The organism is Clostridium sp. UBA4395 (genome assembly GCF_002390995.1).
GTDB lineage: Bacteria > Bacillota > Clostridia > Clostridiales > Clostridiaceae > Clostridium_J > Clostridium_J sulfidigenes.
Genome location: NZ_DGRF01000033.1, coordinates 1 through 40781, shown reverse-complemented (window position 1 = coordinate 40781; position 40781 = coordinate 1). Strand labels below are relative to the sequence as shown.

The 40781-nt window shown below is 28.5% G+C and carries 39 protein-coding genes; 36 read left to right on the top strand and 3 right to left on the bottom strand.

Features of this window, described 5'->3' with window-relative positions; genetic code table 11:
- Positions 1 to 22 precede the first annotated feature (22 nt).
- The gene (rbr, locus tag B2694_RS05165) at positions 23 to 562 is read right to left on the bottom strand and encodes a rubrerythrin (RefSeq protein ID WP_346884832.1); all 540 of its coding nucleotides are present in this window, start codon (positions 560 to 562) and stop codon (positions 23 to 25) included.
- A gap of 1216 nt (positions 563 to 1778) precedes the next feature.
- On the opposite strand from rbr, the gene B2694_RS05160 reads away from it, so the two are divergent.
- From B2694_RS05160 to B2694_RS05040, 25 genes are all read left to right on the top strand, one after another.
- On the top strand, positions 1779 to 2885 hold the full coding sequence (locus B2694_RS05160; protein WP_346884834.1) for a DegT/DnrJ/EryC1/StrS family aminotransferase: 1107 nt from the start codon (positions 1779 to 1781) through the stop codon (positions 2883 to 2885).
- A 103-nt stretch (positions 2886 to 2988) separates the two neighbouring features.
- Positions 2989 to 3585, top strand: coding sequence for a sugar transferase (locus tag B2694_RS05155; protein WP_346884831.1), 597 nt, complete (start codon positions 2989 to 2991; stop codon positions 3583 to 3585).
- 15 nt (positions 3586 to 3600) lie between these two features.
- Positions 3601 to 4287, top strand: coding sequence for a YveK family protein (locus B2694_RS05150; RefSeq protein ID WP_346884830.1), 687 nt, complete (start codon positions 3601 to 3603; stop codon positions 4285 to 4287).
- Complete coding sequence (locus tag B2694_RS05145; RefSeq protein WP_346884829.1) at positions 4287 to 5015, top strand: CpsD/CapB family tyrosine-protein kinase; 729 nt, start codon at positions 4287 to 4289, stop codon at positions 5013 to 5015. The genes B2694_RS05150 and B2694_RS05145 overlap by 1 nt, the downstream gene beginning before the upstream one ends.
- A gap of 86 nt (positions 5016 to 5101) precedes the next feature.
- Positions 5102 to 5779 carry an acetyltransferase gene (locus tag B2694_RS05140; RefSeq protein WP_346884828.1) on the top strand — a complete coding sequence of 226 codons (678 nt, stop codon included), beginning with the start codon at positions 5102 to 5104 and terminating at the stop codon, positions 5777 to 5779.
- Positions 5745 to 6893, top strand: coding sequence for a glycosyltransferase family 4 protein (locus B2694_RS05135; protein ID WP_346884827.1), 1149 nt, complete (start codon positions 5745 to 5747; stop codon positions 6891 to 6893). Before B2694_RS05140 ends, B2694_RS05135 begins: the two co-directional genes overlap by 35 nt.
- Positions 6894 to 6958: 65 nt before the next feature.
- Entirely contained in the window at positions 6959 to 8065 is a 1107-nt protein-coding gene (locus tag B2694_RS05130; RefSeq protein WP_346884826.1) for a glycosyltransferase family 4 protein, read from the top strand.
- 57 nt (positions 8066 to 8122) lie between these two features.
- A complete protein-coding gene (locus B2694_RS05125; protein WP_346884825.1) occupies positions 8123 to 9019 on the top strand; it encodes a glycosyltransferase family A protein in 897 nt (298 codons plus the stop codon).
- Between the two features lie 13 nt (positions 9020 to 9032).
- Positions 9033 to 10118: an EpsG family protein gene (locus B2694_RS05120; RefSeq protein ID WP_346884824.1), complete on the top strand. Its 1086-nt coding sequence runs from the start codon at positions 9033 to 9035 to the stop codon at positions 10116 to 10118.
- 20 nt (positions 10119 to 10138) lie between these two features.
- Positions 10139 to 11299, top strand: a complete 1161-nt coding sequence (locus B2694_RS05115; RefSeq protein ID WP_346884823.1) for a glycosyltransferase family 1 protein — start codon at positions 10139 to 10141, stop codon at positions 11297 to 11299.
- Entirely contained in the window at positions 11271 to 12461 is a 1191-nt protein-coding gene (locus B2694_RS05110) for a glycosyltransferase (RefSeq protein ID WP_346884822.1), read from the top strand. Before B2694_RS05115 ends, B2694_RS05110 begins: the two co-directional genes overlap by 29 nt.
- 14 nt (positions 12462 to 12475) lie before the next feature.
- On the top strand, positions 12476 to 13501 hold the full coding sequence (locus tag B2694_RS05105) for a glycosyltransferase family 2 protein (protein ID WP_346884821.1): 1026 nt from the start codon (positions 12476 to 12478) through the stop codon (positions 13499 to 13501).
- A 14-nt stretch (positions 13502 to 13515) separates the two neighbouring features.
- Positions 13516 to 14676: a CDP-glycerol glycerophosphotransferase family protein gene (locus B2694_RS05100; RefSeq protein ID WP_346884820.1), complete on the top strand. Its 1161-nt coding sequence runs from the start codon at positions 13516 to 13518 to the stop codon at positions 14674 to 14676.
- 11 nt (positions 14677 to 14687) lie between these two features.
- Positions 14688 to 15107, top strand: a complete 420-nt coding sequence (locus tag B2694_RS05095) for an adenylyltransferase/cytidyltransferase family protein (RefSeq protein ID WP_346884819.1) — start codon at positions 14688 to 14690, stop codon at positions 15105 to 15107.
- A 39-nt stretch (positions 15108 to 15146) separates the two neighbouring features.
- Complete coding sequence (locus B2694_RS05090) at positions 15147 to 16346, top strand: glycosyltransferase (protein ID WP_346884818.1); 1200 nt, start codon at positions 15147 to 15149, stop codon at positions 16344 to 16346.
- 14 nt (positions 16347 to 16360) lie between these two features.
- The gene (locus B2694_RS05085) at positions 16361 to 17551 is read left to right on the top strand and encodes a glycosyltransferase (protein WP_346884817.1); all 1191 of its coding nucleotides are present in this window, start codon (positions 16361 to 16363) and stop codon (positions 17549 to 17551) included.
- A 29-nt stretch (positions 17552 to 17580) separates the two neighbouring features.
- Positions 17581 to 18768 (top strand): glycosyltransferase, encoded by a 1188-nt coding sequence (locus tag B2694_RS05080; protein ID WP_346884816.1) that lies wholly within the window; start codon positions 17581 to 17583, stop codon positions 18766 to 18768.
- A 13-nt stretch (positions 18769 to 18781) separates the two neighbouring features.
- Entirely contained in the window at positions 18782 to 19810 is a 1029-nt protein-coding gene (locus tag B2694_RS05075) for a glycosyltransferase (RefSeq protein WP_346884815.1), read from the top strand.
- Positions 19811 to 19860: 50 nt separating this feature from the next.
- Positions 19861 to 20847, top strand: coding sequence for a glycosyltransferase family 2 protein (locus B2694_RS05070; protein WP_346884814.1), 987 nt, complete (start codon positions 19861 to 19863; stop codon positions 20845 to 20847).
- A gap of 41 nt (positions 20848 to 20888) precedes the next feature.
- A complete protein-coding gene (locus B2694_RS05065) occupies positions 20889 to 21710 on the top strand; it encodes an ABC transporter permease (RefSeq protein WP_346884813.1) in 822 nt (273 codons plus the stop codon).
- 10 nt (positions 21711 to 21720) lie between these two features.
- On the top strand, positions 21721 to 23001 hold the full coding sequence (locus B2694_RS05060) for a polysaccharide ABC transporter ATP-binding protein (protein WP_346884812.1): 1281 nt from the start codon (positions 21721 to 21723) through the stop codon (positions 22999 to 23001).
- 101 nt (positions 23002 to 23102) lie between these two features.
- Positions 23103 to 23438 (top strand): hypothetical protein, encoded by a 336-nt coding sequence (locus B2694_RS05055; protein WP_346884811.1) that lies wholly within the window; start codon positions 23103 to 23105, stop codon positions 23436 to 23438.
- Between the two features lie 21 nt (positions 23439 to 23459).
- Positions 23460 to 24020 (top strand): phosphodiester glycosidase family protein, encoded by a 561-nt coding sequence (locus B2694_RS05050; RefSeq protein ID WP_346884833.1) that lies wholly within the window; start codon positions 23460 to 23462, stop codon positions 24018 to 24020.
- A 185-nt stretch (positions 24021 to 24205) separates the two neighbouring features.
- Positions 24206 to 25435 carry a nucleotidyltransferase family protein gene (locus tag B2694_RS05045; protein ID WP_346884810.1) on the top strand — a complete coding sequence of 410 codons (1230 nt, stop codon included), beginning with the start codon at positions 24206 to 24208 and terminating at the stop codon, positions 25433 to 25435.
- A 91-nt stretch (positions 25436 to 25526) separates the two neighbouring features.
- Positions 25527 to 27914, top strand: a complete 2388-nt coding sequence (locus tag B2694_RS05040; RefSeq protein ID WP_346884809.1) for a right-handed parallel beta-helix repeat-containing protein — start codon at positions 25527 to 25529, stop codon at positions 27912 to 27914.
- A 51-nt stretch (positions 27915 to 27965) separates the two neighbouring features.
- Here B2694_RS05040 and B2694_RS05035 read toward each other — a convergent pair whose 3' ends face one another.
- Entirely contained in the window at positions 27966 to 28217 is a 252-nt protein-coding gene (locus tag B2694_RS05035; RefSeq protein ID WP_346884808.1) for a hypothetical protein, read from the bottom strand.
- Between the two features lie 310 nt (positions 28218 to 28527).
- Between B2694_RS05035 and B2694_RS05030 the strand changes: the two genes are divergently transcribed.
- The 4 genes from B2694_RS05030 (at position 28528) to B2694_RS05015 (ending at position 30681) form a co-directional block, all read left to right on the top strand.
- On the top strand, positions 28528 to 28758 hold the full coding sequence (locus B2694_RS05030) for a hypothetical protein (protein WP_346884807.1): 231 nt from the start codon (positions 28528 to 28530) through the stop codon (positions 28756 to 28758).
- A gap of 101 nt (positions 28759 to 28859) precedes the next feature.
- Positions 28860 to 29801 carry a hypothetical protein gene (locus tag B2694_RS05025; RefSeq protein ID WP_346884806.1) on the top strand — a complete coding sequence of 314 codons (942 nt, stop codon included), beginning with the start codon at positions 28860 to 28862 and terminating at the stop codon, positions 29799 to 29801.
- A 105-nt stretch (positions 29802 to 29906) separates the two neighbouring features.
- Positions 29907 to 30233 carry a lasso peptide biosynthesis PqqD family chaperone gene (locus tag B2694_RS05020; RefSeq protein ID WP_346884805.1) on the top strand — a complete coding sequence of 109 codons (327 nt, stop codon included), beginning with the start codon at positions 29907 to 29909 and terminating at the stop codon, positions 30231 to 30233.
- On the top strand, positions 30208 to 30681 hold the full coding sequence (locus tag B2694_RS05015; protein WP_346884804.1) for a lasso peptide biosynthesis B2 protein: 474 nt from the start codon (positions 30208 to 30210) through the stop codon (positions 30679 to 30681). The genes B2694_RS05020 and B2694_RS05015 overlap by 26 nt, the downstream gene beginning before the upstream one ends.
- 64 nt (positions 30682 to 30745) lie before the next feature.
- Here the strand turns inward: B2694_RS05015 and B2694_RS05010 are convergent, their stop codons facing one another.
- Positions 30746 to 32539 carry an ABC transporter ATP-binding protein gene (locus tag B2694_RS05010; protein ID WP_346884803.1) on the bottom strand — a complete coding sequence of 598 codons (1794 nt, stop codon included), beginning with the start codon at positions 32537 to 32539 and terminating at the stop codon, positions 30746 to 30748.
- Positions 32540 to 32775: 236 nt separating this feature from the next.
- Between B2694_RS05010 and B2694_RS05005 the strand changes: the two genes are divergently transcribed.
- The 7 genes from B2694_RS05005 (at position 32776) to B2694_RS04975 (ending at position 40701) form a co-directional block, all read left to right on the top strand.
- Positions 32776 to 33423, top strand: a complete 648-nt coding sequence (locus B2694_RS05005; RefSeq protein WP_346884802.1) for a hypothetical protein — start codon at positions 32776 to 32778, stop codon at positions 33421 to 33423.
- 45 nt (positions 33424 to 33468) lie between these two features.
- The gene (locus tag B2694_RS05000) at positions 33469 to 34119 is read left to right on the top strand and encodes a zinc dependent phospholipase C family protein (RefSeq protein ID WP_346884801.1); all 651 of its coding nucleotides are present in this window, start codon (positions 33469 to 33471) and stop codon (positions 34117 to 34119) included.
- Between the two features lie 239 nt (positions 34120 to 34358).
- A complete protein-coding gene (locus B2694_RS04995) occupies positions 34359 to 35426 on the top strand; it encodes a nitronate monooxygenase (RefSeq protein ID WP_346884800.1) in 1068 nt (355 codons plus the stop codon).
- 132 nt (positions 35427 to 35558) lie between these two features.
- Entirely contained in the window at positions 35559 to 37067 is a 1509-nt protein-coding gene (locus tag B2694_RS04990) for a DUF1846 domain-containing protein (RefSeq protein ID WP_035133578.1), read from the top strand.
- A gap of 187 nt (positions 37068 to 37254) precedes the next feature.
- Entirely contained in the window at positions 37255 to 38643 is a 1389-nt protein-coding gene (locus tag B2694_RS04985) for an MATE family efflux transporter (RefSeq protein WP_346884799.1), read from the top strand.
- Between the two features lie 180 nt (positions 38644 to 38823).
- Positions 38824 to 39819, top strand: coding sequence for an asparaginase (locus tag B2694_RS04980; RefSeq protein ID WP_346884798.1), 996 nt, complete (start codon positions 38824 to 38826; stop codon positions 39817 to 39819).
- A gap of 111 nt (positions 39820 to 39930) precedes the next feature.
- Positions 39931 to 40701: a copper homeostasis protein CutC gene (locus B2694_RS04975; RefSeq protein WP_346884797.1), complete on the top strand. Its 771-nt coding sequence runs from the start codon at positions 39931 to 39933 to the stop codon at positions 40699 to 40701.
- The last annotated feature ends 80 nt before the right edge of the window (positions 40702 to 40781 follow it).

Sequence of the window (40781 nt, the reverse complement as noted above, 5' to 3'; positions counted from 1 at the left end):
TGCCAAGGGCACTTTTTTTATATTAATAGTTTTTAGCTAATAATTGAAAGTAACTTTGAGGATGTGTACAAACAGGACATGCATTTGGTGCTTTTTCTCCTTCATAGATGAATCCGCAATTAGCGCATTGCCATACCACTTTTTCTTGTTTTTCAAATACTTTTCCGTCTTCAATATTTTTTAATAAAGCTAAATATCTTTCTTCATGCTCTTTTTCAATTTTACCTACACCTTGAAATAAGTTTGCAATTTTATCAAAGCCTTCTTCTCTAGCTTCTTTTGCAAAAGTAGCATACATATCAGTCCACTCATAGTTTTCACCAGCAGCTGCATCTTTAAGGTTTTCCATAGTATCACCTATGCCATCATGAAGAAGTTTGAACCATATTTTTGCATGTTCTTTTTCATTATTTGCAGTTTCAGTGAAAAGAGCGGCAATTTGCTCATATCCTTCTTTTTTAGCCTTTGAAGCATAAAAAGTATATTTATTTCTAGCTTGAGATTCTCCTGCGAATGCTGTTGCTAAATTAGCTTCTGTTTTAGTTCCTTTTAGATTTCCCATCTTTATTCCCCACTTTCTTATTCTATAACATTACCATTAAAAGTAAGTTATTATTTAATAATTATTATTATCTAACAATTTAAATATAGTGTACCATATAAAAAATGGAATGTAAATAATTATAAATAAATATTAACATTTATTTATAATTTCCGTAATATTTACACTTATATATTATTATTATGAAATTATATATGAATTTTAACAATAGTTAAATAGTACAATTCTAATGAAAATCTCATACTATACAGAGAATCTGTATATATAGCTCAATAAAATTATAGATTAAAAAGGTTTATAGTTATTAATAGAGGAAATGTAGAGGTTACTAATCTTATACTAGTTGATAAATTGGATAAAAGATTAGAATTAGTTCGAGAGTGATAGAATATCATTAGCTAATTTTACTTTTTTCAAAATAAGAAAATCTCTGAAACCCTTGAAGCCACAACAAATAGTTAACTATTTATATAGTTTCCTATTAACATATATAAATAATTTAATATATAACTATTTGTTATATGAAAATATGAATTATCTCCAAATTTTATCATTTTCATTAACCATAGATTATAAAACTAAAGTAGAGAGTAGTGCAACAAATAAATTTTATTAGAGTGTGTCATAGCAATGTAGGCACACTCTTTTACTATATACTAAAACTTTTAAACAATATTATAAAAGTTTTAATGTAACTTTAGGGTGAAAGAAGAATTTTATTATTAAAATAATTAGTTATATAAAGTAGAAGTATGTATAAATAAGTGCATATACATACAAATAAAGTATCATGCAAAAGGTCATTGTTATTTTCTAGGATAAAAAGGCGAAGAAAACTAAATGAAACAAATGTAAAAAAGTGGTAATATTGTAATGTAGAACTATATGTTAATTATTTATATAAAAACAGTGGATTTAATACACAAATAAAAATTTTAATCAGATTTTATGATAATAAAATTTAATATTGATTCGTGGTAAGGAATTTTAATATATAAGTTTTAAGGATAAGGAAAGAATTTTTTCACATATTATCCTATGAAAGGAGGCGAAGTATATAGTGGAAAATATGAAAAGTAACAAGGATATTATTCAATTAATAAAGTTCAACAAAATAGATGGAAGTAAAGAGACTTTAGAATTAACAGAACCGATTAGGCTTAGTGAAATAATTAATGAAGATAGCAGAAGGAAAATATACCTTTCATCCCCACATATGGGTGAGGAAGAAATTAAGTACGTACTTGAGGCTTTTGATACTAATTGGATAGCACCAATGGGTCCTAATGTAGAGAACTTTGAGAATGAGATAGCAAACTATGTAAAAGTAAAAAGATGCCTGGCACTAAGCTCTGGAACTTCAGCAATTCATATGGCGTTGAAGCTATTAGACGTAAAAAATAATGATTTAGTTTTTTGTTCATCATTAACTTTTGTAGCAAGTTGTAACCCAATAATATATGAAAGAGCTGTTCCAGTATTTATTGATTCAGAACCTAAAAGTTTTAATATGTCTCCCAAAGCATTAAAAAGAGCTTTTGAATATTATGAAGAAAAAAATATGAAGCCTAAAGCGGTAATTGTAGTTCATTTATATGGTCAAAGTTCAGATATGGACGAAATAATAAAAATTTGTAACTTTTATGATGTGCCTATTGTAGAAGATGCTGCAGAATCATTAGGTGCAACTTATAAGGGTAAGCAAACTGGAACCATGGGTGAATTTGGAGTATTCTCTTTTAATGGAAATAAGATAATAACTACTTCTGCTGGTGGAATGCTTGTATCAAATAATATGAATGCCATAGAGAAAGCAAGATTTTGGGCCACTCAAGCTAGAGACAAGGCTAGATATTATCAACATTCAGAGCTTGGATATAACTATAGAATGAGTAATATTTTAGCAGGAGTAGGTAGAGGTCAACTTAAAATATTGAATCAACGAATAGCTAAGAAAAAAAGTATTTTTGAATTTTATGATAGAAATTTTAAGAATATTCCGTGGATTGATATGGAAGAAATTTGTGACTATGGAACATCAAATTATTGGCTTAGTGTGATGACTTTATCTAAAGGATGCAAAATTAAACCTATAGATATAATAGAATCTTTAGAAAAAGAAAATATAGAATCTAGGCATATTTGGAAGCCTATTCACCTTCAACCCTATTATAAAGAATTTGTTTTTTTTAATCACAATGATGTAGGTATAAGTGTATGTGAAGATATATTTGAAAGAGGAATTTGTCTTCCATCAGATACAAAAATGACAGTTGAAGATCAACAAAGGGTAATAGATGTTATAAAAGGATTATTTAAATAAAGTTTGGAATTATAGGTAATTTATATTTGTTTAATATAAAATTTAAATTATAAATTTGTATTTAAAAAGATAGAGATAAAATTTAAGAAAGTTCGAGGATAATATGTTTATAAAAAGAATATTTGATGTTGCTATTTCAATATTAGGACTTATTATTTTATTACCTATGTTAATTATTATAGCACTGATAATAAAGATTAAATTAGGAAAACCAATTTTTTTTATACAGGAGAGGGTAGGAAAAAGGAATAAGATTTTTAAAATGATTAAGTTTAGAACAATGAAAGATATAAAGGATGAAAATGGGAAGATATTACCAAATGAAAAGAGGCATACAACAATAGGAAAAACACTGAGGGCATTAAGCCTTGATGAAATACCAGAGCTTATAAATGTTATAAAAGGAGATATGAGTTTAGTAGGACCAAGACCTCTTTTAAAAGAGTATTTAAGTTTATTCTCACAAGAGCAGTTAAAAAGGCATCAGGTTCTACCAGGAATTACGGGGTGGGCACAAATTAATGGTAGAAATGCTATATCATGGACAGAAAAATTTAAATTAGATATATGGTACGTGTGTAACTGGTCCCTACTTTTAGATTTGAAAATTTTATTTTTGACCATATATAAAGTTATTAAAAAAGATGGAATAAACCAAGATGATAATATTACCATGGAATACTTTAATGGAAGCAATTAAAGGAGGATGAAATTTATGGATGAAAAATTGATAAATTTTGATGAAATAGTATATTTACTAAAGAAAAAAATTTGGATTTTAATATTAATTACTGGAGCTATATCATGTTTAGGTGGTTATAAAGCTTCATTAATGACTACAAGTTATCAAGCTACAGCGAAAATTTACGTTGGTAGAGGAAATAATCTAATGGACTATTATTCTCAGAATGAAATTCAATATTACAATGAATTTATGAATACCTTTAATGAAATAATCAGGGTAGATGATTTTTTAAATGAAACATTGAAAAAATATAAAATTAACAAGTCGTCTTGGGAAGTGAAAAATTCATTAGGGTTTTCTGCATCAGAGAATACACCTATATTTACAGTAACATATAATACTAGTGATATGGAGGGAGCAGAACAGGTACTAACAGCTATATGTGAAGAGTTTAATGAGCAAGCAAAAACTATAATTCCAGATGCTAAGCCTAGAATTATAGATAGTACTAAAGTATATCCCATAGTACCTAATAAAAAGAAGCTAATGCTTATGTACTTCGGATTTGGTGTAATATTTTCTTTGGGATTAATATTTTTTATAGATTATCTTGATGACACTATTAAGAGTAACTCTAGATTAGAAAAAGTTTTGCCAGTACCAGTATTAGGAAATATACCTAAGCACGAAAAAGGATTTAAGGGAGGAAGAGAATAATGTTTATATACAATAAAATGCCACATTCTATATCTGCTGAATCCTATAAATCCATACGCACAAGTTTAAAATATTCATCTGTTGATAAAACAATAAAGACCATTGTAATAACTAGTTCAGTACCAGGAGAGGGGAAATCAACAATTGCTGGTAATTTAGCACTTTGTTTAAGTGAAAGTGGAAATAAAGTTTTAATTATAGATTGTGATCTTAGAAGACCATCTTTACATAAAAAATTTAGGCTTTCTAATTTAAAGGGAATTACAGATTGTTTAATTGATAAAGATAATTTAAAAGAATCTATACAAGAATTTACTTCTGACCTATCAGTAATATCATCAGGTACTATTCCTCCTAATCCTTCAGAAATTTTAGGTTCGAAAACTTTTGAAAGATTTTTAAAAAATATAGGAAGTACCTATGACTATATAATATTAGATACTCCACCGTTACTAGCTGTTACTGATGCCAGCATTCTTGCAGGTAAAGCAGATGCAACAATTATAGTTGTGAAGTATGGAAAAACTAGAGAAAAAGATATTAACTTAGCATATAAAGAATTAAAAAAGGTAAATGCAAATGTAGTTGGAAGTATACTGAATAATTGCGACATGAAGAGAACAGATTCTTATTATAAATATTATCCTAAAGAAAAAAAGAGTTTTTTTAATAAAAAATCAAGAAAAAGAAATTATGAAAAATATAAATCTAAAAAAGTTAATGCTTAAAATGTAAAATTAAGCAAATTAATCTTTGACTTTAAAACCAATTATCATAAATTCGTTTTATTAAATATGAAAAAGAGGAAATTACTATGAAAAAAGTTATCATTATAGGAGCAGGAGGAGTTGGAAGAGAAGTTGCATTAATAATAAATCAAATTAATAATTTTAAACCAACTTGGAATATAATTGGATTCCTAGATGATAATCCAACAAATTTAGGGAAAACTTTAAACGGACATAGAATTATAGGAAATGTTGAGTTATTAAATTACATTAGTAAAGACATATATGTTGTTGTAGCTATATCAAACTATAGAGTAAAGAAAGAAATAGTTTCAAAGTTAGAGGGAAAATTTAAATTTGCAACTTTAATTCATCCAAGAGTATCCATACATGATTTTATGACTGTGGGACATGGGACAATAATATATGAAGGAGCAATTTTAACAACAGATATTAAAATCGGAGAACATGTAATAATAAGTCCTAAATGTGGTATTGGTCATGATTCTATTATAAAAGATTATGTATCCTTGTTATGGAACGTAAATGTTTCAGGAGGAGATATTATTGAAGAAGGAGTACTTATGGGATCCTGCTCTACGGTAATTCAAAATTTAAAAATAGGAAAGGGAGCAATAATAGGAGCTGGTTCTGTAGTAGTAAAGGATATCCCAGCTTATAGTACTGCTGTAGGAGTTCCTGCAAGGGTCATAAGGGAAGAGGAAGTTTATGAAAAAGATATTATATATAACAACAGTAAGTAGAACAATTAATGCATTTTTAATTCCACATATAGAAATGTTAATAGATAAAGGATATGTTGTTGATTGCGCATGCTTTATAGATAAGCCTATAGACAAGAGATTAATATCCAAAGGAGTTAAAGTATACAATGTACCATTTTGTAGAAAACCTTTAAGTTTAAGAAATTTAAAAGCCTTTTGGAGATTAAGATTTATACAAAAGATAAATAAATATGATGTTGTCCATGTTCATACACCTATAGCAGCATTATACGGAAGAATATTAAAACTTTTGTTTCCTAAAATAAAAATTATATATACAGCTCATGGCTATCACTTTTATAAAGGCGCACCTAAGATAGCATGGTGTATGTTTTATCTTATGGAGAAGCTTATGGCTAGATTTACAGATGTAATAATAAATATTAATAATGAAGACTATGAAATAACTAAAAATAAGTTAAAGCCTAAAATGTGTTACTTAGTTAATGGAGTAGGTATAAATATAGAGGATATTAGACGGACTGAACTAAAGGCAGAAGTGGTTAATATACAGAAGCTCTCTTTTGATAAAGATGATTTTATAATACTTATGATAGCAGAATTAAATCATAATAAAAACCAACTTCAGCTTATAAAGGCGTTGGAACTTATAAAAGATAAATATCCAAAGATTAAGGCAATTAGTGTAGGCGAAGGAAATAGGCTAAAAGAATTAAAAGAGGAAATAGTAAAAAGGGGAATAGAAAAAAATATAAGTTTTTTAGGTTATAGAGAAAACATAAATGAGCTTATAAAAATTTCAGATATAGGGATATTACTCTCCTATAGAGAAGGGTTGCCTAAAAGTATAATAGAGTTTATGTCACATGGGAAAAAAGTTATAGGTACTAATATAAGAGGAATAAGAGATCTTATAGAAAATGAAAGTATAGGTAAGCTAGTAGAAGTGGGAGATTATGAAGCTACTGCAAGAGCTATAGAGGAATATTATTTAGAAGGAGATAGAAGCTTTAATACACCTAAGGAAATACAGAAATATGATTTAAATAATGTAATAAGTGAGTTGGAGTATATATATGATACTTTAGATTTACAAGACTACTATTTGCCTGAAAAAAATATAAATTTATAAAGCATAACTTATTACTAGAATTTAATAAGTAGCAATGAAAATATATATTGAAGGGATGTAAAAATATGAAAAGGTGTCTTCATATATTACCAATGAATAAGCTAAGTGGAGCTGAAAAAATGGTGCTGCTAATTTGTAAGAATTTAACTAATTATCAGTCGATAGTCCTATGTGGTGGGGACAAGCTTAAAAAAAGTTTTGAGGATAATAATATAAATAGCTATTCCTTAAGTTTTTCTAAGAAGCATATTTTAAAAAATATGAAGTATCTTAAAAATATTATAAGGGATAATGATATAAAAATAGTCCATGCTCATGATAATAATGCTTCAATACATGCTTATTTAGTAAAGAGTATATATGGAGTAGATATAAAGGTAATATCACATATTCATAGTTGCTATCCATGGATAAATAGTAATGGATTAAATAGTAGTATTGATAAGTTATTAAGGCCAAAATATGATTACAATATTACTTGTGGTAAGGTTGTATATGATTTTTATAAAGAAAATGCAAATTATCTTAATAGGGAAAAAATATCTATATTATCTAATGCTATGGATGTAGAAGAAATAATAAATTTTAAAAGTAATAAAAGGAAGTGGATAGCTACAAAATATATCATTCCACAGAATGGAAAAGTAATAGGATTTGTAGGTAGATTAGATGAAGAAAAGGGACTTATACCTTTTATAAAAGAATTTTATAAATATAAGGAAAAATTTATAGATACAAAAATTTTCATAATTGGAAGCGGAACACAAGAAGAAGAAATTAGGTCTATGGTAAAAAAATTAGAATTGGGTGAGTTTTTTATATTTACAGGATTTGAAGAAAATGTATATGATTTTTTCCCTATTATAGATGTGTTTTTTCTACCTTCACTTTACGAAGGTCTTCCAATGGTAATACTGGAAGCTATGTCATTTGGAATACCTGTTGTAGCTATGGATGTAGGAAGTATAAGTGAAGTTATAAACTCTCATAGAGGAAGGCTCATAAAGCCAGGAGATTATAGAAGCTTTATGGAAGAATTAAGAAATTTGAAAGAGGATAAACAATTAAGAATTGATCTTGGGAAAAATGGACGTGAATTTATAAAAACCAACTATAATATAAAAAACTACTGTAAGAAAATTGAAAAAGTCTATGATAGTATTAGTAAGTGATTTATTTGAAGATAAAAGCAGATATATAAAAAGTATGATTTAGGATGGAGGATATTAATGAAACCAATTTTAACAGTTTTTACGCCAACCTATAATAGAAAAGAACTCATATATAAGTGTTATGAAAGTTTGAGAAGACAGACAAATAAAAATTTCAAATGGTTGGTAATAGATGATGGATCAACTGATGATACTAAAGAGCTGATTATAAATTGGAAAGAGGAAGCAGATTTTCAAATAGATTATATATATAAAAAAAATGGCGGTATGCATAGTGCTCATAATACTGCCTATGAAAATATTGATACAGAACTAAATATATGTATAGATTCAGATGATTATATGACAGATGATGGAGTAGAAAAGATTCTAAAGGCTTGGGAAGAAAGAAAGGCAGAAAATATAGCAGGAATTGCAGCTCTTGATTTATATGAAACTGGTGAGATAATAGGAACAAAGTTTTCAGAAGAATTAAGGGAAGCTACTTTATTTGATATATATCATAAATATGGTATTAAAGGAGATAAAAAACTTATATATAGGACTGAGCTTACAAAGAAATATCCATATCCAGAGTTTGAAGACGAGAAATATGTAGGACTAGCTTATAAGTGTCATAAACTAGATGAGAAGTACAAACTAGCTTTAGTTAATGAACCTGTTTGTATTGTAGAATACATGGAAGATGGGTCTACTAAGAATATGCTTAGACAATACAGAAATAATCCTAAGGGATGGTGCTTCTATAGAATAGAAAACTTAAAGATACCTAATACATCTTTATTATACAGATTTAAACAATGTGTCCATTATGTATCTAGTAGTTTAATTGTAAAGGATAAGAATTTTTTAAGTAAGGTTCCTTACAAAGGGATTATGTTAGCAGCTATTCCTCTGGGATGTATTTTATATAGTTATATAATCTTTAGAACTAGAGATATAAGAAACTTATAGAAAGGAGAAAAAAATGGGAATATATTATGCTACCTTAGCTTCAACTTTTATATTATCATTGCTTGCTAGAATGGCTAATGATAAAAAGTACAAGCTTATAGCTATATTTTGGATTTCTCTTGTAGTTTCGGTTTTAGTATTATTTTCAGGGCTAAGGTCTGGTATTGGAGATACAGGTATGTATAAGCACACCTATAATCTTTTAGTAGAAAATCATAGTTTTTCTAAAGCTAATGGAGACTATGGTTTTGTCTTATTAAATTTAATTTTAATTCAATTTTCCAATAATCCACAAACTATTGTATTTGTAGTAGCTCTAATAACTCAACTATGTAATGTCTATGTATTAAACAAGTACAGGAGTTATATAGAACTAGAAATATTTATGTATATAGCAGCAGGTTATTTTACAGTTACCATGAATGGGATGAGACAGTGTTTAGCAGCAGCTCTTTTATTTCTATGCGTAAAGTTTATTATAGATGGTAGCTTTAAAAAATACTTATTAAGTGTACTTATAATTTCAACTATTCATCAATCAGCTCTATTTATGATTCCGATATATTTTATAGCAAGATTAAAACCTTGGTCAAAGAAAATATACATGATAATTGGAATCGCTGTATTAGGACTTCTTTTTTATGAGGTGCTAAGCAGTTACTTGTTTAAGATTATAGAAAATACTAATTATGGGTATTATTCAGATTTTGACGAAGGAGGATCAAGTATAATGAGAACCCTTGTAAACATGGTTCCAATTATATTTGCATATTTAAAAAGGAATGAACTAAAAGAAAAGTGGCCACAGAGTAATGTATTTGTTAATATGGCTCTTTTAAATTGCATATTTGTAGCCTTTGGTATGTCAAATTGGATATTTAATAGATTTTCATTATATTTACAATTATATAACTTTATACTATTACCGTATATAATACAGAATTGTCTAGAGGGTAAGCAAAGACGAACAATATATTTAGCGTTCATAGTGTGTTATCTAATATTCTTTTATAGAGAGCAAGTGATAGGACTTAATATGCAATATAAGAGTGTTTTAGATATAAAATCTATTTTTTATTATACTCCCAATCATAGATGAAAAGTAAGGAGAGATGAGAAATGAAAAGAAATAAGGTGCTTCATATTGTAGGTGGAATGGACGTGGGTGGTACTGAAACTATGCTTATGAATTTGTATAGAAAGGTTTATAAGGAGATTCAATTTGACTTTATTTCTTATTACCATAAGGAAGGCTATTATGATGAAGAAATTAGAAAATTAGGTGGAAGAATAATAAAGTTAGATCCTCCAAGTGAAGTAGGTGTGATAAAATCCGTAATAAATTTAATGAAGATTATAAAGAATGATGATGAGTATAGTGCTGTTCATGCTCATACTTTATTTAATTGTGGAATGGGAGTATTGGCTGCAAAATTAGTTGGAGTAAAGGTAAGGATATCTCATGCCCATACTACTAATGATTGTAGTAAAAGTCTAATAAAAAGATTATACATATCCATAATGAAGGGATTAATAAAGGGGTTTTCCACAAACTTTTTGTCATGTAGCGATGCAGCAGGTGAGTATTTATTTGGATACAGTACACTTAAAGATGATAGATACTGTAAATTACCTAATTATATTGATTATGAAAGATTTATTAATAATGAAGGTAGTAGCTATATAAGAAAAAAATTAGGAATAAACAATGATGATATTTTAATTGGAAATGTAGGAAGATTTATTCATGTCAAAAATCATAATTTTCTAATTAATTTAATGTCAAACTTAGTGAGAATAAATCCTAAATTTAAATGTATTTTAATTGGTGATGGAGACTTAAGGGGGCCTATAGAAGAAAAAATTAAAAAATTAAACTTAGAGAATAACATACATCTGTTAGGTATTAGAGATGATGTGAATAACATACTTAAGGAAATAGATTTATTTATATTACCATCCACCTACGAGGGATTAGGCCTTGTACTTTTAGAGGCACAAGCTTCAGGAGTACCATGTTTAACATCTACGGCTATTCAGCCGGAAGCAGATTTACATCTAGATCTACTTAAGAGATTGAATCTTGAAGCAGGTATAGAAATTTGGAGTAATACAGTAATGAAAATGTTAGAACAATCCAAGGTTGATAAGATGTTAATAAAAAGAACATTTGAGTTTCAAGGATATAGAATTGAGGATGTTAAAGGTAAACTATATAAATTATATGGAATAGAATTAGAAGGGAATAAATATGAAGAATGTACTAATAGCATCCTTTGATATGGAAGTTGGGGGAGTAGAGAGAAGTCTTATAAATATGTTAGAAAGCTTTGATTATAACAATTATAATGTAGATTTGATGTTATATAGACATAAAGGAGATTTTATGAAGTTATTAAGGGGTAAATTTAACATTTTAGATGAGATAGAAGAATACACCACCTTTCGAAAATCTATATTAGAGATGTTTAAGGATAAAAAAATTAGTTTAGGATTAGCACGTATTAAAGCTAGAATGGATGCTTCTAAATATGCTAAGAAAAATAGTTTAGAAGAATCTGGACATGTACAGATGCAGAGGATGTGGCAATTTTCATTGAAATATTTACCTTGTTTAAATAAAGAGTATGATGTAGCTATAAGCTACCTATGGCCACATTATTTTGTAGCTAATAAGGTAAAGGCTAAGAAAAAGATAGCCTGGATTCATACGGATTATTCCTGTATTAATACTGATGTTATAGAGGATATAGAGCTTTGGAATAAATTTGATTCTATAGTAGCTGTATCGGAAGAATGTAAAAATTCCTTTTTAAAGAAATATAACAAACTAAAAAATAAGGTGGTGGTAATGGAGAATATTGTATCTCCAGAGTTTATAAGATTCATGGCTGAAGAAGAGGTGGAAGATGATATAAGTAAAGGAAAAGGCTTTAAGCTTCTATCAGTAGCTAGATTGTCAATGGCAAAGGGAATAGATAATGGAGTTAGAGCTTTAAGAATATTGCATGATAAAGGGTTTACAGATATAAAGTGGTATGTAGTTGGGTATGGGGGAGATGAGGGGATGATAAGAAAGTTAATAAAAGAGAATCATCTTGAGAAAGATTTTATAATACTAGGAAAAAAAATCAATCCATATCCCTATATGAAAGGTTGTGATTTATATGTACAGCCATCAAGGTATGAAGGACGAGCTGTAACTGTTACTGAGGCTCAAATACTAGGAAAGGCTGTAATCATTACTAACTATCCTACGGCTAAAAGTCAGTTAAGAGATGGAGTTGATGGATTAATATGTAATAAATCAGTAGAAGGGATAGCTTCTGGAATAGAAAATATTTACAATGACAGACATTTAAAAAAGGAAATGGAAGAGTGTTGTGGAAAGAGTAACTATGGCAACATGGAAGAATTAGGAAAGATATATAAGCTATTTTAAGAAAGGGAGAAGATATGGAACCGCTAGTAAGTATAATAGTTCCTATTTACAAGGTTGAAAAATATATAAGAAGGTGTGTAGAAAGTATTTTAAATCAAAGTTATAAAAATATTGAGATAATCCTTGTAGATGATGGTTCACCAGATAATTGTGGAAGGATTATAGATACATATGAGGATAGTAGAATATTAATTCTCCATAAAGAGAATGGAGGTTTATCTGATGCAAGAAATTATGGAATGAAATACATTACCGGTGAATATATATTCTTTTTGGATAGTGATGACTGGATTGATGTTCATGCAATTAATTCTTTAATCAATATTATAAAAAGATATAAAGCAGATGTTGTACAATGTGGATTTTACTATGTTTATGATGAGTATCTCCTTTATGATAATAGATATTATAATGAGCAAGATAATCTAGTTTTATTAGACAATGAATCCTTAATGAGAGAGTTGATTATTAATGAAAAAGTGAAGAATTTTGCTTGGGGTAAGTTATATAAAGCAGATTTGGTAAAAGATCAATTCTTTAGAAAAGGTGTAATATTTGAAGATATATTTTGGACTCATTTAATAATGAGTAATGTAAGTAAATATGTTATATATCATAAAGCCCTTTACTACTACGTACAAAGGGAGGATAGTATTGTCTCAACATATAGCATAAGAAATTTAGATATGCTAAGAGGACTTAAGGAAAGACATACTTATATACAAAACCATTATAGTAAATTTATAAAAGAATCTTATATAGCCATTTTAAAAGCTAGTATGATGCAATATGAGTTACTGAATAATAATAAAATTAAAGATAAAGATTTTTTTTATCGAAAGGAAATAAAAGATTATATTTTAGATAATATCACAGAAATAAGAAATGCAGTAGAAGAAGATAAAGAATTAACTAGAAGATTAATTTTATTTAAGAATAATTATTATCTTTATAAAGGATATGTATTAACTAATAAAATTTTAAAAAGATTGAAACTAAAAGTAGCAGAACCAGCTTTGAAGCGTATTGACTTTAAATGAAAGGAGTTTTAAAAATGAGGTGGACAGATATATATATAGATTTTAAAAAATATGTAGCACTATTAATTATAAGAATTTTTAATCATTTACCTATAAAGAAAAATAAAATATTTATATATAGTTATTATGGTAATCAATATGGGTGTAATCCTAAATATATTTCTGAATACCTTGTAGAAAATTATAGGGATAAATACGATATTGTTTGGGCTTTCAATAATATGGCATTAAGGGGATATATAAAAGGAATAAGAGTAGTAAAAAATTTTTCCTTAAAATACTTTTATGAAATATGTACTGCTAAAGTAATAATTACAAATTTTCGAACCACAGAGTTATTTAAAAAAAGGAAAAACCAATACTATATGCAAACATGGCATAGTTCCCTAAGACTAAAGAAGATTGAAGGAGACTCAGTAGGATCTTTGAAATCTAAATATATAGATATGGCTAAAGCTGATTCGAAAAAGATTGACTTACTATTATCAGGATGTAAGTTTAGTACAGAGATATTTAAAAGAGCTTTTTGGTATGATGGAGCAATATTAGAATGCGGAACACCTAGAATTGATATATTAATTAACAAAAAATTGGGTGTAGAAAATAGAATTAAGGATAAATTTAGAATACCCATAGATACAAAAATTATCTTATATGCACCAACTTTTAGAAAACATAATGAAATAGGGGTCTACAATTTAGATTATGAAAGAGTTATGGAAGAATTTCAAGATGTTCTAGGAGGAAACTGGATATTTTTGGTTAGGTTACATCCACATTTAGTAGAAAAATCAAAATTAATTGTATATGGACATAGAGTGATAGATGTGACAAGCTACGATGATGTACAAGAGTTATTAGCTGAAGCAGATGTATTAATATCTGATTACTCTTCATTAATATTTGACTTTGGATTAACTAATAAGCCGTGTTTTTTATTTGTTCCAGATGTTGAGATATACACAAAAAAAGATAGAGAACTATACTTTGATATATATAAATTACCATTTAGTATTGCACGTACCAACGACGAATTAATAGAAGTTATTAATTCTTTTAATAAAGAAAATTATCTAAATAAGCTAAGAGAATTCTATGAAGATGTTGGTATCGTTGAAGATGGTGAGTGTTGCAGAAGATTGTGTGAATTAATATATAAAGTATGTTGGAGATAGGAGAGATTTATATGAAGAAGTATGAGATAGGATATACAACTGGAGTATTTGATATGTTGCATGTAGGGCATTTAAATATACTTAGAAGAGCGAAGGAACAATGTAACTTTTTGATAGTAGGAGTAAGTACCGATGAGTTAGTAAAAGAATATAAAGGGAAATCGCCTATAATACCATTTTCTGAAAGATTAGAAATGGTAGCAGCACTTCAGTGTGTAGATATGGTTGTGCCACAAAGAGATAGAGATAAGTTTGCTGCATGGGAAAATTATAAATTTGATGCAATGTTTGTAGGTGATGATTGGAAAGGAAATGAACTATTTTTAGAGATAGAAAAAAGACTTAATAAGGAAGGCGTTAAAGTAATTTACTTTCCATATACAAAAAATACATCATCATCAATACTTAGAGAAAAGCTAAATGTTATTTAAATTTAATAGAAAAAAGTGTGTAAAAGCAGAGGATATAATATGGTAAAGAAAAATGTAATATTTGTTATAGATTCACTTAATTGTGCAGGAGCTGAAAAGAGTATTATCACTTTATTATCACTTTTAGATTATTCTAGATATGATGTGGATTTACAACTTTTTGGATATGGTGGAGAACTTGAAGAATTAATTCCTAGAGAGGTAAATTTATTAGAGCCACTAGAATACACCAAGTACTCTACTTTATCTGTAGGCAAAGCTTTATTGTATTCAATAGAGAGATATAAGTTTAGCATGCTATATGGAAGGGTAAAGTATTCTCTACAAATACGTAAGGGCCGATATAGTAATGCTCAAAAAGCTCGATTATTTTGGAATAATATTTCTCATTTAATTGAAAGCAGAGATAAAGAGTACGACTTCGCTATAAGTTATGCTCAAGGAATACCAACATTCTATGTAGCGGATAAAATTAAGGCTAAAAAAAAGTATGCTTGGGTAAATGTTAGCTATAAATTGATTGGGGTCGATAGAGAGTTCCAGAGAAAATATTATAATTGTTATAACCAAGTAGTAGCAGTTTCAGAATCTGCAAAAGATATTTTCTTAGAGAGTTATCCTGGGTATAAAAATAAAACAAGAGTAATATACGACATAAATGATTATAATTTTATAAAAAGGATGGCAGAGTATGGTGAAAGTTACGAGGATGATTTTCAAGGTATAAGAATATTAACTATAGGGAGATTAGCAAATCAAAAGGGATATGATATTGCAATAGAGGCTTGTAGGAAATTAAAGGTAGCTAATATTAATTTCAAATGGTATGTATTGGGGAAAGGGCCACAAAAGAAGGAAATAGAAGGGTGGATTAGGGATAATAATCTTGAAGAAAACTTTATATTACTAGGGGTAAAGTCAAATCCATATCCATTTATTAGAGATTGTGATATATATGTTCAAACTTCAAAATTTGAGGGGTTTGGGTTAGCAATAGCCGAAGCTAGAATGCTTAATAAGCCAGTAGTAACGACTAGATTTGATGCTGTATATAACCAAATGGTTCATAGAAAAAATGGATTAGTTGTAGATATGAATTCACAAGGGATTTATGATGGGATTCTGCAAATAATTAATGATGATGAACTTAGAAATAGTATTATATATCATGTTAAAGCTGAAAAGAAAGGTAATATAGAGGAATTAGATAAATTTTATAATTTGATAGAAGGTAAATAGATTAGGGGTTAAGTATGATACGAATAATATTTATGATTATTAATATGAATATAGGTGGTACAGAAAAAGCGCTGCTATCAATGATAAGAGAAATGGATAGAACTAAATGGGATATTACTATTCTTATGTTAGAGGAATATGGTGGATTTTTAAATGAAATACCAGATTGGGTTAGTGTTAAGTATGTAGATGAATATAAGAGTTTAAAATCATATTTTAATGAGTCATCTTTATCTGTGTTAAAGAAAAATGTAACAGAACATAAATATTTAGAGAGTATCATTATTCCTATATTATATTTCATCACTAAAATCACTGGGAATCTTAGCTACTATTATAAGTATATCTTTAAAAATGTAAAAGCGTTAGATAATAACTATGATATTGCAGTAGCTTATGCAGGACCTATGGACTTTATAACATATTTTGTAGCAAACAAAATAAAGTCAGAAAAAAAAGTACAATGGATACACTTTGATATAGAAAAAATATATTTTAATAAAAGATTAGCATCTAAGATATATAAAAGTTTTGACAGGATTTTTGTGGTATCCAAAGATGGTCTAGGTAAATTTATAAAGAGTTTTCCTAAGGTAGTGGATAAGACCCAAGTATTTTATAATATTTTAGAACATAAAAATATTAATAGTTTGGCTGAAAATGGTGAATCTTTTAAAGATGATTTTCACGGGATTAGGATTCTTACAGTAGGAAGATTAAGCAAAGAAAAAGGACAAGATTTAACTATACCTGTTTTAGCAAGATTAAAAAGTGAAGGGTATAAAGTACGTTGGTATTGTGTTGGAGAAGGTGGAGCTAGAAGTGAGTATGAGACAATCATAAATAAATTTAAAATTGAAAAAGACTATGTACTATTAGGAGCAAGATTAAATCCTTATCCATATATGAAAGATTGTGATATATACGTACAATCATCAAGACATGAAGGATACTGTATAACTTTAGCTGAAGCTAGGTGCTTTAATAATCCAATTATAACAACTAATTTTACTGGAGCCACTGAGCAAATAATTAACGAAGAAAATGGGATTATAGTTAGTGAAGATGTTGATTCCATATATTTAGGGATTAAAAAGCTATTAGACAATAATGATTTATATGAGGCAATTAGAAACAACCTTAGTAGTAAAAATATAAATACAACAGCAGAAATTGAAAAAATTAGTAGAGTAAGTATGAACTGAAAAATGACAGAAGGATAGGAGTAATGCCAGTGAAAAAAGTTCTATTTATGTTAAGCAGTATGAATATTGGTGGAGTTGAAAAGTCCTTACTTTCACTATTATCAGCTATACCAAAGGATAAATATAGTATTACCATCTTACTCCTTGAGAAAAAAGGAGGTTTTCTAGAATATCTTCCACAGTGGGGAAAAGTCGAAGAAACTAATTGGTTTCAAGATATAAAACCAATTCTTATGGATTCACCTTATGAGACTATAAAAAGTTATATTAAGAAGAGAAAGTATCATAAAATTCTTGGATTTTCTTATTCATATTTTAAGAGTAAAAAATCAAATGATAGATATATATATTATAAAAACATACTAAAGAGCATTCCAATGAATATGAAAGAATATGATGTAGCAATAGCCTATGCAGGTCCAACTGAGATAATAGATGCTTATATAACACATAAGGTTAAAGCAAAACTAAAAATCTCCTGGGTACATTTTGATATTTCACATCATGCGATAAATAAAAAATTATATACAAAGTTATATGAAAGATTTAATAAGATATTTGTAGTATCTAAGAATGCAGAGAGAATATTAAATAAGCAGTTTCCATTTACATCTACTAAATCACAGGTATTTAACAATTTAGTTTCACATGAATTAATTAAAGACATGGCAGAAGAAAAAATAGATTTTGACAATGATTTTAAGGGTATAAGAATTTTGACTGTAGGAAGATTGTCTAAAGAAAAGGGGCAAGATTTAGCAATAAAAGTATTAGATAAATTGAAAAAACAAGGATATAAAGTTAAATGGTATTGCATTGGAGAAGGTAAGGATAGAAAAGAGTATGAGAAGCTTATAGAAAATCTAAATCTGAGAAATGATTTTATTTTATTAGGAGAAACTATAAATCCTTATCCCTACATAAAGGCTTCAGACATCTATGTTCAGCCTTCAAGGCATGAAGGCTACTGTATAACCATAGCAGAGGCGAAATGTTTAAACAAGCCTATAGTTACTGCAAATTTCATTGGCTCTAATGAACAGATTGAAGATGGACAGAATGGTTTAATTGCTGAGTGTAATGTAAATAAAATATGCGAAAAAATTAAATTTCTTATTGATAATCCAAAAGTTAGTGAAAATTTTTCAAAAGCTTTATCAAGGGAGAAGATAGATACAACATGTGAAGTTATTAAACTATGTAACTATATTGATTGAAAGGAAAAATGATATGAATCCTAAAATAAGTATAATAGTGCCTGTATATAATGTTGAAAAGTATATTAATAAATGTGTTGATTCCATATTAAATCAAACTTTTAAGGATTTTGAACTTATTCTTATAGATGATGGATCAACAGATAGTTCTGGTAAAATATGTGATGAATATGGTGAGTTAGATGAAAGGGTTATAGTGATTCATAAAGAAAATGGAGGAGTATCTTCAGCTAGAAATATCGGTATAGATACTTGTAATGGAACATATTTAGCATTTGTAGATCCTGATGATGATATAGATGAAAATATGTATGAAACCTTACTTGAAAATAATTCTAATAGTGATATTGATTTAATAGTTTGTAAAATAAAAACCATAGATACATTAAAAAATAAAACGTATGAATCTACTATTTGGAATGAAACTAATTCAATTATTAGTAAATATGAGATTAGAAATCAGGTCATTCCAGGAATTTTAAGTGGAAATTCATATAGTATATTTTCAGTATTTAATAAATTGTATAAAACTTCAGTGATGAAGCATCATAACGTGCGGTTTGATGAAAAAATGAATCATGGTGAGGATGCCAGACTAAATTTGATTTTATTAGAAAAGATAAACTCGATACTATTTTTAGATATTGCTTTATATAATTATTATAAAAGAGATAGGCAATCATTAACTACTGTATTTGATAAAAACAGATATGATTATATATTAAATAATAAAAAATTTGGATTAAGCTTATGCAAAAAATATAATATTAATGATACTGATGATTATATAGACCAATATCTAAATAATACCTTAAATCATATGATTGATTTGGTTTTATCTAATGTTTCAATAAAGGAAATAATAAGAATATTAAATAGAATAATGAATGATTCAGAGTTTAAAATTAATATATTGTATTACAAGTGTCCATCCGTATACTATAAAGTATTAAAAAGATGTTGTAGATGTAGAAATGAAAAGATATTTTGGTTAACTGTAAAAGGAAAAACATTCATTCAAAATATTAAAAAAACAATTTGAAATGTTTATAGAATAAAGATGTATATATGATAGATGGGAGGTTGTAATAGTTGGTAGATATATCAATAATAGTTCCTATATATAATATTGAAAAATATTTAAAAAAATGTATAGATTCAATATTAGCTCAAAGGTTTAAAGATTTTGAATTAATACTTGTAGATGATGGATCAACAGATAATTGTGGAAACATATGTGATAAATATTCTTTGAAGGATAATAGAATCAAAACTATACACAAAGAAAATGGTGGATTAAGTTCTGCAAGAAATAGTGGAATCGATATTGCAAAAGGAAAATATATTGGATTTATAGATGGTGATGATCATATTCATCCAGATATGTATAATATTTTATTTGAAAACATTGTGAAATATGATTCTGACATGGTAATGTGCAATTTTCAATATGTGAATGAAAATGATAAAGTCAAAGTTAATAGTGAAGATGGAATATTTAAAATTAATCATTATGATAAAATTGAAGCGTTAAACATGATTTATTCCGAAGAATCAATCAAATTTATAGTAGCTTGGAACAAACTTTATAAGCGGGAATTATTCTCTGATATTAGATATGAAGTAGGAAAAGTATGTGAAGATGAATTTGCAATTCATAAATTGTTATATAAATGCAATGTAATTACATATATAGATTTACCAATGTATTTTTATGTTCAAAGTAATAATAGTATAATGAGAAAAAAGTTTAATGTGAAAAGATTAGATTCTATTGAGGCATTAAAAGATAGAATGAAATTTTTTAATAATAACAATGAGGAAATATTGTATAGGAAGACTCAAGATTTATACGCCGGAGTTTGCATATCTCAATATATAAAAGCAAAGAAAGAATTAATAGAAATCGACAATAAATTAAAAATAATAAAGAAAGATTTTCATAAAAATTTATTAAGTTTGTTAAATAATCCTTATGTCAATTGGAAAACAAAAATACTGTGGATTATATTTGTTATAAATCCAAGCATCTATGACATTATAAAAAGACATATGTGTAGTACTTATAGAAAAACATAATCCGAAAAATATATAATTTTAGTAATAAGGAGGGAAATAGTATGAATGAAATTACAATAATTACAAGTCAGCCATCTCATAAAAAGAGATTGAAAGAACTGTGGAAATATAGAGAAGTTATAACATTTTTATCATGGAAGGATATTATAGTTAGATATAAACAAACTGCACTAGGGGTACTTTGGGCTATTTTTCAGCCAATATTTTCAATGATAATCATGACCTTTGTATTTGGAGGATTAGCAAATATGCCCTCAGAGAATGGGATTCCTTACGCAATTATGGTGTATTCAGCGCTTTTGCCATGGAATTTTTTTTCTGCAGCATTCAATGGTGTATCTAATAGTCTAGTTAATAATGGTCATATGATAAAAAAAATATATTTTCCAAGGCTCACTTTACCTATAGCTTCTGTGGTTACAGCTTTTATAGATTTTGTTATTTCATTACTAGTTTTATTAATTATAATGATTTTCACTGGATACTTACCACCAATAAAAATATTGTTATTTCCATGTTTTATTATTTTAGCTTTCATAATAGCCTTAGGGTTTGGCTTATTTTTTTCCACACTTAATGTAAAATATAGGGATATAAAATATATAATTCCAGTAATATTGCAATTTGGCATGTATTTATCTCCAGTTGCATATACAAGTTCAGTGATACCAACCAATCTAAGATTAATATATTCAATTAATCCATTAGTTGGAGTAATTGAAGGATTTAGATGGTGCATAATATCATCAGCAAGGATATATGTTCCAGCATTAATTTTTTCAATTGTTACTGCATTAATAGGATTAATATTAGGAGTAAAATTTTTCATAAAGTTTGAAGATACTTTTGCGGATGTAATTTAGGAGGATTTATATGGTTCAGGAAGTTTTGAGGGTTGAAGGGATTGGCAAAAAATATAGGTTGTTATCTAATCAAGATAAAAGTGATACTTTTATAGCTGTTCTTTTAAACTCTATTAAAGGAGCATTTAGTAAGAAGAATAAAATGTCATCTGGTAATGAGTTTTGGGCATTGAAAGATATTAATTTTACAGTTAATAGAGGTGAAAGAATTGGAATAATTGGGCATAATGGAGCTGGAAAATCTACTATTTTAAAAATTTTTTCTAGAATTACACTTCCAACGGAGGGAGAAATTAAAATAAAAGGTAGGATTTCTTCTCTTTTAGAAATTGGAACAGGTTTTAATCAAGAATTAACAGGAAGAGAAAATATTTATTTAAATGGGTCTATCTTAGGCATGAAAAAAAAGGAGATAGAGGCTAAGTTTAAGGATATAGTAGCATTTTCAGAAATAGGTGAATTTCTTGATACACCAGTAAAAAGATATTCAAGTGGAATGCATGTAAAGCTTGCATTTGCAGTAGCAGCTCACCTTGATCCAGATATTCTTATAGTTGATGAAGTATTGGCGGTAGGGGACATGAAATTTCAAGAAAAATGTCTTGGAAAGATGGAGGATATAGCAGATGGGGGAAGAACAATACTTTATGTAAGTCATAGTATGAGGACAATACAACAGCTTTGTAGTAGGGTAATAGTTTTGGACCATGGGAAAATTATCTTTGATGGTGATGTAGATGATGGAATAAAAGTTTATATGAATAATAATTTTAATACTACCCCATTAGTGAATCTTGAAAACCAAAAAAGGCAATCACATATTATGCAAAGTGCCACTATTATAAGCACACAAATACTAAATAATAAAGATTGTATATTTAATTCTAAAGAATCTATTACCTTTAAAATGAAATGGAAAGCTTGTAAAGATTTGTTTAATTTAAGACTGAGGGTTGAAGTCTTATTTTCAGATAATACACCAGTTGGTGTAAGCTATTCCAAGCCCTTTGTAAATGCAAAATCAGGTATCATGTATGATGATATATTTAATTTGGATACAAGTACACTTGCCCCTGGAAAGTATAGTGCTATATTACTATTAACACAAATGAATGAATATGGTTCATATACCGACGTTGATAGAGTAGAAAGAGCATTGAATTTTGAAATCATCCCTGAAGAAAGTGAAATAGAAAAAATAGCTTGGACTCATCGTTGGTGGGGTCATGTATCATTACCAGAGGTTAAGAAAGTTAGTAATATAAATGAGAAAATGACTAAAATAATATAAATAAAAGGACTAATTAGTTTTAAATTAATTGGTCCTTTTGTTTATAATTAATAATAACTGTACATATTTATATTAGTATAAGTAATACAAGGGGATATATTATGAATGAGAGAAACTCAAAATTATTAAGTAATTTAGCTGTTAGAAAAATTATTATAATAATATTATCTGCTATTTTAATAGGTATAATATTATTTTTAGTTGCTAGTTTATATAATTATACGGAATTAAATAGTGAAGTTATTTCTCAGATAGAGCTAGATGAATTTCCATCTGATACCTATATTAAAATAGATAATGAAACAGGCATTAGAAAGTATGGATCGCCTACAATAATGATTACTATTGAGCCTATTGTAAAAACAAATCCAAACCTTACATATTGGATTACAACAGTAAAAATAAAAAATCAAAGTCAGCTTAATTCTGCCTTTTAAGGAGACAGTTTTTCCTTAAATATAAAAGAGAAAACATCTTCTATAGCCAACAGACATAATGCCATTCTTGCTATTAATGGTGCTGCTTCCGGATTTAATACATCAGGATATGTAATTAGAGATGGAGTAGTGTACAGAGGTACGGATCTAGATTGTGCTCCTCTGGTTATAGATAAAGAAGGTCACTTTAAAATATATGAGTATGGAAAGAAGAATGCAGAAGAATTATTGAGTTTGGGTGCAAGACATACCTATGACTTTGGTCCAGATTTAATTAAAGATGGTAACATTGTTGAATATGGAGATACATGGTATAAGGAAGATGTGCAACCACGTACAGCTATTGGTCAAAAAGGACCATTGGAATATGTAATAATTGTGGTTGATGGAAGAAGCACTAAGTCACAAGGCATGAGTTGTTATGATTTAGCGATTGAATTTCAAAAGATAGGTTGTAACTTTGCATATAACCTAGATGGCGGAGGCTCCTCTACTTTATATTTTAATGGTGAAGTTATAAATGAACCTTCAGATTTTAATGGAGAGAGAAATATTTCAGATATATTATATTTTATAAATTAAATTTAGAGTTATTCAACTAAGGTTGGATAACTTTTTTTAGAGGGATATATGTGACCATAAAGAATAAATTTATTTACATAATATGTAAATATGTTACAATTATTATATAATACATATATTAACATAAATTCAGGGTAAAGGTGAATTGTAAAGGTCATAAATTAAATATAGTTAGGAGTGTAATTATGGACAGTACACAGAGTCAATTCATAGAATTATTGTCTCATTCAATAAGGGGAAAAACAACATATAAATTATCTGATAACGTTAATTGGAATAAAATAATAAATATAGCCCAATTACATAAATTGGAGGGAATAATTTATTCTTTTTTAAGTAAAAAAGACATGATTTCACATCTAGATTGTGAAGTGCTAAAAAAGCTTCAGATATCAGTATTTCATACTGGAACAAAACAACTGAGAAATATATATAATTTAGCTAAAATATTTAGTAGGTTTGATGACGAAGAAATTCCTGTAATTGTATTAAAGGGACTAGTGGTAAGGAATTTTTATCCTCACCCAGAACAAAGGGATATGAATGATGCAGATATATTAGTTCATAAAGAAGATTTGGAAAAGGTTAAATGTATTTTATTAGACCTGGGTTATAGCCAATTAGAGGATCATGTCGCATCTCATCATATAGTATTTTATCATTATACTTTTCCTATTATAGAAGTACACTGGCATATTGTTAAAAGAGATGGATTTAGTAGTAATCTTGATAAATTTGAAGAAGACGTATGGAGTAATTCTATAAAAGTTAATGTAGGTGACTCAGAAGTAAGATCTCTTTGCTATGAAGATTTAGCTTTACACTTATGTATGCATATGGCATCTCATTTGACTGCTAATGGATTTGGGTTAAGACAGCTTTGTGACTTAGTATTATTAGTAGAAAATAAGGGAAATGAAATTTCATGGATAAGCTTCTTAGACAAATCCAAGAAATATGGTTTTGAAAAGTTCAACATTATAATTTTTTTATTATGTAATAGATTATTTCACATGAAAGTTCCTAATGAATTAATAAATATTAAATTAGATGAAGAAAAATATATTAATTTTCTCATAGATGAAATATTAAAGGGTGGAGTTTATGGAAAAAAAGATGTGGTAAATTCCTTTAGTAATCAAATTGCTTTTAACTATGAATGTAAAGATAATAATGCCACTTTAGGAGCCATAAAGAGATACATACGTTTTATGTTCCCTAGGGTAGAATATATGTCAGATAAATATAACTATGCGAAGAAATATAGAATATTAATCCCTATAGTATTGGTTCATCATTTAATAGCAGGTTTGTTTAGAAAAGAATATTCCTTCATTGATAAGAGTAAGTTTATAATAAAGGGAGCTTCTATTTCTGCAAAGAAAAATAAATTACTGAAATGGATGGAATTATAGGGTATAGAATTATATCACTAATCCCAATAATTGAATATTATATTATAGGACAAGTCTATAATATAAATTAAAGTCTAAAGGGAGAAGAGATATGAGTAGTACAGTTACTATAGAATATAGAGATAATGAGACTAAGGCATTAATATACTCTAAAGATATTTATGAAAATGTAAAGACGGGATTATATATATACAAAGCTAAAGATATTAATGGATATACTCCAATAAAAGGCACTATCTTTTTATTTGTGATTTTCTTCATAAAAAATTATACTATAACATTTTATTATAATAAGAAGGATATACCAGAACCTGTTTATGGATGTATAGAAATTAACTATATAAATATTGATACAAATGAAAAATTAATACCTTCTATTAATATAGAGAATATTGATATGGGAGAATATAGTTTTGAAGCAAAGTCAATAGAAGGTTATGATCTAATTACCGATAGTAAAGTAAAAGTAGTATTAACTATAGAAAATCCCAATGTAGTTATAGATTTCAAGTATAGGAAGAAGGAAAGTACTGAGTATGTTATTGATTTGAAATATTTTAATATTAAGAATGATGGAACTTCACCTATAGAAACATCTAAAGGTATTAATAAAGCCTTAGAATTTATATCCTCGTCACTAAAGTATAAAAAGATAATCTTTCCAAAGGGTATTTATTTAATAGATGAAAATAATCCAATAGTAATTAAATTAAAAGATATAACTATAGATTTAAATGGTTCTACTCTAAAAATTAACAGTAATGCACTAGAAAAATATTCTATTGTTAGCTTTGAAGATGGAGCGGAAAACCTTATATTTACTAATGGAATTTTAGAAGGAGATAAAGAAACCCATGATTATATTACAGTACCAGGAACTCATGAGTGGGGATGCGGATTAGTAGTAAATGGTGGTTATGATTGTATTATAGATAATATTTCAGTGATCAATGTACCAGGTTATGGTGTTGCTACTAATAGCGGTAACAATAAAAATAGGTATGATACTGTTTATGTAAAAGATTTTCAGATTGGAGATATAAATCTAAAAGGAGAAATTATTGAAAGTAACATTGTTTCTAGGACTAAAGCTTATAACATTTCAGCTTGTAACGGGAAATTTGAGTTTGGATATACTTTAGGATATCAAGGGTATCCTTATATAAAGCAACCTCAATATATATCTTATTTCTATGATAAAAATAATCAGTTTATTTCTTCAGAGAAGTGCATTCAGTTTAGAAAGGTTATTATACCAGATGGAGCAGTCTATGTGAGATTTGTATTTCCACAGATAGATATAGCTAGTAATTTAGGCTATGTAGGCTGGATTAGCAATTTTGAGCCGCCTACTAATATAATTTTAAGGAATTGCACCATTTCAAATAATAGAAGTTTAGGAATTGCATTTTGTGGAGGTCAGCAATGGACTATAGAAAATAATATTTTTGAAAATAATGGAGGTCAAGCACCTGGTTATGCTATTGACTTTGAAGATGGATGGGAACTAATGCAGGATATTAAAGTTGAAAATAATAAATTTATGGGAAATAAATCAGGAGATATAGTTACTTGTGCAGGAGATAATATTATATTTGAAGGAAATGAATTTACGGGAATGGTATATATGTGGGGAAGAACAACTAATTATAAATTTGTTAAAAATATATTTAAATCTAATTCTGTAACCTATGAATATTCATCTAAAATTGAAAGTAAAGAAAATCAGTTTGTAAATAGTAATTTGAGATTACAACCAAGAAATACTACAGTGACTGAAAGACCTTATGTTTATGGAGAAACCTTCACAAATAGTAGTATTGATAGAATGACTGAGGAAGATATAATTTTGAACTCAATAGTTACTAGTGATGGAACTATAAATGTGAGAATTGTTGGGAATTTAAAAGATTGCAGTTTAAAAATGAAACAATGCTATTTAAGTGCTGAACTTAATAGTTGTATTATTGAAGATAGCATTTTAACAGTACTATTAAATGCTTCAATGAATGAATGTATCATTTCTAAGTCTATAGTAAGAACTCATGGAAATACAGGGACTATTATTTTTAATAAATGTAAGATGGTGGATTGTAACCTTCTTACTCAAACATGGGGAAGTTCAACAGTATTAGAGATTGAGAATAATATTATAGAAATGAGTTCTTCATCTGATAATTTGATAAAGCTGTCAGCAGGAAAAATGAAAAACCTTATATTTAATAATAATGAAGTTAATAATAGCAGTAGTAATTCTGTTTTTAATCTGTTTGATACCACCTATAGTAATCCTAATGGAAAAGTTACCTTAAGAGAAAACGTATTTAACCAAAACTCATCTCCGTATATTTTTAGTGGAACTACAATAAAGAAAGGATTATTTCAATTTGATGATATTCGAAATACTATAAATGGAAACGCAAAAATTCTAAATCCAATATATTTTAATAATGAATATTTTGTAATTTATACCGAATAAATAAATATAGATAAGAAGGCATAGGCTTTCTTATCTATATTTATGTTTAACTTATGATGTTGGACTTTGAGGATCTGGAGGAGTTGGTTGAATTTTTTTTGTACATTTTCCATATCCAGTACAAAGATCTAGGCTAAGTAGTTCATAATATTTACAATCTCTTTCCCAAGTTAATGGACAATCATTGCCTGCACCAGCAGGATTTTTACATGCACCTATAAGTGGGTTCCAAAATGTGGGGTTTGTATCTTTAGTTTCAGTAACACTTAAATTTGTTAATTCTGGTTTGTTCCAAGTTTTCATCTTTTCACCTCCCTACTATGATATATTACTATAAAAGTAAATAAATGTAAATTGATTATATAAATAATTATGATAGATGTTAAAGAATAATGCTAGTTTTGTTAATTTAAAAATAATAGTTTATTAAATATATTACATGAAGTAATTAGAAAAAAATATGTAATGAATAACAGATTTCATGCAAAGATTTTTATCAAATATAGGTCTAAATAATAAATTCATCTATTGAATCTTAAACAACAAAATGGTAAAATTATACATATAAAATGATATATGTATTTAGGTGATATTTAAATAGAAGGAGGAAAAAATGAAAATAGAGTGGAAGAAACCAATATTATCACAATTAGCTACTAGTGATACAAATGAAACTGAATATATTGATTTTTGTAATTGGCAAGAACCAATGAGTATTAAATTTAATAATGAAGATTACACTAATCCTAATATTCAACCTGCTGACCATCCAGATTGGGTGTGGTGTTACAAGCATAATAGATGGCATCCTAAAAATCATGGAAGTGCACCAAAACAATCATAATTTTTGTCCAATATACCTATATCAAAATAAAGCTTGATATAGGTATATTGGTTTAAGAAAATATTAGAAACATAGAATGTCAGAAAGGAATCAATGAAATTATGTATATAGATAAAAAATATTTCTATAGAGTATATGGACTTAATATAGATTCTAATATAGAAATTCTAGAATTCCCTAAAAGAAATGAAAACTTTAAAGATAAAGACATTGTAACTATATTATATGGACAAACTCCCAATAACATTTTAGAAGAAATTAAAGAGGGAAAAAGTATTCATGTAACAAAGGATCATGTTTGGTTTCATATAGAACATGTGGCTACTTATTGTATTGAAAATGGAAATACTGTGATAGTAGATCCCTGTGAGGATTGTGATAAAAGTCTTATGAAAGTTTATATAATGGGAAGTGTCTTAGGTTTTCTCCTACTTCAAAGGGAGTCAACAGCTATCCATGGAGGCACCGTTGTAATAAATGGAAAGGCTATTATATTTACAGGAGAAAGGGGGGCTGGAAAGTCAACATTGACTACAGCCCTTGTAAAAAGAGGCTATAATTTTGTAGCAGATGATGTAGCTGCATTAAGTTTTGATAATAAAATAGTCATTGAACCAGGGTTTCCTTACCATAAACTATGTTTTGATGCTTTAGAGAACATGTATTATGTTAAAGAATCTTATTCTTGCTTTCATGCTGATGGAAAGATAAAGTATATAGTTCCAGATTTTCATGGGTTTTCTAAAGAAAAGTTTCCACTGACAGCAATTTGTGAGCTTGATATAGGTGAGGTTGATAATGTGAGAGTGGAAGAGGTAAGGGGAGGAGAAAAGCTTAATAAGATTATTAAAAATATATATAGAACTGAATATATAGGATCTATGGGAGGTATGACTCCTAAGTATTTCAAAAATTGTATAGAGATTGCCCAAAAAGCTAAGTTTTATAGAATTACAAGGCCTAGGGATAAGTACACAGTGGATAATCAAATAGAAATTATTGAGAGTTTATTTAAAGAGAAAACAGTGTTTAAGGCTATGTAAATTCAAAAGTTTATTCATATTAATAATTGGAGTTATAGTTACATTTATATATATCATAATATTGTATGGGCTAAATTTATAATTATATTTGAGAGGATGAGAGATATGGAAATTAAAAAACTTAAAGTTAAATCTGCTGAAATTAATGGAAACTTGGAGATGACGCTAAATTCTAAGATTACAAGAAATTCTGATATTGATGCTACAGATTTAGATGGGGAAGTGGTTATGATGAATTTAGAAAAAGGTCAATATTTTATGATGAATCAGGTTGGAAGTAGAATTTGGGAGATAATTAAAGAGCCTTCTACTGTTAATAATATTATTAATACATTGCTTGGAGAGTTTCAGGTTGAAAAGAATCAGTGTAAAGAAAATGTAGAAGAATTTTTAGGAAAACTTAAAAATGCAGACCTTATCAGTATTAACTAGAAAGATTAGAACCTTTGCTACTTTAGATGGGAGTATTAAGTTAAGATTTCTAGAAGCTTATATATATACAGGAATATATAGGATTTTAATAATCTTTGTACCTTTTAATAAACTTAGGAAGAGAATGGGTAATGTAAAAGAAGAGTCGCCTGGTGAGGTAGATATAAATTCATATAGAATAGCGAGAGACATAAGGTGGGCAGTTATTAATTCTTCACGATATACGCCATGGGAAAGTAAGTGTCTTGTCAAAGCCCTTACTGCACAAAGAATGATGAGAGGAAAGGGAATATCAACTACAATGTATCTAGGGGTTAAAAAGAATGAAAAAAATGATATGGTAGCACATGCATGGATACGATGTGGGTCTTACTTTATTACAGGTGGAGAAAATAGAAGTGGATATGTAGTGGTAGCTAAATTTTCAACTTTGGGATGTAAAAGATGAATTAGTGTAAAATATGAGTAAAGCCACCTATGAAATCCCCCAAAAGATTTCATAGGTGGCTTATTTATTGATTTACTGCAGTTTCTAGTATAACTTTATTCTCAATCTCTTTAAGAGTTCCTTTTTCGAGTTTTAATATTCTATCACAGATAGATAATGCAGAAGGTCTATGGGTTATTATAATACAGGTTGGTTTATGGTCTAGTTCTTTTATTGATTTAAGGACGTTGAGTTCTGTATCAACATCTAAAGATGAAGTTACCTCATCTAGGATTAAAATTGGTCTTTTTCTTAGAAGAGCTCTTGCTATGGCTAGCCTTTGAGCTTGCCCTTCTGAAACTCCACTACCTTTTTCACCTATTAAGGTATGAAAGTTATCTTCTAATTTATTTATAAACTTCAAGGCATAAGCTGCTTTTGCGGCTTCTTCAATGTCATCTATATTAGCATCATCTTTACCGTAGCGAAGATTATCCTCTATGGTTCCAGAAAAGAGAGTGTTTCCTTGAGGCACATAAGAAATAAGTTCCCTATGATTTCTATTTAAAACTATTTCATCATTGTTTCTTATGTTATAGCTTCCTAGGGTAATTTCTCCTTCATTACAATGAATAAGCGATAGTAAAAGTCTTATTAATGTTGTTTTACCTTCTCCAGAGGGACCAATTAAGGCTATAATTTCTCCAGGAGCTATGTTAAAGGTTACACTATTTATTACAGGGTTTCCTTCATTATAACTAAAGGATACATTTTTAAATTTAATATAGGGAGACTTAAATGATTCGGGAATGCTTGGGATATTGACATCTTCAAGAGCGATTTCTTCAATCTCCATAAGTCTTTCAGTAGCTGAAATACACCCTATAAGGGCTGGGAAAGTGTTAGCAAGTCCAGAAATAGGACCTTGAATATTACTGTAGAGTTGTATCATAGCGGTAAAAGTTCCATAGGTTCCTAATCCTTTTGAAATGTTTAAAGCACCCCAACAAAATATAGAGAAATAAGCAATGGTAGAACAAAATCCCATGGACATTCCTGAAAGAACACTAAGTTTAGTATTTTTCATAGCTAACTCATATTTGTTTTTTTGTATTAGATGAAGTTTATCTACATTAAGTTTCTCCATACAAAAGGTTTTAACTATCATTAAGTTTTGAATGGATTCTTGAATGAAAGAGCGATATTTTATATCTTCTTCTTGTATTTCTTTATATAATTTTTTTAATTTTCTACCAAAGGAACGACTAATTAAAAGTAATATAGGACCTACTATTACTGCTACAATTGCTACGGATGGAGCAAAATAAATAAGAGTAGAAAAGGAAGCTATAAAGGTTACTAGCAAAGATATAATGCTAGGAATAGTACCTAATATTGTTGAAGATATTGTTCCTACATCCGAGGTGATTCTAGTAAGCAAGCTAACACTGTGAAATTTTGATTGTTCAATCCATTCACTATAAATAAGATGTTTATAAAGCTTGCTTTGCATACCTTGATTGAGTTTAGTAGATGCCCTAGTACTCATAAATGAGGTAATAGGGGATATGAGCATTCTTCCAAACATTATAGTGGCCATTACAATGAGCCATTGAATAACCGTTGAAGTTTTGCCACTAATAGCAGCATCTATAAGAGATTTTGATATTATAGCATTATAAACTCCAATTAAAGATAAAGCAGAATTAATTATTATTGTAGAAATAAAAAAAGGAACAATAGGTTTACATTGAGAACTAATCCATTTCATTTTTGCCCAGAGATTTCTAAAATCTTCTTTTGACTCCAATTTTATATATTTATTTAATTTGCTTATTCTAATATATTTAAGATATATATCCTTTATTGAATTATTCATATAGTCCTCCTATAGATTTTATTTTTATATTAAAGAATTAAATATACTTCAATGGGACAATACATAAAATATGGATATAAATGTAATAATATGGTAACATAACTAAGCTAGATTTTCAACTTATAAAAAGTTTCTGAAAAATGAAATTTATTGTAGATAAATGGAATTGAAAACGTTATAATATTTATTAAATAACAAATTTTAAAAGATACAGTAGAAAAGGGGAGAATAATCAAATGAAATTAGGGGATTACTTATGGGGAGGTTTATTACTTTTATGGGCTGCAGTTTTAGTAGTTCCAACAACTAGAGAAGTATTTATGTCTATGACACAAGCATATCCATATATAAGTGGCTTTTTTAAATTCTTTGTTTTAGCTACCATGGGAGACATGTTGGGAGCTAGAATTTTACATGGACAGTGGCAAAAGACTAAAGGATTAATTTTTAAAGCAATTATATGGGGAATAATTGGAATGATGATAACTTTAGCCTTTACACTATATTCAGAAGGAGTGTTAGCTGCACAAGATATAGGCAGATTACCTTTCCATGGCTCAAAGTTTGGACATGCATTTTTAACAAGTGCTATGATGAATATTACTTTTGCACCCTTTATGTTTTTATTTCATAAGTTTTGTGATTTATATATTGATGTTAAATATAGAGGGATGAAAAAGGTAACTATAAATGATTTGGTTAAAGAAATCGATTTTAATATGCTCGTAGGTTTTAGTATGTTAAAAACAATTCCATTTTTCTGGATTCCATGTCATACCCTTGTATTTTTAATGCCACCACAGTATAGAGTAGTTGCTTCGGCTTTCTTATCAATAGCTTTAGGTCTTATGATGGCTATAGCCAAAAAGTCTAAAAAACTATAGTTAATGAACAAGAGGTCATAGGATAGTACAAGAAGGAGGAGTTTAATGGCAACTTGGATAGCTCATCTTAGAATTGCAGAAAATATATTGAAGCATATGGATGATTTAGATTCTATAGCATTTATACTTGGAAATGTTGGTCCAGATTCTGGAGTTCCGAATGAAGATTGGAGTAGCTTCAATCCACCAAAAAAAATTACTCATTGGATTAATGAAGAAAATAATATAGATGCAGAGAGGTTTTTTGATAAGTATATAAAAAATAATTTCATGGAATACTCAAAATATTCTTATGTCCTTGGATATTATATACACTTGCTTACAGATATTGAATGGTCTAAATTTTTCAATGAAAAAAAGAATAATGCTTTATATAATAAAAAATTAAAAGAGGATGCAAGTTTTATTTGGACCATAAAAAAGGATTGGTATGGATTAGATTTTTTATACTTAGAAAAAAATTCTAATTTTATTTTTCATACTATATTCAAAAATATAGATCAGGTACCGGATTATATAGATTATTTTCCTAAAGGGGCTTTAATGAAGCAAGTTAAGTATATAACAGAATATTATTTAGGAGATAATGAAGAAACTAAGGAGAATTTTATATATCTTAATGAAGAGGAAATGGATAAGTTTATAGATGATACTTCTAAAAAGATAAATAGTATTTTAAAAGGCAAAATTCAATAAATAAAGAAAAATATTAAGAATAAGAACTATACATATGATTTTATGTTATAGTTCTTTTATTTTTGTATTCCTTTATAAATATAATAGTAGATTTTTTATGAAGAATGAGTTAATTATATATATTCCACTAGGATACTTATTGCATCAATTATTAAAATGGCTTATAATAAAATAAACTTTGACTATCAAAGTATTTGAAATTCAAAGTAAAATATCTTAATTTGAAAGGTAGTGTTTTTATGAATATAAAAGGTCTTAATATAGGAAATATATTTGTACCTATGCCTATAATTCAAGGTGGAATGGGGATAGGAGTTTCTAGATCAAAACTTGCATCAGCAGTGACTAATGAAGGAGGAATCGGAGTTATATCTGCAGCACAAGTAGGATATGATGAAGAGGACTTTGAAAGTAATAATTTAGCTGCTAACATTAGAGCATTAAAAAAACAAATTTTATTAGCAAAAAAGGCTACTGATGGAGGAGTTATTGGAGTTAATATAATGGTCGCTATGAATAATTATAAAGAGCATGTTAAGGCAGCCATAGAAGGTGGTGCGGATATTATAATTTCAGGAGCTGGAATACCAATGGAATTACCAAATTTAATCAAAGGTTTTTCAGTAAAAATTGCACCAATAGTATCTTCTTTAAAGTCAGCCAAAGTTATTTTCAAGCTTTGGGATAGGCATGATAAAGTAGCCCCTGACATGGTTATAGTTGAAGGACCAAGAGCAGGTGGACATTTAGGATTTAAAAAAGAAAATATAAATATGACTGAAAAAGCCTTTGATAAAGAAGTAGTAGATATAATTAATGAAACTAAAATTTATGGAGAAAAGTATAATAAGGAAATTCCAGTAGTAGTGGCTGGAGGTATATACGATGGAAAAGATATAGCTAAATACCTAAAACTAGGTGCAGATGGAGTTCAAATGGCAACTAGATTTGTAGCAACAGTAGAATGTGATGCATCAGAAAATTTTAAGAAGGCTTATGTTGATTCAAAAGAAGATGATATAGTTATAGTAGATAGTCCTGTAGGGTTACCGGGAAGAGCTATATGTAATCCCTTTGTAGAGAATACTTTTAAAGGAAAATTGAAGGTGGAAAAATGCTATAGATGTATATCTCACTGTAATCCAAAAGAAACTCCTTATTGCATTAGTGAAGCACTAATAAATGGTGTTAAGGGAAATATGGATGAAGCTTTAGTATTTTGTGGAGACAATGCCCATAGGATAAAAAGTATAGTTACAGTAAAGGAATTAATGGAGGAGTTAAAAGCAGAAATTTTAAAAGCATAAAATCCAGAAATAAATCATAAACATCAAATTTAGAATTAACAAAAAAATTAAAAATTTTTAATTTAGGTTTTACTAATGATGAAAATATGTAATAATAATATGTATGTTTTATTATTAGGATGAGGTGTAAAGATGAAAATTGGATTTGATCATGAGAAATATCTGGAAGAACAATCAAAATATATTTTAGAGAGAGTAAATAATTATGATAAGCTTTATCTTGAATTTGGAGGAAAACTATTATTTGATATGCATGCTAAAAGAGTTTTGCCAGGCTTTGATGAAAATGCAAAAATAAAGTTACTTCATAAGCTTAGAGAAAAGGCAGAAATAATTATCTGTGTATATGCTGGTGATATTGAAAGAAATAAGATAAGAGGCGATTTTGGAATTACATATGACATGGATGTACTAAGATTAATTGATGATCTTAGAGGATATGATTTACAGGTAAATAGTGTGGTTATAACTCGTTATAGTGGTCAACCAGCTACTAATATCTTTATAAATAAATTGGAACGTAGAGGTATTAAAGTTTATAAGCATGAAGCTATTAAAGGGTATCCTACAGAGGTTGAAACTATCGTAAGCGACGAGGGCTATGGAAGGAATCCATATATAGAAACTACTAAGCCAATAGTAGTAGTAACAGCACCAGGACCAGGAAGCGGGAAATTGGCTACTTGTTTAAATCAATTATACCATGAGAATAAAAGAGGAAATGCTGTTGGATATTCTAAATTCGAAACTTTCCCTGTATGGAATGTGCCTTTGAAACATCCTTTAAATATTGCCTATGAGGCAGCTACTGTTGATCTTAAAGATGTAAATATGATAGACTCTTTTCACTTTGATGCATACAATGAGGTTGCAGTAAACTATAATAGAGACATTGAGATGTTCCCAGTTATAAAGAGGATTATTGAGAAGATAACTGGAAAAGAATCTATATATAAATCACCAACAGATATGGGAGTTAACAGAGTAGGATTTGGAATTACTGATGATGAAGTTGTTAAGGAAGCTTCTATACAGGAGATAATTAGAAGATACTTTAAAACTAGTGTTGAATATAAAAAAGGATATGTAGATGCAGAGGTTTTCCAAAGAATTAAAATAATTATGGAAAGTTTAAATCTTAAACCAGAGGATAGAAAAGTAGTCATTCCTGCTAGAGAATATTCTAGTAAGCTTAAATTAGAAGCAAACAAAAATGATGCTTGTCCTGTGGTAGCCTTAGAACTTGAAGATGGTACTGTTTTAACAGGTAGAAGTTCAGAGCTAATGGATGCATCTTCAGCTGCTATTTTAAATGCAGTAAAGTACCTAGCTAACATATCTGATGAGATTCATTTAATTTCACCAGTGGTATTAGAACCTATAAAAAGTTTGAAAACCAATGCTTTAGGAAGTAATAATACATCTTTAAATTCAGAAGAAATACTGATTGCCCTTAGCATTTGTGCTGCTACTAATCCTATGGCTCAAGTTGCTTTAGAAAAACTTATAAAGCTTAAAGGGTGTCAAGCTCACTCTACTACTATTCTAAGTACTGGTGACGAGCAAATATTTAGAAAACTGGGTATAGATGTTACTTGCGATGCTGAGTATCCTTCACAAAATTTATTTTATAATATGTAATATAATATAAATAAAAATAAATGAACAGTGTATATTGATGATGAATTTAAAGTCATAAAATATACACTGTTTTATTTAGAAGAAAATATATTTCGACATCCTAAGTTTTTTATAGAAATTAATAGTATCAATGGTATATAATATATATTGTAGTAATAAGAAATTTAAATGTGATTTAGGAGGGAACATGGTTAAGAATAAAAGAAATTTTATTTTGAATGATAACTTATACAAAGTAATAGGTGTCTTAGCAATTCCTATTATGATAAATAATTTAATACAAACACTATATAATTTAGTTGATGGACTATGGGTAAGTAAAATTGGATCAGTAGAATTTGCAGCTACAGGATTTGTTTGGCCAGTTAATTTTTTATTTATATCTATCGGAATGGGCTTATCTATAGCAGGTACATCTATCATTTCTCAGTTTATAGGAGCTGATAAATATGAAGAGGCTAATAAGTATGCAAGTCAGCTTTTGGTAGTATCTTTTTTATCTTCAATACTATTTGCTATAGTAGGATATATAATATCTCCCTTTGTTGTAAGGTTAATGGGAGGGACAGGGGAACTCGCAAGAAATAGTATAATATATCTAAGAATTACCTTTTTAGATATGCCTTTTATGTTTTTATTTTTTAACTTTAACTCCATAATGAATGCAGAGGGAAATACAGTATTTCCAACTGTCCTTAGTGCAAGTAGTGCAGTTCTTAATATGATTTTAGATCCAATATTTATATTTACATTTAATATGGGAATCGCAGGAGCAGCTATAGCAACTCTATTGTCAAAGGCTGTTTTAGCAATAGCTGGAATCTATGTATTAATGAGAAAATCATCTAAGGTAAGACCTTCTTTTAAGAACTTTAGATTTGATAGAGAAATAATTAAGAAAATCATTTCAGTTGCCCTTCCATCTTCTATTGGACAATCTGGTTCAGCCTTAGGATTTATGGCTTTAAATGGTTTTATAGTATCCTATGGCACAGCTACACTAGCAGCTTTTGCTATGGTAAATAGAATTACATCTCTTGTAATTCAACCAGCCATGGGAATTGGAGCAGCCCTTACATCTATTATAGGTCAAAATCTAGGGTGTAACCAACTTAAAAGAGCCAAGGAAGCCTTTGTAAAAGCTATAAAGCTTACCATCGGTTTTTCTGTCTTAGGGTTAATTGTCTTATTAGCTTTTGATAAACAAATTATAGGTTTCTTTATGCAGTCTAAGGACGACATGATGGTAATTTCAGAGGGGATAACATATTTGCAATATATAGCATGGTCTATGCCACTTATGGGTATATTCAGTGTATTGCAAGGGGTATTTCAGGGATCGGGTCATACTAGATATTCTATGGAGATGGAAGTGGGAAGACTTTGGTTTGTGAGACTTCCTATGATATTACTATTTAAAAATTTTACAAATATAGGTTCTGCAGGCATATGGTTTTCTATGAGTTTTAGCAATCTTATAATATGTATTTTTGGGTATATAATGTATCGCAAAGGAGCCTGGGAGAAAAATATAATTCATCATAAGGATTGTAGAGAATTGAAAGAGGCAAATTAAAGGAATCTATGGATGAAATCAGAATTAATGTTAAAATATACACATGGGATAAATAATATCCTATGTGTATTTAATATATAGTATTGTTTTTACTTGTCTATATTATTGATAGTGTTTTAGAAGTTAATCACTTTCATAAAATTTTGTGCATTGAGCACAGCGAAAGGAATGAATGTTATTATGGATGAGATTTTAATTGAAGAATATAGGGGAGAACTTTTAGAATGTGTACATAGAGGATATATATGTTGTGTAAATGAAGATGGACAGGTTGTTTACTCTATAGGTGATCCTGAATTTGTAACTTATATGAGATCATCAGCAAAACCAATACAAGCTATTCCATTAATAAAGAGAGGCATTGATACAAAGTATAATCTTAGTGATAAAGAAATTACAGTTATGACTGGCTCTCATAGGGCAGAACCATTTCATGTTACGGCATTAGAATCTATAATGGATAAAGTCCAGATAGCTGAAGAAGAACTTATATGTTTACCTACATATCCATTATCAATGAATGCTAAAGAAGAAATACTAAGAAATGGTGGAGAAAAGAGACGAATTTATCACAACTGTTCAGGAAAACATATGGGAATTTTAACTTTATGCACTGATATGAACTGTGATAAAAGGGAATATTGGAATATTAATAGCCCAGCACAACAGGAAATTCTTTCTCATATTTCAATGATGTCTGAATATCCAAGAGAACAGATAAAAATTGGTACAGATGGATGCGGGGTTCCTGTATTTGCAATGCCTATGAAAAATTTAGCCATGGCTTATATGAAGATGGCATGTCCTGACACTATTGTGGATGGGTTAACACGAGATTCAGTAATAAAGCTTACTAAATTAATGAATGAAAATTATGAGATGGTTTCCGGTACTGATTTAATATGCTCATTACTATTAATGGATGATAATATAGTGGCAAAGGGTGGAGCAAAAGGAGTATATTGTTTTGGACTTAGAGATGAAAGACTTGGATTTTCAATTAAAATAATAGATGGATCAGAAGAAGAATGGCCGTTAATTGTAGCGTCTATATTAGAGCAGATTAATTATAAAAATAAAGAAACTATAGATAGACTAAAAAGGGTATTTCCAAGGGTCATTGTTAATGATAATAATAAAGAAGTAGGAGAAAGTATTGTAAGATTTAAGCTATAGCAGATCAACCTATTTTAAATATTAAGTTTACTTAGATAGTTATATATTAATATGTAATTATTTGTAGGAAGTATATTACATATTAAAAGGTTAGTATGGGGGTAATTGATAATGAAAGAAAAGGTTTTAGTTGAGATATGTTGTGGTTCACTAGAAGATGTTATAATGGCTAAAAAAGCTGGAGCTCATAGGGTAGAGTTAAATTCAAATATGTTTTTGGGGGGGATAACACCATCAATAGGTACTATTGAAGAAGCTAAAAAATCAGTAGACATTCCTATTATGGTAATGATAAGACCGAGAGGAGCTGGATTTTGTTATTCTGAATATGAAATTAAAACCATGGAACGAGATATGGAAGCAGCAATTAAAGCTGGTGCTGATGGGATAGTATTTGGAGTATTACGGGAAGATGGTACTCTTGATGTAGAATTATGCAAAAGATTTATGGATATTATAGGAGATAGAGAAGCTGTATTCCATCGTGCTTTTGATGTAGTGAAAGACCCCTTTAAAGTATTGGATACCTTAGTTGATTTAGGTGTAAAAAGAATTCTTACTAAGGGACAAAAAAACACAGTGGAAGATGGAGCAGAACTTTTAAAAGAGTTGATAAAGTATAGTAATGGAAAAATTGAAATACTTCCAGGGGGGGTAAGACCTCATAATGTAAAATGGATGCTCGAAACTTTGAAGTTTAATCAGCTTCATGTAGCCTCTTTTACTAGAAGAAAAGATCATTCAACCCAAAGCAATCCAGAGGTTTACTTTGGAAGTCCTCTAAATCCAAAAGAGATTGACTATGATATAGCCAATTACGAATATTTAAAAGAAATGTGTGAGAATATAAAAACTATTACTAAAGCTAATTGTATAAAATAGATAAAAATTATTTTTAACAAAGGTTGTTTCATGATAAATTTGAGACAACCTCTTTTTGCTTTATAGGAAATTGCTTTGTT

Bases quoted from the DNA above. Each gene is read 5' to 3' on its own strand.
- rbr (WP_346884832.1), bottom strand. From the start codon at position 562: ATGGGAAATCTAAAAGGAACTAAAACAGAAGCTAATTTAGCAACAGCA.
- B2694_RS05160 (WP_346884834.1), top strand. From the start codon at position 1,779: ATGGGTGAGGAAGAAATTAAGTACGTACTTGAGGCTTTTGATACTAAT.
- B2694_RS05155 (WP_346884831.1), top strand. From the start codon at position 2,989: ATGTTTATAAAAAGAATATTTGATGTTGCTATTTCAATATTAGGACTT.
- B2694_RS05150 (WP_346884830.1), top strand. From the start codon at position 3,601: ATGGATGAAAAATTGATAAATTTTGATGAAATAGTATATTTACTAAAG.
- B2694_RS05145 (WP_346884829.1), top strand. From the start codon at position 4,287: ATGTTTATATACAATAAAATGCCACATTCTATATCTGCTGAATCCTAT.
- B2694_RS05140 (WP_346884828.1), top strand. From the start codon at position 5,102: ATGAAAAAAGTTATCATTATAGGAGCAGGAGGAGTTGGAAGAGAAGTT.
- B2694_RS05135 (WP_346884827.1), top strand. From the start codon at position 5,745: ATGAAAAAGATATTATATATAACAACAGTAAGTAGAACAATTAATGCA.
- B2694_RS05130 (WP_346884826.1), top strand. From the start codon at position 6,959: ATGAAAAGGTGTCTTCATATATTACCAATGAATAAGCTAAGTGGAGCT.
- B2694_RS05125 (WP_346884825.1), top strand. From the start codon at position 8,123: ATGAAACCAATTTTAACAGTTTTTACGCCAACCTATAATAGAAAAGAA.
- B2694_RS05120 (WP_346884824.1), top strand. From the start codon at position 9,033: ATGGGAATATATTATGCTACCTTAGCTTCAACTTTTATATTATCATTG.
- B2694_RS05115 (WP_346884823.1), top strand. From the start codon at position 10,139: ATGAAAAGAAATAAGGTGCTTCATATTGTAGGTGGAATGGACGTGGGT.
- B2694_RS05110 (WP_346884822.1), top strand. From the start codon at position 11,271: ATGAAGAATGTACTAATAGCATCCTTTGATATGGAAGTTGGGGGAGTA.
- B2694_RS05105 (WP_346884821.1), top strand. From the start codon at position 12,476: ATGGAACCGCTAGTAAGTATAATAGTTCCTATTTACAAGGTTGAAAAA.
- B2694_RS05100 (WP_346884820.1), top strand. From the start codon at position 13,516: ATGAGGTGGACAGATATATATATAGATTTTAAAAAATATGTAGCACTA.
- B2694_RS05095 (WP_346884819.1), top strand. From the start codon at position 14,688: ATGAAGAAGTATGAGATAGGATATACAACTGGAGTATTTGATATGTTG.
- B2694_RS05090 (WP_346884818.1), top strand. From the start codon at position 15,147: ATGGTAAAGAAAAATGTAATATTTGTTATAGATTCACTTAATTGTGCA.
- B2694_RS05085 (WP_346884817.1), top strand. From the start codon at position 16,361: ATGATACGAATAATATTTATGATTATTAATATGAATATAGGTGGTACA.
- B2694_RS05075 (WP_346884815.1), top strand. From the start codon at position 18,782: ATGAATCCTAAAATAAGTATAATAGTGCCTGTATATAATGTTGAAAAG.
- B2694_RS05065 (WP_346884813.1), top strand. From the start codon at position 20,889: ATGAATGAAATTACAATAATTACAAGTCAGCCATCTCATAAAAAGAGA.
- B2694_RS05060 (WP_346884812.1), top strand. From the start codon at position 21,721: ATGGTTCAGGAAGTTTTGAGGGTTGAAGGGATTGGCAAAAAATATAGG.
- B2694_RS05055 (WP_346884811.1), top strand. From the start codon at position 23,103: ATGAATGAGAGAAACTCAAAATTATTAAGTAATTTAGCTGTTAGAAAA.
- B2694_RS05045 (WP_346884810.1), top strand. From the start codon at position 24,206: ATGGACAGTACACAGAGTCAATTCATAGAATTATTGTCTCATTCAATA.
- B2694_RS05040 (WP_346884809.1), top strand. From the start codon at position 25,527: ATGAGTAGTACAGTTACTATAGAATATAGAGATAATGAGACTAAGGCA.
- B2694_RS05035 (WP_346884808.1), bottom strand. From the start codon at position 28,217: ATGAAAACTTGGAACAAACCAGAATTAACAAATTTAAGTGTTACTGAA.
- B2694_RS05030 (WP_346884807.1), top strand. From the start codon at position 28,528: ATGAAAATAGAGTGGAAGAAACCAATATTATCACAATTAGCTACTAGT.
- B2694_RS05025 (WP_346884806.1), top strand. From the start codon at position 28,860: ATGTATATAGATAAAAAATATTTCTATAGAGTATATGGACTTAATATA.
- B2694_RS05020 (WP_346884805.1), top strand. From the start codon at position 29,907: ATGGAAATTAAAAAACTTAAAGTTAAATCTGCTGAAATTAATGGAAAC.
- B2694_RS05015 (WP_346884804.1), top strand. From the start codon at position 30,208: ATGCAGACCTTATCAGTATTAACTAGAAAGATTAGAACCTTTGCTACT.
- B2694_RS05010 (WP_346884803.1), bottom strand. From the start codon at position 32,539: ATGAATAATTCAATAAAGGATATATATCTTAAATATATTAGAATAAGC.
- B2694_RS05005 (WP_346884802.1), top strand. From the start codon at position 32,776: ATGAAATTAGGGGATTACTTATGGGGAGGTTTATTACTTTTATGGGCT.
- B2694_RS05000 (WP_346884801.1), top strand. From the start codon at position 33,469: ATGGCAACTTGGATAGCTCATCTTAGAATTGCAGAAAATATATTGAAG.
- B2694_RS04995 (WP_346884800.1), top strand. From the start codon at position 34,359: ATGAATATAAAAGGTCTTAATATAGGAAATATATTTGTACCTATGCCT.
- B2694_RS04990 (WP_035133578.1), top strand. From the start codon at position 35,559: ATGAAAATTGGATTTGATCATGAGAAATATCTGGAAGAACAATCAAAA.
- B2694_RS04985 (WP_346884799.1), top strand. From the start codon at position 37,255: ATGGTTAAGAATAAAAGAAATTTTATTTTGAATGATAACTTATACAAA.
- B2694_RS04980 (WP_346884798.1), top strand. From the start codon at position 38,824: ATGGATGAGATTTTAATTGAAGAATATAGGGGAGAACTTTTAGAATGT.
- B2694_RS04975 (WP_346884797.1), top strand. From the start codon at position 39,931: ATGAAAGAAAAGGTTTTAGTTGAGATATGTTGTGGTTCACTAGAAGAT.